Genomic DNA, 57,671 nt, shown 5'->3' with positions numbered 1-57,671 from the left:
TCTTGTTCTTCTAAAAAATTATTAGATAATTCCTTTTCTTGCATTTCTAATGATTTTGAAGTTATTTTCTGAATTTTGTAGCATTATTTAAGGTAAGAAGCAAGGCTTGTTTATTATTTTTCCATAGATTTAATATTTTTAGGTATATTTTTGCAAAATAATTAAATTAAAATATGCTCTGAAATAACACGAATTAATATATTATTTTAAAATTGAGGTACATTATCGTGATAAAATACCCTACTTTATCTAAATCAACATTTAGCTTAGGTATTTATTTTTTAAAATTCGATAAAGTTAAAATTACTTTATTGACTGTAATCTGTATTTTACTCGGTATGATTCCGGCAATTGATAGTATATTACTTCAGAAAATCATTGATCTAATCGAATCTTTCAGTGATGAGAACGCAAATAACCTTTTATCTTCCATGATTTACTGGGCAGTATTTTATGCTCTTTGGTGGGAGAGTATTAATATAGCATATCGTTCATATGATTATTTGTATCTAAAGACTATGCCCGTAATAAAAGGAAAAATACTAAATGAACTTTATAATTATACTCAATATCATAGCCATAAATTCTTTCAGGATAATTTAGCCGGACATATTAGCAATCGTATTACCGAAACCGCAAGATCGTTTGAGATGATTATTTCAATATTCGGTGAAAAAATTCTTCGTAAACTAGCTATTATAGTATTTGCATTAATTGCTTTATATTCCGTACATTACGTTTTTGCTACGATATTTATTTTATGGATTACGGTTTTTTTAGGGATTAGTGTTCTTTTCTCGGATAAAATCAATAAATACTCGTTAAATTATGCTAGAAGCCAATCTTTTGTTGCCGGTAGTATCGTAGATGCAATTAGCAACATTAATGCGGTTAGAATGTTTACAGCCCATAAATTTGAACGTCAACATATAGAAACAAGGGTAGAAAATGCCGTGGCTGATGAGCAGACTATGCAATTCTTTATGTTCAAATTGCGTTATGCTCTTGGGACTTCTTGTTCAATAATGATTTTTATAATGATCTATTATTTATCTAAACTTCGTAGCGAATTATCTATAAGCATAGGTGATTGCGTATTAGTGCTAACATTATGTATAAATGTAGCAGACGATATTTGGGATTTAACGCAAGAAATCGGTGATATGTTCGAGCAGATCGGGGCATTTAATCAAGGCTTATCCCTAATGGCACCGCATATTATAACGGATATTGAAAATGCCACTCCTTTAGATATCAAAGAAGGGGTTATCGAATTTAGAAATGTTACATTTAATTATCATCATAATAACAATCTATTTTATAATAAATCGGTATTAATACCGAGTAAACAAAAAGTAGGGCTAGTTGGATTTTCCGGTTCAGGGAAAACCACTTTTATTAGTTTGCTGACTAGGTTACATGATATAGAAGAAGGAATGATTTTAATAGATAATCAGAATATTAAAAACGTAACTCAAGATTCTTTAAGAAAAGCCATTAGCCTTATACCTCAAGAGCCGGTGCTTTTTCATCGTACTATTTTGGATAATATCAGATATGGAAAAAAAGAAGCTACTCTTGAGGAGGTTATAGAAGCGGCAAAATCTGCACATATTCATGATGTTATCGATAATCTACCGGACGGTTACGATACTATGTGCGGAGAGCGAGGAAATAATTTATCCGGCGGTCAGCGTCAAAGAATCATTATAGCAAGAGCCATCTTAAAAAATGCTCCTATTTTAATTCTCGATGAAGCAACAAGTAGTTTAGATAGTGAAACGGAAAGCCTGATTCAAGAGTCAATGGATTATTTAATGCAAAATAAAACCGTGATAGTCATTGCCCACAGATTATCTACTTTACTCAATATGGATAGGATTTTAGTTTTTGAAAAAGGTAGTATAATCGATGACGGTAGCCACGCAGAATTACTGAAAAATAGTAAGCTATATCAAAAATTATGGAACTCTCAAGTTAAAGGGTTGATAGTGTGAGGATGTGTGGCTTACCGTCATTGCGAGAACCGAAAAATCCGTTCGGTGTCATCCCGTGGCTTGACCACGGTATCCAGAAAACAATAAAAATACTAATAATTTTAGTATTTTTAACTGGATCCCGTGGTCAAGCCACGGGATGACAGAGGTGAATGATCCACGCAAGCAAACCTTACGTGCCATAATACCGGTCTCAACCTTTAAACTAAAATCTTATATTAAATATCGTAATATGTTATTATAATCACTTCTTTAACTGCTAATATTCTATAATGAAACTATCTGACTTTGACTTTGATTTACCAAGTGACCTTATCGCACAATATCCGGCTAGCGAACGTGATAACTCGGATTTACTAATTGCCGGGACAAAGCCTATTAAAACCAAATTCTACAACATATTAGATTACTTAAAAGAAGGTGATTTATTAGTCTTTAATAACAGTAAAGTGATAAAAGCAAAGTTACATTTAGGGAAGAATATTACAATAAATTTGAATCAAAAATTATCTGATAATTGTTGGTCGGCTTTTGCTAAACCGGCTCGAAAACTTAATATAGGCGATGAGTTTTATTTTGATAATCATAAGGTAATTATTACTGAGAAATCCGCAATGGGTGAGATTAAAGTAAAATTTGAACTTGATAATATTTCGGTATTTGAATTTTTGGACAAATACGGTGAGATGCCGCTACCGGTTTATATTAGGCGTTCACATTCATTGTGTCATACCCGTAGTGCTTCCACTATGTCACCCCGTGGCTTGACCACGGGGTCCAAAAAATATTTAAATAATGACTGGATACCGTGGCGGGGCCACGGTATGACAAACCCTAAAAACGACAACGAACGCTATCAAACAATCTATAGTCAAATAGAAGGTTCGGTTGCAGCACCAACGGCAGGGTTGCACTTTACAAAGGATATACTTGATAAGCTTAAAGCAAAAGGCGTACATACCGCTTTTGTAACCTTACATGTGGGAGCAGGAACTTTTTTACCTATAAAAACCGAAAATATTCATGAGCATAAAATGCATACCGAATATTGCTCTATTACTCCTGAAACTGCTGAAATCATCAACAAAGTAAAGCAAGAAGGGAGGCGTATTATCGCAGTCGGCACCACCACGCTTAGAACTCTTGAGAGTGCTTGCAACAACGGCATCGTAAAAGCAGGTAGTTTTGAAACTGATATTTTTATAACTCCCGGCTTTAAATTTCAAACGGCCGATATGCTGCTTACTAATTTCCATTTCCCTAAATCTACTTTATTTATGCTTATATGTGCTTTTGCCAGCTTTAAAGAGATGCATGAATTATATAAATATGCTATAAAAGAAAAAATGCGTTTTTTCAGCTATGGCGATGCAACACTTTTGTATAGGAAATGATAATTACAATCGTCAAGAGCGAAGGGCGTTGTCGCATGGCTCTTCTATGTCATTCCCGCGTAGGCGGGAATCTAGAAAAAAGCATAAATACAGCAAGCTTTTGAAATTAAAAGCTCGCTTTATGCTGGATTGTATCTTGAAGCAAGTATTGAAAAGAGTATAGAGTAGAAAATAAGGAGTGATACCGTTTAACTGGATGGATCATAAAAGATCGAAGGAATCTAGGTACACACCTCATAATCTACAAAGTGTTGTAGTACGAACGGTAGGATGGTCCTGAAGAGATCGAATTTACAATCCTGTAATCGCACTTTGAACAACGTTAACAAGGTATCAGAAATGACAGAAGAAAACAAGTTATTTATAGGTATAGATGTATCAAAAGCAACATTAGATATATCTATGAATAAAAAACATTATAAAATTAAAAATACAGATGAAGCAATAACTGATTTTATAAAATCAGTTATTGCTTCTAATAAAATTAAGCTTTGTGTATTAGAATCGACGGAAGGTTATGAGCGTCTTGTAATGAAGAAGCTTCAAGAGTGGGATATTGTGGTACATAGAACACACCCAAATAAGGTATATGCTTTTGCTAAAGCTAGTAACCATTTTGCAAAGACTGATAAATTAGATGCGATATTACTAGAGTAATACTCCAAAAGATGTCCTAAGTAAAGCTTTTCAGTTTAGTCTTATCGATGATGAAAAAATGTGGCTTGGAATGCGTGATGACCGCAATAATACTTCTCATGTTTATAAATATGAGGATGCAAAACAAGTTTTTGAGAATATAAAGTTATATCTGCCGATTTTAGAAAAAACATATAACAAACTAGAGAAAAAATATTTTGGATGATAAAATTCTCTACTTCATTAATACTAGATACAAAACAATCTGCTTTACTAGAAGAATTAAAACAACTAGCAGCAGAACTTAATAAGCCTAAAAGTTTATTCAAATTCTTTAATCAAAACAATTTAAAAAGCGGAATTTATTTATACGGTCCGGTGGGCAGCGGTAAAACTATGCTCATGAATTCTTTTTTTGAAGAGATACGCATACCTAAAATCATTATCCATTATCAGAACTTTATGCAGGAAATTCATAAATCTATGCATAAATTACAAACAGAAAATCAGAAAGATATCATCCCTAAAATTGCTAAAAACTATGCTAAACAAACTAAACTGTTATGTATAGATGAGTTTGAAATTAAAGACATTACCGATGCAATGATAATAGGCAGATTATTTAATGAATTAATAAAGCAAAATATTTTTATTTTTATAACCTCTAACACGAGTCCCAATAATCTTTACAAAGACGGATTACAACGAGAATCTTTCTTACCTTTTATAAAGATAATCAATAATACATTTTACGTTAAATATCTAGATAATCACCATGATTATCGATTTGATAAAGCATTAGGAGTTAAAGGGGCAAGGATAATTTATCCCTTAACTTTAGAAAACCAAAACAAACTTGAAAAAATTATCACAGATATTAGTGATAATAATCTCGTTTCTCAAAATATACAGGTTCTAGGTAGAGAAATATCCTTTCAAAAAGTACATAAAAGAATACTAGTAACAGATTATAATGAATTATTTACAAGAGACTTAAGCTATATCGATTATGTTAATATTTGTCAAAATTTCAACGTTATTATAGTGGGGAATGTTCATACTATCGATGCTAATGATACAAATACAGCCGTTAGATTTATCAACTTTATCGATAATGCCTATTTCTATAAAATACTTTTATTTATAAGCCTAGAAGATAACCCAAATAAAATATATCAAGGTTCAGCACGAGCCGCAGAATTCAAACGCACTATTTCAAGACTAAATGAAATGAATAGCGAATCTTATTTATTAAATAGATTTCATGTATACCTCTAGTAAATGAAAAATTGTCAAAGAAGTCAGCAAGTGTTATTAAGTAAGAATGGATTTATAGAAAATTAACATCAGTAGAAAAAGAAGAATTAAAGCTTTACCATAGAAGCGAAAGGGATAAGAGGATTTGCGATAGAATCAAAGCTGTTCTCATGTATGATGATAGCTATAGTATTGATGAGATATCGAAAGTGTTATTACTGAGTGATGAAGGGATAAGAAAACATTTAATAGATTATCATAATGCTCAGAAGCTTAAGCCTGGAAATGGCGGTAGTGATAGTAAACTTACTAGACAGGAGGAAGCAGAGTTAATAGTTCATCTAGAAAATAATAATTATGTGTATGCTAGAGATATAGGTTTGTTCATAGAACGTCAATATGGAGTAATCTATACATTAGCTGGGGTAATCAAGCTGTTACACAGACTTGGTTTTAGTTATCAGAAACCTAAGTTAATGCCTGGAAAAATAGATTTAGCTAAGCAAGAGGAATTTGAGCTGCAATATAGTTTGCTAAAAAATAATTTAGCTAAAGATGAGTCTATTTATTTTATGGATAGTGTTCATCCTCAATACCAAACTCGAGCAAAATTTGGTTGGATTAGAAAGAATGTAGTTAAAACATTACCAAGTTTCAGTGGTTGGAAGCGCAAACATATTATTGGTGCTATTAATCTTAAGGATTTAGAGGTAGTAACAACTGACAATCCTAAGGTTAATGGTGATTATATTATTGAATTTTTAAAGAAATTAGAAGCAAATAATCAAGATAAAAGTAAGATTTATTTGATATGCGATAATGCTGGATATCATAGGTCAAAAAAGGTAAAAGAATATCTACAATACAGTAAAATAGAGTTACTATTTTTGCCAGCATATAGTCCTAATTTGAATCCAATTGAACGACTGTGGAAATTTATGCATTCTGTTGTAAGTAACAATAAATTTTATGCGAATTTTGAGACATTTACTGATTCTATACGAATATTTTTTGAAAATATTGAAAAATATAAAAATAAAATTTCTTCATTGGTAAATGACAATTTTCAAACCATTGTGCCTAATCATTTTAACAACTCTTCATGTTGAAGAAGTATACACTCGGAACAATAGCAGCTCTTGCTGTTGCAACACTTGTAACTTCAACAAATCTTAATTGGCGTTATGCTTTTTTATTTGGAGCATTTGTTGCCATTACCGGTACTATAGCAAGAACGACCCTTAAAGAAACACCTGATTTTATTGATGCTAAAAGACGTATAAAATTAGCTATAGAAAAAACCAGCTTAGACCCTAAAAAAATTGAAAATAATGATATTGTAAAAGAAAAAACAAATTTAAAAACTATTTTATGTTATTTTTTAATTAAATGTGCCTACCCTATATGGAATTACTTCGGTTATTTTTATTGTGGAAATATTTTAACCGAAGATTTTGGATATAGTCCTGCTGAAGTTATTCAACATAATTTTTATATTTCAATCGGTGATATTTTAGGCTGTATATTCTTGAATATCTAAGTTATAAAATTTATCCTCTAAAGATATTAAGAACTACCTTTTATATTCTTGTGATATATACTTCTTCAACATGAAGAGTTGTTAAAATGATTAGGCACAATGGTTTGAAAATTGTCATTTACCAATGAAGAAATTTTATTTTTATATTTTTCAATATTTTCAAAAAATATTCGTATAGAATCAGTAAATGTCTCAAAATTCGCATAAAATTTATTGTTACTTACAACAGAATGCATAAATTTCCACAGTCGTTCAATTGGATTCAAATTAGGACTATATGCTGGCAAAAATAGTAACTCTATTTTACTGTATTGTAGATATTCTTTTACCTTTTTTGACCTATGATATCCAGCATTATCGCATATCAAATAAATCTTACTTTTATCTTGATTATTTGCTTCTAATTTCTTTAAAAATTCAATAATATAATCACCATTAACCTTAGGATTGTCAGTTGTTACTACCTCTAAATCCTTAAGATTAATAGCACCAATAATATGTTTACGCTTCCAACCACTGAAACTTGGTAATGTTTTAACTACATTCTTTCTAATCCAACCAAATCTTGCTCGAGTTTGGTATTGAGGATGAACACTATCCATAAAATAAATAGACTCATCTTTAGCTAAATTATTTTTTAGCAAACTATATTGCAGCTTAAATTCCTCTTGCTTAGCTAAATCTATTTTTCCAGGAATTAACTTAGGTTTCTGATAACTAAAACCAAGTCTGTGTAATAGCTTGATTACCCCAGCTAATGTATAGATTACTCCATATTGACGTTCTATGAACAAACCTATATCTCTAGCATACATATAATTATTATTTTCTAGATGAACTATTAACTCTGCTTCCTCCTGTCTAGTAAGTTTACTATCACTACCGCCATTTCCAGGCTTAAGCTTCTGAGCATTATGATAATCTATTAAATGTTTTCTTATCCCTTCATCACTCAGTAATAACACTTTCGATATCTCATCAATACTATAGCTATCATCATACATGCGAACAGCTTTGATTCTATCGCAAATCCTCTTATCCCTTTCGCTTCTATGGTAAAGCTTTAATTCTTCTTTTTCTACTGATGTTAATTTTCTATAAATCCATTCTTACTTAATAACACCTGCTGACTTCTTTGACAATTTTTCATTTACTAGAGGTATATAATTAATCTAGGCAAAATTTGTAGCAGCCAATGATACCAATTTTCAGAACCAGAAGATGAAATTACTGCTAATTTTCCATTAAAATATAAAGGATTTTCTGTATTAATATCTCGTTTCTTATTTAATAAACGATGTTGATCACCTAAGCTTGTTTGAGTATCTTGTAGAATATAACCTTCTTGAGTTAAAATTCCACCTTCATTAATTACTGTGCCATTTGGTAACTCTAAAATAAATTGCTCTGTATTTTTTTCTTTAAATAACTTTTTAATTTCTATGTTAGATTTTAGCGATTCTATGGAAATAAGTTGATGTTTATTCTTTAATGCATAAGCATTACTAATATAGAAGAGGATAAGAATTATGAATGTAAAATATCTCATAAAGAGAAAAAAAGATAATTAAAAATTTGCATTGCTAGCTTGGCAGCGACTTACTCTCCCATGCCTTATGACATAGTACCATTAGCACTATGAGGTTTCACGTTCGAGTTCGGGATGGGATCGTGTGTTTCACTCATGCTATAACCACCAAGCTAGCAATACAAACTTTCAAAAAGATAGATTTGTATTATAGTTTGCTGTTAATGTTGTTGCATGACTAAATTTGTCATTCCTGCGGAAGCAGGAATCTAAATATTAAAAATTTTTCTAGATACCGTGGCGGGACCACGGTACGACATTATTAGCTGTGCAATAACATTTTTATTCATTGATAAAGCTAATTTAACCTGATAACTTTGTGAGTTGATACTACATTTTTATAGAATTAACACTATATGCATATGTAATCTCACAGCAAAGTAAATCAATCGAGCTATTAGTATCAGTTAGCTACACACATTACTGTGCTTCCACACCTGACCTATCAACGTGGTGGTCTTCCACGGCTCTAATGGGGAAGTCTAGTTTTGAGGTGGGTTTCCTGCTTAGATGCATTCAGCGGTTATCCCTTCCGTACTTAGCTACCCAGCTGTGCCGTTGGCACGACAACTGGTCCACCAGGGGTACGTCCACCTCGGTCCTCTCGTACTAAAGGCAGATCCTCTCAAACTTCCTACACCCACGGCAGATAGGGACCGAACTGTCTCACGACGTTCTAAACCCAGCTCACGTACCACTTTAATCGGCGAACAGCCGAACCCTTGGGACCTTCTCCAGCCCCAGGATGTGATGAGCCGACATCGAGGTGCCAAACGATTTCGTCGCTATGGACGCTTGGAAATCATCAGCCTGTTATCCCCGGAGTACCTTTTATTCGTTGAGCGATGGCCCTTCCACTCGGGACCACCGGATCACTATGACCGACTTTCGTCTCTGCTCGTCTTGTCAGACTCGCAGTCAGGCTAGCTTATGCCATTGCACTCTAAAAGTTGATTTCCGACCAACCTGAGCTAACCATCGTGCGCCTCCGTTACTCTTTGGGAGGCGACCGCCCCAGTCAAACTACCCACCATGCATTGTCTCGGATCCTGATTCAAGGATCTCGGTTAGATGTCAAGAACTAAAAGGGTGGTATCTCAAGGGTGACTCCACAAAGGCTGACGCCTTCGCTTCGTAGTCTCCCACCTATCCTGCACATCTGATTCTTAACACCAGTGCAAAGCTATAGTAAAGGTTCACGGGGTCTTTCCGTCTGACCGCGGGAACTCCGCATCTTCACGGAGAATTCAATTTCGCTGAGTCGATACTGGAGACAGTGGGGAAATCGTTACGCCATTCGTGCGGGTCGGAACTTACCCGACAAGGAATTTCGCTACCTTAGGACCGTCATAGTTACGGCCGCCGTTCACTGGGACTTCAATTCAGAGCTTGCACCCCTCCTTTTAATCTTCCAGCACTGGGCAGGCGTCAGACCCTATACGTCGTCTATTGACTTTGCAGAGCCCTGTGTTTTTAATAAACAGTCGCTACCCCCTAGCTTGTGCCACCTGCACATGGTTGCCCATATACAGGTCATCTTTCTTCCGAAGTTACAGATGCAATTTGCCTAGTTCCTTCAGCATCGTTCTCTCAAGCACCTTGGTATACTCTACCTGTCCACCTGTGTCGGTTTCGGGTACGGTCTATAATGAAGGTGTTATTTCCTGGAAAATATTCACTGCACAATCAATCCAATAAGACTGTACAATTTACTATTTTCGTCACATCCTTCAGGTTCAGGAATATTAACCTGATTCCCATCGATTACGCCTTTCAGCCTCATCTTAGGGGCCGACTAACCTTGCGCAGATTAACTTTACGCAAGAACCCTTGGACTTCCGGTGAGAATGTTTCTCACATTCTTTATCGCTACTTATGTCAGCATTCTCACTTCCGATACCTCCAGCAAACCTTACGATTCACCTTCACAGGCTTACGGAACGCTCCGCTACCATTTATGCCAAATGCATAAATCCGCATCTTCGGTACATGACTTGAGCCCCGTTACATTGTTGGCGCAAGAAAACTTATTTAGACTAGTGAGCTATTACGCTTTCTTTAAATGATGGCTGCTTCTAAGCCAACATCCTAGTTGTTTTGGTCTTCTCACATCCTTTAACACTTAGTCATGATTTAGGGACCTTAGATGGCGGTCTGGGCTTTTTCCCTCTCGACTATGGACCTTAGCACCCATAGTCTGTCTGCTATACTGTACTCGTCGACATTCGGAGTTTGATTGAGTTTGGTAAGTCTGTGGGACCCCCTAGCTCATTCAGTGCTCTACCTTCGACGGTAATCGCTATAACGCTCTACCTAAATAGATTTCGCGGAGAACCAGCTATATCCGAGTTTGATTGGCCTTTCACCCCTAACCACAGCTCATCCCCTACTTTTTCAACAGTAGTGGGTTCGGTCCTTCAGCAGATTTTACTCCGCTTTCAACCTGGCCATGGCTAGATCACCCGGTTTCGGGTCTAATTCATCTAACTAAACGCCCTATTCAGACTCGCTTTCGCTACGCCTACACCTAACGGCTTAAGCTTGCTAGATAAACTAAGTCGCTGACCCATTATACAAAAGGTACGCCGTCACAAGACATATAAATACGCTTGCTCCGACTGCTTGTAAGCATTTGGCTTCAGATACTATTTCACTCCCCTTGTCGGGGTACTTTTCACCTTTCCCTCACGGTACTTGTTCACTATCGGTCACTAGAGAGTACTTAGGCTTAGAGGGTGGTCCCCCTATGTTCAAACAGGATTTCACGTGTCCCGCCTTACTCAAGGACTTCAAACTTTTTACCTATACGGGACTATCACCCTCTATGGTCAACCTTTCCATGTTGTTTTAGTTATTTTTTTGAAGCCACTGGCCTGGTCCGCGTTCGCTCGTCACTACTAACGGAGTCTCGGTTGATGTCTTTTCCTCCAGCTACTTAGATATTTCAGTTCGCTGGGTTTGCCTCATATAGCTATGTATTCACTATACAATACCTAATAAATTAGGTGGGTTTCCCCATTCGGAAACCTTCGGATCAAAGTTTATTCGCAACTCCCCGAAGCTTATCGCAGCGTATTACGTCCTTCATCGCCTTCTAGTGCCAAGGCATCCACCAAATGCTCTTATTATATTTACCTACGCTTTTAACTTGAGATTACACGATGCATACAGAATTAATTTCACAATTATTCTCAGTATCTACTCACGATATAAATTTTTATTATCGCGGTGTATTTAGTTTTTTAGCTTTATCAACTTTTTAAACAGCTACAAAGTTTTACGTTTCAAACTTTGTGTGATGATCTTATATCTATATTCTTAAAGCTTGTCAAACACTAATTTCAAATAATTTTAATTTTATTTCTTACGAGGGGGTTTAAAGTTATTTTAACCTCTTTTTAAAGTAGGCTTTGTCGGCTTTTTGTTTAGACTTGCAGTCCCTAATTTTGTATCTACCTTACCGCCTAAATCTTCAAAAAAGAATCTGCCTTTTTGTAAAACATGATTTACCGTCTTTTCTAAAGACTAGATTTTCATCAATTTTAAAATCTTTAGTTATACTTAAATTACCGTTCTTATCAAATTTACCTAAAATATTTTTCTGTAAATCAGCAAATTCGGCATGAGCATATAATTTTGAAATTTCTTTTATTTGCTTTGGATCGTTTATATGTTCGCCAGCTTTGTTAATAAAGCCGCTAATTTCATATTGAGATGTTTTACCGTGTGGAGTTTTTTTCACAAGAAATTGAGTTTCCGTAAGTAGCTTAGTTTGATTCTCTACTTCATCATCTACTATATTAATTACTTTCCTTTTTATAGAATAAATATCACTATTCTTTTCAAGCTTTAAGATAAACTCCTTAATGTCTAAATCATCATTAAACCTAACTTCTTTTTTATCTTTACCCATAATTAATACTCTTATTTTAATATTGTATCTTTTAAAATATTTGTACCACGTAAAAATTCTTCTATATTCAAAGCTTTTTTACTCTCTTGCTGAAGTTTTTTCACTCGTAATATACCGCTTCCACAAGCTATTTCCAGCTTATCGCTAATAACGGTGCCGGAAGTAAAGTGATGCTCCGCATTTAAATATTCTGCTTCAAGGATTTTAATTATTTTATCATTATAACTAAAATATGCTCCGGGCCAGGGATTCATTCCTCTTATTTTACAATCTATTTTATATGCGGATTCATGCCAATTAATTTTTCCTGCTTCTTTAGTTAATTTATGAGCATACGTAACGCCATCACTTGACTGTTTTATCGGTACTATATCATCGATATTTGCAAGTGTTTTTATTAGTAATTCAGATCCTAAATTAGCACATTTATTGTGCAATTCTTCCAATGTTGTCCTTTCTTCTAAATCAAAATCTTCTTTCATCAATATATCACCTGTATCAAGCCCTGTATCCATACGCATAATACATACGCTACTTTTCCGATCACCCTCTATAATAGTACGCTGCAGAGGAGCCGCTCCTCTGTGACGAGGCAAATCGGATGGATGGATATTAAGACAGCCGTATTTTTTAGCTTCTAATATAGCTTTAGGCACAATAAAACCATATGCAATAACAACTATAATATCAGCATTAACTTTATTAATTAGATTTATTATTTCATCATTACGAAGAGTAGAAGGAGTATAAACAGGAATTTGATGCTCAAATGCTAATTGATGTATTGGAGATTTAGCTAAGTTAAGTCCTCTACCCTTAGCTTTAGGTTGCTGTGTAAAAACAGCTTTAACTTCGTGATGAGTTATAAGTTTTTTAAGAGCAGGAACAGCAAATTCAGGCGTTCCCATAAAGATTACTTTCACACTATATTATTTTTAAGTTTCTTAAGCTTACGAAGTACTACATCTCGTTTTAAATTACTTAAATAATCAATCATAAGCTTACCTTCTAAATGATCATACTCATGCTGGATAACTCTTGCAAGCCAATCATTTGCTTTAAGCTCTTGTGATTTACCATGATAGTCTAAATACCTAATCTTTATAGATTCCGGTCTTGCCACCTCAATACGTTGCTCCGGTACTGAGATACAACCTTCATTAGCTGTAATTAGCTCTTCTGATTTTTCTATTATTTCAGGATTCACTATAAAAAGCGGATAAAAATCCTTTGGTCTTTCTACCGGATCATGATCTTTCATATCAATTACTAAAATACGTTTCAATACCCCTACTTGTACTGCTGCAAGCCCTGCACCGTCTTCATGGTACATAGTTTTAAGCATATCATCCATAAATTTTCGTGTTTGATCTGTAAACTCTAAAACCGGCTGAGATTTCTGCTTTAATCTTGCATCAGGTGCCGTTACTATCGGTAATATTGACATAATTAAATCTTAATATTTTATTTTAATATACCATAAAACCACCAAAATGTAAAGAAATCACACCTGCCTAATTCCGGCAATAGTTGCATAATAAACTCACCTATTTGCAATAATTTGTCGAATTAATAATATTTAGTAAAAAATAATAGCAAATATCAGATAACATGTTAATAAATAAGGCTTGCATAAAATTAAGGAGGAATAGCAATGCATTGGGGTGATATTGAAGAAATTGCCGAACAACTCGAAGAACATTGTAGCGATCAGTATAATGAAAAAAAATTTTCATTATTAAAGCTAGAGAAACTGATTAGAGATTTAAAGGACTTTGAAGATGAAGAGAAAAAAGTCGAAGAAGTTACATTAGAAGAAATTTTAGACAAATGGGAAGAATTACGCGAAGAAATTAGAGAAATCGATTAAGTAGCTTTTGAGTTATTTTCAGGCATTTATAAATTAACTTTATAAAAATATATTATAATCAATAACAATATAGCAACTGCCTGAAAAAAAACTCTTAAAGTCATTAACTTTGAACTAAATTTCTTATCAAACTTTCCTCCGATAGCCATCGACACTACCCCTATAATAAGAACCGAAACGGTTAAACCAATCGCAATTAATAACCACATCATAATTTATTACTCAATATATAATTTCCTACACAAAGATTATATGCTTTTTCTCTTTTAAATCAATTATCTAATTAATATTTGAGTTCCAGTTCAAAAATTAACTAATTCTTCACAAAAAATAACAATTCTAGGAACACACATATCTAATTTATCAAATATAGATAATTCAACAATTACTTTAAAAGAAAAAGAGATATTAGGTTCTTGCGTTCTTATTAATTTCCGCTTAAAAATATCTAAAAATACAAATAATTTAATTTTCCGCACGCAAGAACCTAGAGTATTTTGAGAAACCTAATCTAAGCTTTCTGAGTTACACTATATATACTTCTTTAACTTGAAAAGTTGGAAAATGAATATTTAGATGAGCGAATAATCAATGTTCTTATGGATAATTAATATCTAATACTACCAATTCTTCAGGTAAAAGAAGTATACCACTAAATACTTTATTGCTATTTGTACGTTTTGTATGACATATCGATAATTTAGTTGAATCTATGCAATAACTTCCTGTTTCCTCTCCTCTAAATAGTTGCAACATTATAACCAAGCGGTAGAATTAATCTTGACCATAATTGTATTATTCGACTATAACTTGGTAATTTAAAATAACCTCTATATTTATATGATAAGTGATATAAATAATAATTCTCAAAATCTTTGCACGGCGATATATAAAAATATAATACGATAGTTAAAAGCTCTGAAAGGCTTAAATTCCCTTCTCTCCGGCGTTTTCTATCTGTTGGTATTAATTTTTGCTTCTCCCATTCTTCATATATTTCACAAAAATTGTCTAGTATCTAAAATAAAGTTGTGATACATTTTTTCATTGTTGGGTTCTTGTTTTTTTGTTGAAAAACTTCAGTAACCCAACACTCTTAACTTGTAAATACTTTATTCTTATTCCATGCTTCCCTTCTTCCTTATCCTAAATTCGCGTTTTTACTCTTCATATCTCAACGCTCCCAAAATATAAAAACCTCTTAATATTTATTCAAATCTTTTATATGTAATTATTTATAATCTTTAATTATTTTATTATGAGATAACATTAAAATCACACACGGGCAACGCCGGTTTATGATAAGAGAGAAGAGTATTGGGGTATAAAAGTTTTTAACCAAAAAACAATAGTTGTGGACATAACATATCCTTTTTTATCTTCTATTTGCAACAGAATTTGATTAATGATATAAAAAATATCAATAGACTTCTTGCATAACCTATCTTATAAAGAGGAATTTGAAGGAAACACGGAACACAGAACCGCAGCGTACATACTAGTACGTGAGGATGCGAGTACCGGATTGACGTACAAATTACCTTTAGAAGGAGGTTATGCAAGAAGTCTAATATCTAAATCGTTTATATTATAATGAGAATACTAGTAACAGGAGCTAACGGCTTTATTGGATCATATATTACAGCTGAATTATTAAAGAATAATTATGAAGTAATATGCTGTGTTAGAGATGTTGAATCTACCAGGAAAAAATTCCCTACTGCAGAAGTGATATATTGTGATTTTAATATAGACCTAACCCCACAAAGCTGGATAAATAGATTAAATAACATAGATATAGTTATTAATGTATCAGGTGTATTAATGTCTAGTCATGCTAATAATATTGAAAATGTTCATGTCAATGGTCCAAAGGCTCTATTTAAGGCTTGCACCCTTACTAACGTAAAAAGAATTATTCATATTTCAGCTCTTGGAATAGATGATGAAAAAAACACTGCTTATGCTTTAACTAAAAAAGCAACTGAAGCATATTTACAAAAATTAGAAAATATAGATTGGGTGATTTTACAGCCATCTCTTGTTTACGCAAGCGGTTGTTACGGTGGTACCTCACTATTTAGGGCTCTTGCAACATTACCGTATTTTATTCCTTTAATAGGCGATGGTTTACAATAATTTCAACCTATTCATATTGATGATTTAACGAAAGTAATTATTCACTGTATAGAAAGGGAAGGAAAAATCCACAAATTATTAAAAATAGTTGGACCAGACATAGTTACCATGAAGGATATCTTACTTGGATTTAGAAGATGGCTTGGAGTTAATCCTGGAAAACTAATTAAAATTCCTCTAATATTCATTAAAATAGCAGCTAAATTAGGGGATTTTCTAAAAATAGGACCTATTAATTCTACTGCGTATTATGTTACTTCAACCTAATATTGCTGATAAAAAAGATTTTATCGATTTTACTTCTATAATCCCTAGAAACTTGCAACAAGGTCTTGCAACCGAACCTTTAACCGTACAATCCATATGGCATGCTAGGCTTTATTTTCTAAAACCTGTGATAAAAATTGTCTTAGGGCTATTTTGGATAATGACAGGAATTATTTCAAGCATTTTTGCTTATGATGCTAGTATGCAAATTATAATATCACTAGGATTTGATAAACAAATAGCACCTTATATATACCTCTAGTAAATGAAAAATTGTCAAAGAAGTCAGCAAGTGTTATTAAGTAAGAATGGATTTATAGAAAATTAACATCAATAGAAAAAGAAGAATTAAAGCTTTACCATAGAAGCGAAAGGGATAAGAGGATTTGTGATAGAATCAAAGCTGTTTTCATGTATGATGATAGCTATAGTATTGATGAGATATCGAAAGTGTTATTACTGAGTGATGGGGAGGGATAAGAAAACATTTAATAGATTATCATAATGCTCAGAAGCTTAAGCCTGGAAATGGCGGTAGTGATAGTAAACTTACTAGACAGGAGGAAGCAGAGTTAATAGTTCATCTAGAAAATAATAATTATGTGTATGCTAGAGATATAGGTTTGTTCATAGAACGTCAATATGGAGTAATCTATACATTAGCTGGGGTAATCAAGCTGTTACACAGACTTGGTTTTAGTTATCAGAAACCTAAGTTAATGCCTGGAAAAATAGATTTAGCTAAGCAAGAGGAATTTAAGCTGCAATATAGTTTGCTAAAAAATAATTTAGCTAAAGATGAGTCTATTTATTTTATGGATAGTGTTCATCCTCAATACCAAACTCGAGCAAGATTTGGTTGGATTAGAAAGAATGTAGTTAAAACATTACCAAGTTTCAGTGGTTGGAAGCGTAAACATATTATTGGTGCTATTAATCTTAAGGATTTAGAGGTAGTAACAACTGACAATCCTAAGGTTAATGGTGATTATATTATTGAATTTTTAAAGAAATTAGAAGCAAATAATCAAGATAAAAGTAAGATTTATTTGATATGCGATAATGCTGGATATCATAGGTCAAAAAAGGTAAAAGAATATCTACAATACAGTAAAATAGAGTTACTATTTTTGCCAGCATATAGTCCTAATTTGAATCCAATTGAACGACTGTGGAAATTTATGCATTCTGTTGTAAGTAACAATAAATTTTATGCGAATTTTGAGACATTTACTGATTCTATACGAATATTTTTTGAAAATATTGAAAAATATAAAAATAAAATTTCTTCATTGGTAAATGACAATTTTCAAACCATTGTGCCTAATCATTTTAACAACTCTTCATGTTGAAGAAGTATATATATACTTCTTTTACCTGAAAAATTGGTAGTATTAGATATTAATTATCCATAAGAACATTGATTATTCGCTCATCTAAATATTCATTTTCCAACTTTTCAAGTTAAAGAAGTATATACCTACATAATGACTTATGAAAGTAGAACAAAAATTAGACCCACATACTAGTAATAATATTAAGAAAACTATAGTGTTGCATCTTTGGCTAGCATTACAACAGATTTAAAAAGTAAGCCAAAAATAATTAAAGGAAGAAATAATCCAATTATAGATTTAATAAATAGACTTATTGAATATAATAACCTTTTTACTTCTAAACTCTTTAGTGGGTTGAATAATATGATAGCTATGATAATAGCCATTAAAATAAGTGGCATTTTACGAAACATAAAACTTACCTAATAATAATTAGTTAATTTAAAGGGGTGGATATAATTAAAAGAAAGATATAGAGATATTGTTACCGGCTTGAACCGGTTGTAGTAGTAAAGAAAGACTGGAAAGTTAATATTTGCATATTCATAAATGCAATATACAGTTATTGTAGAGAGAAAAATTAGTGTTGCAATACTTTTCTAGAAGTTCTTTGGGAGGTATTGCTAACTAAAAGCAGAGTAGTTAATAAATTCACGTCATTGCGAGGAAAATCACAAAGTAATTTGATGAAACAATTTTTCGAGTGTCATCCCGTGGCTTGACCACGGGATCCAGTCAAAATTATTATATTTATTGTTTTTATGGACCCCGTGGTCAAGCCACGGGGTGACACAGTGGGTTTTACCGGTCCACGCGGGAATGACATAAACGAGCTATGCAACAACGCCAATAAACGAGCATTTACCTATCTTCGTAACAACCGCTACACCTCTTCAGATTGCTCTAAACCCTCTTTCTCTAACTCACTATCTTCTTCCTTCTTCGTTTTCAGAAGTTTCAGCAATTAAAGAGACAGATACGACTTTTTCACCGTCATCTAACTTAAATAGGATTACGCCGCTAGTGTTACGTCCCGTAATACGCACTGACTCAAGTTTACAGCGAATTAACTTACCGCTATTGGTGATCAGCATTAGCTCATCATCCATTTTAACCGGCATAACACCGACGACTAAACCGGTTTTGTCGTTAATATCCATATTGATTATACCGCTGCCGCCACGGTCAGTAATTCTATAACCATAAGCCGAGCTTCTTTTACCGAAACCGTTCTCTGTAACCGTCAAGATAAATTCTTCGGAATTTGCCATTTCTAAAATAGAATCTGCAGTCAAAGTTACACCTAACTCTTTGAGGTTAAACTCCTCACCTTTAGCAATCTCAAGCCTTTTTTCCCATGGCACTGTTAAATAAGCATCTCTATCCTCTTTTGTACTGCTAATGCCTTTAAGCACAGTCATAGAAATTACGGAATCCTCTTTAGCAAGCTTCATACCTCGCACCCCGTCGGAAGTACGGCTCTTAATAACACGCAGCGATTCAACAGGGAATCTTAAAGCTTTACCGGCTTTGGTGGCAAGTAAAATATGCTCGTCTTCTTTACATGGTTTTACGTCTATTAATTTATCGTCCTCATCAAGCCTAATAGCAATTTTACCGTTCGACTGAATCTTTTTGAAATCTAATAAATCGCTTCTTCTGATGTGACCCTTAGCAGTTGCAAACATAATATTTAAATTATCCCACTCATCCTGATTTTCAGGTAGCGGTATAATATTCGTAATATGCTCATTTTCTTTCAACGGTAATATATTAACCATTGGTCTTCCTTTACCTTGCGGATTACTTAAAGGTAATTTATATAGTTTTAAACTATAAACCTGACCGATATTTGAGAAGAACAACATTGGCGTATGAGTACTACCGACAAAAACTTGCGTGGTAATATCTTCATCACGCATTGAAAGCCCTGATCTTCCTTTACCGCCGCGTTTTTGCGAACGATAGCTACTTAGAGGTACACGCTTAATATACCCACCAAGCGTTACGGTTACTACCATTTCTTCACGCTGAATTAAATCTTCTATATCTTGATCAAATTCGCCGAATTCAATTGAAGTAAGACGAGGAGTCGCAAATTCTTCTTTAACTTTAATTAGCTCTTCCTTTAAAATCTCAAGTAACCTTGTGCGAGAGCTAAGTATATTAAGGTACTCGGCAATTTCCGTAGCGAGGTTCTTTAAATCCTCTTCAAGCTTATTTTTTTCCATAGCGGTTAGACGTTGTAATCTCATTTCTAAGATTGCCTTAGCTTGCACCTCAGTAAAGCTACATTTGCCTTGCTCATTTAACATTGCTTTATCATCAACTAGCTTCACAAGCGGTAGAATATTTAACGCATCCCAGCTGCGTGCCATTAATTCCTGTTTGGCTGCATTTGGATCATTTGAAGCTTTGATAATACGTATTATTTCATCGATATTACTAACGGCAATGGTTAACCCTAATAAAATATGAGCTCTATCTCTTGCTTTATTTAGCAAATATATAGTACGGTTAGTAATTACCACTTCCCTAAAACTAACGAAAGCTGCAATTACTTCTTTCAAATTCATCACTTTCGGTAGCCCGTCTTTAAGAGCAAGCATAATAACACCAAAGCTAGTTTGTAGCTGCGTACATGCGTATATTTGATTTAAGACTACTTCCGCAACTACGTCTTTCTTTAACTCAATAAAAATCCTTACACCGTTTTTATTCGATTCGTCACGTAAATCACTTATACCCTCAATACGTTTCTCTTTAACCATCTCAGCAATCTTTTCAACAAGCCTTGATTTATTTACCATATACGGTATTTCGGTAATAATAATTGCTTGACGGCTATTACCGATATTCTCAATCTCGGCTCGACCTCGCATAATGATACTACCTCTACCAGTAAGATATGCCGTTCTAATACCGCTAATGCCTAAAATCATTGAACCTATAGGAAAATCCGGTCCTTTAACGACTTCGAGTAAATCTAATATTTCTATATCATTATTATCTATATATAAACAACACGCATCGATAACCTCACCAAGATTATGAGGCGGGATATTAGTTGCCATACCAACCGCAATACCTCCGCTACCGTTAACCAATAAATTGGGAAACATTGCAGGAAGTACGGAAGGCTCTTCTTCAGAACCATCGTAATTAGGGTTAAAGCTGACAGTCTCTTTATCGATATCCTCCACAAGCTTATGCGAAACTTTGGCCATTCGAGATTCGGTATATCTCATTGCCGCTGCCGCATCACCGTCCATCGAGCCGAAATTACCCTGCCCGTCTACAAGCGGTAAACGCAAGGAAAAATCTTGTGCCATACGTACTAACGAGTCGTAAATAGCACTGTCACCGTGCGGATGGTATTTACCCATCACGTCACCGACTATTCTTGCAGATTTTCTATAAGGTTTGCTGGCATGATTACCGGCTTCATGCATGGAATAGATAATTCGGCGATGCACCGGCTTTAAGCCGTCCCGAACATCCGGTATAGCTCTACTTACTATAACACTCATAGCATAATCAAGATAAGATACTTTCATCTCATCTTCGATATTTACCGGTACTAAATTAGAAAAATTTTGATCAGTCACGATTACTTAGCCTTAAATTTAATTTAATGAATTATATTTAATAATAGAGACATAATAAATTTCTTTCAAGGATTGCTTGTATTTATAATCGTGGCATTGTTTTAAGCTACCGATGTCATTCCTGCGAGACCTTGCCTGCGTGGATGCGTATGTCATTCCTGCGAAAGCAGAAATCTAGTATTTTTAACTGGATCCCGTGGTCAAGCCACGGGATGACAGATAATGATAAATTTTAAGAATGCTCCTCTTCCTGCTGTTTATACCAGAGTTCTGCGTAATAGCCTTTGTGCTGTAGCAAGGTTTTATGGTTGCCTCGTTCTACTATATAGCCGTTATCTAAAACGATAATCTCGTCTGCATCGATAATAGTTGATAGTCTATGGGCAATGATAAGGGTAGTATGGCGTGCCGAGATCTCTTTAAGGCTTGCTTGAATTAGCTTTTCGGTTTTAGTATCAAGCGAACTTGTTGCCTCATCAAAAACATATATTGACGGATTTTTGAGTAACGTTCTTGCAATCGCTATACGCTGTTTTTCACCCCCCGAAAGTTTTAAGCCTCTCTCGCCTACCTGGGTTTCATACCCTTCGGGCAGGGTGCTAATAAACTCATGAATATGAGCATTTTTTGAGGCTGCTATAACTTCGTCATAGCTTGCTGCGTTATTACCGTATGCGATGTTGTAATATATCGTATCGTTAAATAGTACGGTATCTTGCGGAACAATCCCGATAGATTTACGTAGCGAGCCTTGAGTAACTTCTCGTATATTTTGATTATCTATAGTAATGCTACCGCTATTAATATCGTAAAATCTGAACAGCAAACGTGATATAGTTGATTTCCCTGCCCCGCTACTACCTACCACCGCTAAAGTTTTACCGCTCTTAATCGTAAAACTTATATTATGCAAAATCGGACGTTCCTGATTATAAGCAAAGCTAACATTCTCAAAACTAACCTCACCTTTTGATATAATAAGCTTCTTAGCATCCACGGCATCCTCTACTTCTGCCGGTATGTCGAGTAGTTTAAACATATCTTCCATACTAACTAGGGCGTTTTTAATTTCTCTATAAGCAAAGCCAAGTATTGAAAGCGGAATTGATAACTGAAACAAGTAAGTATTAACCATTATGAAATCGCCGACGGTCATTTTATTCTGATTAATAGCATTTGCCAAAAGTATCATAAGGCTAACAAGCCCTAAAGATATTATAACATCCTGCCCGATATTTAAAATCGATAGGCTGTTAGTGATTTTAGTAGAAGATTCTTCATAAGTTTGCAAGGCCTCATTAAACCTTACTGCCTCATATTCTTCATTACCGAAATATTTAACGGTCTCAAAATTTAGTAAACTATCTATTGCAATATTATTAGCGGTGTTATCATTTTTATTTACTTCTCTTACGAACGAAATTCGCCAAGTACTGATCTTGAAAGTATAAACAACATAAACTATCATCGTTATTAAAATAGTGACAGAAAACCAAATACCGTAAACATACCATAACATTCCACTTACAAGGATTATCTCTAGACTTGTCGGAAAAATATTAAATAATGAATAACGTAATATTGCTTCAATACCTGTAGTACCACGCTCTATTGACCTACTTAAGCCTCCTGTTTTCCGGGTAATATGAAAACGCATACTTAAATTATGCATGTGCTTAAAGACATTCAGAGCAACTAAGCGAGTCGCCTGATGTCCTACTTTTGAGAAAATGATATTTCGCAGCTCACTAAATATTTGTACCAATATTTTAGTTCCGCCATATGCAAGAATAATCCCTATAATAACCGAAAGAGCAAAATTTTTATTCAGCCCGTCTATTATATATTTATAAACAATCGGAACGAAAATATTTATTACTTTAGCTATGACTAGGCAAATAAGAGAAGTAACAATACGCAGGCGTATATAAAAATTCGCAGGCCATAAATATAGTAAAAGTAAATAGAATGAATTTTTATGATTGTTGTGGTTAGGCATTGTTATTCAGTGTCATCCCACGACTTGATCGCGGTATCCAAAAATTTACTTTAAAAATTCTTCGTATAAATCCTTCCAATCAGGATTACTAGAATTAATTAAATCTAACTTCCATTTTCTTTTGTATTCTTTTAAACGTTTTTCACGACCAATTGCAAGGTTTATATCATTAAACTGCTCAAAATAAACTAATTTATCTATATCGTATTTTGTGGTAAAACCTTTTGTGAACTTCTGTTTGTGTTGCCAAATACGCCTTATAATATTAGAAGTAACACCAACATACAACGTACCATTACATTTATTAGAAAGTATATAAACGTAATATTCTTTCATTTTATAACACAAGTTGCTTGTATATTTTTTTGGATCCCGCGATCAAGTCGCGGGATGACAATGGGAGGACCAATATACGCAGGAATGACATATGGTATTGTCTACGGTCGCTCGCAATGACGTTTTTATTAATTACGCCCCGGCTGCAGGTGAAGTCTTCTTCGGTTGCCCTTCCAGCAACTTATCTAGCCTTCCCTCTTTTTCAAGATCAAACAGAGCATCACAACCTCCAACATGGATATTATCTATAAATATCTGCGGGACGGTCTTTTTTCCACCGGATTTCTTAATAAATTTTTCTTTCTCTTCCTGAGTAAAATTACTTACTTCAATTTCCTCATAAACAACATTTTTCTCATCAAGCAATGCTTTAGCTTTTATACAATAAGGACAACTAGCGAGAGTATAAATAATAATTGTGTGTAATATAGCTTTATTCATAATATTATATTTTTTTGTTAGATTTTAATATATTATCTTAAACTATAGTTTTTAAAGCAAGTAAAAATACATGAATAATTTTTCTATTATCTCAGAATATAAACCGGCAGGCGATCAACCAAAAGCAATAGATGAAATTATAGCAGGGTTAAATAGTAAAAAACGCTCACAAATGTTGCTTGGTATTACAGGGTCAGGCAAAACTTTTACTATGGCGAATATTATAGAGAGAACTAATCGCCCTACTCTGATAATGGCACATAATAAAACTTTAGCTGCTCAAATTTATTCAGAAATGAAGTCGATTTTTCCAAAGAACGCCGTTGAGTATTTTGTCTCATATTATGATTACTACCAGCCCGAAGCTTATATAGCACGTACCGATACTTTTATAGAAAAGGATTCATCAATTAACGAGCAGATTGATTTAATGCGTCATTCCGCTACAAGATCATTATTAGAGCGTCGTGACGTTATAGTAGTTTCTTCCGTTTCCTGTATTTACGGGCTTGGCTCTCCTGATTTATATTATCAGATGACGGTTAATCTAGAACCTGGTAAAAGCTACCCTCGTGATAAACTATTAAACGATTTGATAAATCTACAATATGAGCGTAACGATATCGGGTTTGAGCGTGGCTGTTTTCGAGTTAAAGGCGACAATATCGATATTTTCCCCTCACATTATAGTGATAAAGCTTGGCGTTTATCGTTTTTCGGTAATGAACTCGAATATATACACGAATTCGATCCCCTAACAGGCGAAAAACTTGCTAAACTCGATAAAGCTATGGTTTTTGGTAATTCGCACTTTGTGATGCCGCAAGAAACTGTAAATAGTGCCATATCAGGTATTGAGGAGGAGTTACAAAAACGCTTAGAGTTCTTAAAGTCGCAAGATAAACCGCTTGAAACGCAAAGGCTAAATCAACGTACTCAATATGACCTTGAAATGCTGACAGAAACCGGCAGCTGTAAAGGCGTTGAAAATTATTCGAGATTCTTTACCGGTCGTAATGCCGGTGAGCCGCCACCGACATTATTCGAGTACTTGCCGGAAGATGCGTTATTATTTGTTGATGAAAGCCATGTATCCGTACCGCAAATTAGAGCGATGTATAACGGCGATCGAGCAAGGAAAGAAGTATTGGTAGAGCATGGGTTTCGTCTGCCTTCTGCTCTTGATAACAGACCTTTAAAATTTGAAGAATGGGGAAAATTTAGACCGCAAACCGTTTTTGTATCAGCAACCCCGGGACCGTTTGAGCTAGAAGAAACCGGAGGCACGGTTGTAGAGTTAATTATCAGACCTACGGGACTGCTTGATCCCGAATGTATTATAAAGCCGGCCACCAATCAGGTTGAGGATTTAATTAGCGAGATTCAAGCCACTATAGCTAAAGGTTTTCGTGTTCTAGTCACCACCTTAACTAAAAAAATGGCAGAAGATTTAACCGCCTATTTGCAGGAGCTAAAATATAAAACTTCTTATTTACATTCTAACGTTCATACGCTTGAGCGTATCGAGATTTTACGAGATTTAAGACAAGGTACTATCGATATTTTAGTCGGTATTAATTTACTTCGAGAAGGGCTTGATATCCCTGAATGCGGCTTAGTTGCTATACTTGATGCAGATAAAGAGGGATTTTTACGGTCTGAAGTATCGTTAATACAAACAATCGGAAGAGCTGCAAGAAATAGTGAGGGCAGAGTTATACTTTATGCTGATAAAATGACTAAATCTATCGATAAAGCTCTTAGTGAAACATTGCGTAGAAGGCAAATTCAACAAGAATATAATGAAAAACACGGCATAATTCCAAAGACTATTAACCGTGCTATCCATGCTTTAGCAGAACTTGAGAAAGTTGATAGTAAGCTTGATAAAAAACAAGCTCATACTTTATTTGATAACCCTGCTAAGTTAAAAGCCCATATTGAAAAATTAAAGAAAGACATGCTTAAAGCCGCAAGTAATCTTGAATTTGAACAAGCCGCCAAACTTCGTGATCAGCTGAAAACTCTAGAAGAGGCAGCACTTGAGTTGAGTTAAATTGATGTCATTCCCGCGGAAGCGGGAATCCATAGTAAAACGAGATAAATCGAGCTTTTAATTTCAAAAACTTGCTATATTTATGCTTTTTTCTGGATTCCCGCTTCCGCGGGAATGACATCGAACACCGCACAGGTCCATACCATTAACAACACCTAAAACTCCTCCTATGATAAGGTGATAGGCCGTGTATATTAATAGCTTCGATATGTTCACGAGTGCCGTAGCCGGAATTTTTATGCCATAAATATTGTGGGAATTCAGTACTTAAATCTAGCATCAAACGATCCCTAGTAACTTTTGCAACAATAGAAGCCACAGCAATCGATAACGATAGATTATCACCGTTAATTATACTAACAAATCTTTCATCATTAAACTGCATATTACCGTCAACTAAAACTATTTCCGGCTTAAGGCTAAGATTGGCCGAAGCAATAGAGCAAGCTTTTTTAGTTGCTTCTAATATATTAATTTCATCAATTTCGGTATGAGAAATAATAGCAGTTGCCCAAACATAATTACTAGTTATTTGTTCATATAGTAATTCTCTTTTCTTTTTAGAAAGTTTTTTAGAATCTTTAATGCCCGGTATAATATTAGTGTTATCTATTATAACGGCACTTGCTACTACCGGACCTGCTAGCGGTCCTCTACCTGCTTCATCTATACCTGCTACAATATAGTTATGATATTTTTTTTCAAAATGTAATAGATCTACTTCCATAATTGTATTTTTTAAATTTTTAATATATACTCGTTTAATTTGAAAAATTGATATCGCTGCATGGATTATGTCATTCCTAGCTAAAAGCGGGAATCCAGAAAAAAATATAAATAAATACAGCAAAAGCTCGATTTAGCTCGCTTTATGCTGGATTCCCGCTTTCGCGGGAATGACATAAATGAGCCATGCAACAAAATCTAAAATAATATAAAATTATACAGTGCAAAATTATTTTCAATTATTAGGACTTCCGCAAGATTATAATATTGATTTAAAGATATTAGAAAAGCAATATTTTGCTATGCAGGTAAAATATCATCCCGATAAAGCAAAAACTTTGCAGGAAAAGGAACAAAATCTAATTACCGCGGCTGAATTAAATAATGCTTACTCTACTCTTAAAGATGCCTTAAAGCGTGCTGAATATATGCTGCTTTTGCAAAATATAAATTTGAATGACGAAAAGACACGTAGTTTACTTTCGCCTCTAGAATTAAGCATATTCTGGGATGAAATGGAAATAATCGAAAATACAATCTTATTTAGTGATTTAGAAAAAATAAAAGACAAATATGAATTAATGAAAAAGCTTGAGATTGATGCTTTAAAACAAGCTTTTGAAGAACAAAATCTATCAGACGCAACTATAAAAACTAGCAAGCTTAAATATATTGGGACATTGCTGCATAAACTGCAAGAAAAAATAAAATCATGCAAATAATAGAAATTAGGGAACCGGAGCAAGCTGATTCTAAGCAAGAACGTCAAATAGCAGTCGGTATCGATTTTGGCACTACTAACTCATTAATAGCTATTGCAACTAATAGAAAAGTTAAAGTTATTAAATCTAGAGATGATAAAGAACTAATCCCAACTACTATAGATTTTACAAACGAAAATTTTATAATAGGTACTAATAAAGGGCTGCGTTCTATTAAAAGACTATTCGGTAAAACATTAAAAGAAATTCTGAATACTCCGGCACTTTTTTCTCTAGTTAAAGATTATATCGACATAGATATAGTCAATTCAGTTGGATTTGGATACAAGGAGCCGAGGGTAGAGCATATAACTAATAGGAGAGCGACGAGTAACGAGGTACGTGAGTCCAAATCAATTGACTATAGTAGTGAGCTTAAGCTAAATTTTGCTAATCAGAAGATGCGAATTCCTGAGATTGCAGCAGAAGTTTTTATTTACCTAAAAAATCAAGCAGAAGAACAATTGAAGACTAATATAACTAAAGCAGTTATAACCGTACCTGCACATTTTAACGATGCAGCAAGAGGCGAAGTAATGCTTGCGGCTAAAATAGCAGGTTTTGAAGTATTAAGGCTAATTGCCGAACCTACTGCAGCTGCCTATGCTTACGGCTTAAACAAAAATCAAAAAGGCTGTTATTTAGTATATGACCTAGGCGGCGGCACTTTTGACGTATCTATTCTTAATATACAAGAAGGCATTTTTCAAGTTATAGCAACAAACGGCGATAATATGTTTGGTGGCGACGATATAGATGTAGTAATTACACAATATCTTTGCAACAAATTTGATTTACCTAATTCTATAGATACTTTACAACTTGCAAAAAAAGCAAAAGAAACTTTAACATATAAAGATAGTTTTAATAATGATAATATATCAATTAATAAGCAAACATTAGAGCAATTAATTTTACCTTTAGTAGAACGTACTATCAATATAGCTAAAGAATGTTTAGAACAAGCAGGAAATCCAAATATAGACGGCATTATTTTAGTAGGAGGTGCAACCCGCATTCCTTTAATAAAAGACGAATTATATAAAGCATTTAAAGTAGATATTCTATCAGATATTGATCCTGATAAAGCAGTTGTATGGGGGGCTGCATTACAAGCAGAAAATTTAATAGCACCCCATACAAATTCATTATTGATTGATGTAGTACCTTTATCGCTGGGTATGGAACTATATGGCGGTATAGTTGAAAAAATCATTATGCGTAATACTCCGATTCCTATTTCGGTAGTAAAAGAATTTACGACTTATGCCGATAATCAAACCGGTATACAATTTCATATATTGCAAGGCGAACGTGAAATGGCTGTAGATTGCCGTAGCTTGGCTCGATTTGAGTTAAAGGGACTTCCTCCTATGAAAGCAGGAAATATTAGAGCCGAAGTTACTTTTGCTATTGATGCAGACGGTATATTATCCGTTTCTGCTTATGAGAAAATCAGCAATACATCACATACTATAGAAATAAAGCCAAATCACGGTATTGATAAAACGGAGATTGATATTATGTTAGAAAACGCTTATAAAAATGCTAAAATAGATTATACTACAAGATTATTACAAGAAGCAATAATTGAAGCAGAGGCTTTAATCTTTAGCATAGAACGTGCTATAGCAGAATTAACAGCTTTATTATCGGAAAGTGAGATATCTATAATTAATTCTTTATTAGATAATATAAAAGAAGCCGCACACGCTAGAGATCGGATCTTAATTAACAATTCTATTAAAGAATTTAAATTCAAAATAAAAAAATCTATGAATACAAAGCTTAATATAATAATTAATGATTTGCTAAAAGGCAAAAATATAAATCAAATTAAATAGCCTCAGTTATATATAATATATTATATATAATCGAACTAATTTAGATAAGGAAAAATAAGAAGAATGTCAGGAAAAATAAAAGTAACATTTATTGTAAATGATGGAGAAGAAAAAACTGTAGAAGCACCTATAGGGCTTTCCATTTTAGAAATTGCCCATAGTAACGATCTAGACCTTGAGGGAGCTTGTGAAGGATCGCTTGCTTGTGCTACTTGTCACGTTATTTTAGAAGAAGAATTTTACAACAAATTAAAAAAACCTACGGAAGCAGAGGAAGATATGCTTGACTTAGCCTTCGGTCTTACCGATACTTCTAGATTGGGATGCCAAATTATTTTAACCGAAGAATTAGACGGCATAAAAGTACGCCTTCCTTCTGCTACTCGTAATATAAAATTATAATGGATTAAAAAAGTGATACGTAAAATACTTCTTTTTGTGTTTTTAGCCTTTACTATAATATGGTTTGCAACTGCATATACTATAAAAATAACGTTGTAAGTTTAATTAAGCATTCTGAATCCGATAATCTTAAAATATCTTATAATGCAGTTAAGTTTTCAGGCTATCCTTTTAATTGGAAAATTACCGTAACGGATCCTAAAGTAAAATTAATTGATCATGTAAATTCTAAAGAATTTACTAGTGAAAATATTGTCCTAAATATAGCTTTTAGTACTAAAAGAGCCTCTCTTAATTTCGGTCCTTTTATTAGAGAAGTCGATAATTACGGCGATAAAACATTTACCTATGATGTACGCAGCGATGATGATATATACTTCTTTAACTTGAAAAGTTGGAAAATGAATATTTAGATGAGCGAATAATCAATGTTCTTATGGATAATTAATATCTAATACTACCAATTCTTCAGGTAAAAGAAGTATAAAAGGTATAGGAAAATTTAATAAACCTTTATATAAAATATCAAAAGATGATAATTTAAAAGAAATATTAAAATCAATTCAGTTAAATAATAAAGCATTATCGATATTTAAAGATAATCAAGAAATCTTTAAAATTAATGATTTAGCATTTCTTATTAAGAAAACAGAATTTAGCAACTGAGGAAAATAATATCCTTATTTTTAAATATGAATTATTATTCAGAAAAAGATATTTTGAATTTTAAAAATGCTAATTTAGATATTGCTGCTTCTTTAAAATTTGCTGAAGACGGAGAAGATTCAGCTATTTTACAAAATTTTAATATAGAAAGATTTATTTTTACTTGTGATAATGATTCTAAAGTTAATTTAAACGGTGCTTTACAATTCTTTGCCAATAAATTACCGGAAGGAAAACTATATTTTGAGCTGGAAAATTATAATTCCATAGTTGATAAATTATTACCGAATAATATTATTTTTTCTAAGAAAATAATTAAAACAATTATTGCTAAAGCAATTAATAAAGCTTCCGACGAGCAATTAAATATAGATCAAAATGATGTAAATTCGGTTTACAACAATATAGAAAAAGCTAAGTTTGATATTGAGTTTTCAGATAAAGGAATAAATATCGGTTCTATTAATTTATTAGAACTAAAACTTGGTGAACATAAAGAAGACCAAAACACCGAAAATAATTCAAATTAGTTTTATGAATAATTTTAAACTAGCTACTATTATTAGCATATTTCTTATTTGTAGTAATATTTATGCTGCTCCAAAAGTCATTAAAATCGGTACCGGCTCTATTTTAAAAGGATATTATGCTATTGGACTTGATTTATGCAAGACTATTACAAATGATGATAAAAATAATGAACATATTAAATGTGAAGTTGTTGCAACAAACGGCAGTATAGAAAATTTAAAATTATTACAACAAGGCAAAATTGATTTAGCTCTAGTGCAAGCTAATATTGCAGTAGAAGCATATGAGGGCATAGGTTATTATCACGATCAAGAAAAAATGCAAAATTTACGTCAGGTACTTAATCTACATGATGAGTTTTTTACGGTTATTGTAAAAGATGAGGATAAAATAAAAGTTTTTGCTGATATTGACGGAAAAAAAATAACTAACGGTCCGGCATTTTCCAGTAGTAATATTACTTATGATGCCATACGTTCTTTATATAAATTTTCTAAAGAACCTGAAGAGCTACACATTAATTATGAAGATTCTATTGACAAATTCTGTAATAAGGAAATAGATGCCATAATAATGATGGTTGGACACTCTAACCCCTTAGTAAATTTAATAGCTAATAAGTGTGAAGTTGATTTCGTTTCAATTGAAAATGACAAAATAGCAGAATTAATGAAACAAAATAGAGCGTTTCATAAAGCTATACTTCACAAGGGCTTAATCCAGGGATTACCGATGATCAAACTACAGTAAAAGTATCCGCAATCCTAGTAACTAGAGATGAGGCGAATCGTGATATTTTAGATAAATTTATCGGAGCTTTTCATAGAAACGTAGCAAATTTTAAACTTTCTAATTACTTATTAAATAACCTCGATATTAACTATTTTGCCGATACTAAAAATTTTGTTCTACCAAAACATGATTCAGTAAGAAATAAAAACTAACAATATCTTATGTCTGAAAATACTATATTTAAAAATATACTTATACCTATAGATTTAAATGATAAAAAATCTATAAAAGGTATTCTTTCTAAGGCTTTAATGCTTGCAACGAACTTTCAAGCAAAATTACATTTTATGTATGTAATTCCTGAATTCGGTACGAAAATGTTTGAAGATTATTTACCTAAAAATTGGAAAACGGAGAAAAAAGAAAAGTATCAGACTCAAATTAAAGAGCTTATCAAACAATATATTCCTGATGAAATTGAAACAGATTATTATATAGGTAACGGTGCCGTTTATGATGAAATAATTAAGCACTCTAATGAAATTAAAGCCGATTTAATAATAATCTCTGCAGTCAGACTACAATTAAAAGATTATATGCTTGGACCTAATGCTTCTAAAATCGTCCGTCATTCAGATATATCAGTTTTAGTATTAAGAGACGAGTAATAAGTATTATTTATAAATCTTGAGAGTGCATTGCTAGCGTGGGTATCTAATCGTCATTGCGAGCAGGCATTGCCTGCGTGGATCTGAAAACACACTCGGTGTCATCTAGTAGCTTGTCCACGGTATCCAGCAAAACAACAGAACCCGCCGTATTACCACGTGGCTTGAACTATAGTACTCGACAATTTTTATTCAATGTCATTCCCGCGTAGGCGGGAATCCAGTACTTTAAAGCTTTTTTGAAAGCTTTATCTTGAAAAAACTATATAATAAAAAATCTTTAAAATTAAGATTTTTTAGCCTGGATCCCCGCTTTCGTGGGGATGACATTGAAGTCTTTTCAAAAAATGTCCGGTACTATAGCTTGACCACGGGGACCATAAAAATAATAAAAAATACTAGTATTTTTACTGGCTCCCGCTACAAGCTCGCAGGATGACATTAAAGGTTACTAGATTACTTCATCAAAACTTACAGTTTTCTCTCACAATGACGATTTTGACTGTTATAATTTCACTTTCAATTTTACAAAGCCTTGATGGCTTTGGTATTGCTTCTGTAAGTGGCAGTGATACTCTAAAGTCACGCTTATATTACCTTTTTCAGTTAAAACGCTAGCACCGATATTATAGCCGACTTTAGGTTGCTTCGGTAATGCGATAGTTTCATTAACTTCTCTATCTTTCCATTTTACTTTAGCATTAAGCTTTTTACTCTTATTGTTAAAGTAATTTTCTACAGAAACTTGAAGTGCAGGCGTAATACTTAAGCCTTCAGCTATCTTTTGTGGGGCTAAAGCTACCTTAGTGCCTAAAATACCGCTCCATAAATGCTGCTTTTTAGAAGCAATACTCAAATGCTGAATACCTACATCGCTTTCTTGATAAGAACCGTATTTAGAGTGACCGTATCTTATATACTTCTTTAACTTGAAAAGTTGGAAAATGAATATTTAGATGAGCGAATAATCAATGTTCTTATGGATAATTAATATCTAATACTACCAATTCTTCAGGTAAAAGAAGTATATAGGTTTGTTCATAGAACGTCAATATGGAGTAATCTATACATTAGCTGGGGTAATCAAGCTGTTACACAGACTTGGTTTTAGTTATCAGAAACCTAAGTTAATTCCTGGAAAAATAGATTTAGCTAAGCAAGAGGAATTTAAGCTGCAATATAGTTTGCTAAAAAATAATTTAGCTAAAGATGAGTCTATTTATTTTATGGATAGTGTTCATCCTCAATACCAAACTCGAGCAAGATTTGGTTGGATTAGAAAGAATGTAGTTAAAACATTACCAAGTTTCAGTGGTTGGAAGCGTAAACATATTATTGGTGCTATTAATCTTAAGGATTTAGAGGTAGTAACAACTGACAATCCTAAGGTTAATGGTGATTATATTATTGAATTTTTAAAGAAATTAGAAGCAAATAATCAAGATAAAAGTAAGATTTATTTGATATGCGATAATGCTGGATATCATAGGTCAAAAAAGGTAAAAGAATATCTACAATACGGTAAAATAGAGTTACTATTTTTGCCAGCATATAGTCCTAATTTGAATCCAATTGAACGACTGTGGAAATTTATGCATTCTGTTGTAAGTAACAATAAATTTTATGCGAATTTTGAGACATTTACTGATTCTATACGAATATTTTTTGAAAATATTGAAAAATATAAAAATAAAATTTCTTCATTGGTAAATGACAATTTTCAAACCATTGTGCCTAATCATTTTAACAACTCTTCATGTTGAAGAAGTATATTACCTGTTAAATCAACAACTTCAACACCGGCTGCACGTGCTTCTCTTCTTTCTCTAGCACCGTTAAGTACAGGAGCAGCTGCTTGAAGTTTATTGACTTCTATTATTTCGTTATTGAATAATCTTCTTTCCCCTGGCATAAGATCATCAAAAAGATCGCCGAAATCTTCACGAGCTTGAATCCCTCTTATAATATTAAGCTTTTGTGTAGGGACTAATGCTTCATACTCAGGAGTATGATTCAATATATCATAGATCTCTATATCTGCTCTTGCTTCTCGGACCATAGCAGTCATGATTGCCGCGTTAGCACAGCTAAGTAAGAATAATTTTGTAAGTTTAGAATTTATATTTTTTGTCATAATATCTAATTCCCCTTTAATAAATATTAACAATTACTTAAAATATTAATGTTTAATTTGTTATTAAAGATAATAATACACGAAAAAAATATTATATCAAGAAATTTATATTGATAGGTTATAAGGTAGGATAGTAGCGTAGATTTTATATGATAATTTAATATTTATAACAATCGTAATGTTTAATTTTTGTTAACGATTAGTTAATTTATTAATGCCTTGTGGTGCATTATATGATATTACTTCTATACATGCAAGCTATATTATTAAAATTTTCATTATTTGTAAAATGCTTTATAATGATTGTTACACAATGTCATTCCTAGCTAGAATAACACAAAAACTACACAACAAATTACTAGGTACATAAATTGTCTCTCAAAACCAAATTACTTTTTATTACAATTAGCGGCATTATAATATTATATTTTGCTATTTCTCCTGCTCCATTGCTTAAAGACATAAGCTTCTCACAAAGAGTATTTGACCGAAGCGGCGAGTTAATGCGTATTTCGCTTTCTAAAGACGATAAATATAGGATATTCACACCTATAAGTGAAATACCGGCAAGTTTTATAGAAGCAGTATTGTTATATGAAGATAGACATTTTTACAAACATTTCGGCATTAACCCCGTTTCTTTAGCCAAAGCTTTTGATTCTACTTATTTACAGAATAATCGTAAAATAGGCGGCTCTACTATAACAATGCAAGTAGCACGTTTAAGATACGGAATAAGCTCTTCTACTATTCTTGGTAAAATCCATCAAATCATTAAAGCTATTCATGTAGAGCTACATTATTCAAAAAATGAAATCCTAGAAGCTTATCTAAACCTAGTGCCTTACGGTAGTAATATTGAAGGGATAACAGCAGGCAGTTATATTTACTTCAATCGTGACCTAAAAGATTTAAATTTGCTCGATATTCTAAGCCTTGCAGTAATCCCACAAAATCCTCTTAAAAGAGGCGGGAATGATATTAATATTTTTAAAGCACGTAAATATCTATTTACCGAGTGGCTAACGACTCACCCACAAGATATTATTTATAATAAGTTAATTAGTTTGCCGATTAAATTTAATCAAAATAAAAATCTTCCTTTTATTGCACCGCATTTCACTTTAGATATCCTGGCAAATAATGATAGTCCTATTATACGTACTACTATAGATAAGAATCTGCAAACTACTATAGAAAAGCAAGTCCGGCTATATATTAATAACCTGAAAAAATACGGCATTAATAATGCTTCCGTAATTCTTATTGATTTTACTACTATGGAAGTGCTTGCAAGCGTTGGTTCAGGTGATTTTTTTAATAACGATATTTGCGGACAGATTAACGGCACTAAAAGCCATCGATCTCCAGGCTCAGCTTTAAAACCGTTTGTCTATGCACTGAGTTTTGATCAATCGCTAATACATCCGTTAACTTTACTAAAGGATACGCCTACTTACTACGATCATTATAAACCTGAAAATTTTGATAGCAGATTTACAGGAGGATTAAGTGCTAGAGAATCGTTAATAAAGAGCCGTAACGTACCTGTAATATTTCTGGCGTCTAAGTTAAAAAACCCGCATTTTTATGAGTTCTTACAACAAGCAAAAATTAGCGGCTTACGAAAACCTGAAAATTACGGCTTATCTATAGTACTCGGCACAGCAGAAATTACTCTTGAAGAGTTAACTACTCTTTATGCTATGCTTGCTAATTTCGGTACTTATAAACCGCTTAGGAAAGTATTGGATTCTACTATGTCACTCCCACTTTCCTCTATGTCATTCCTGCAAAAGCAGGAATCCATAAAAAATAACCTAAATGTTAGAACAAAAATTTCATATGATTTACTGGATTCCCGCTTTCGCGGGAATGACATAGGAGAGGACAGGTATGACGCAGGAAAGGACAGGGATGACACGGACACCCTACTATTATCCCCCGAGGCAAGTTACTTAACACTTGATATTATAAAAGATACGACTCGTCCTATTACCTATAACAATACAAAGTATAACTTACCGATTTATTGGAAAACAGGTACTTCTAGCTCATTTAGAGACGCACTTAGCGTAGGCATATTCGGAAAATACGTACTTGCCGTTTGGGTTGGAGATTTCAAAGGGCAAACTCACGGAACATTTACAGGTAATATTTCTGCGGCCCCTTTATTCTTTAATGTTATAGAATCAATAGCCCAACCAAATAAAGATGAGGATTTAATCCTTTCAAAAATTAATGAACTAAATATTACTAAAGTAAAAGTTTGTGCAGATACGGGAGATATCGATAACGATATGTGTCCGGTTAAAGCAGAAGCCTTATTCATTAAAGGCAAATCACCGATAAAACAATCCGGTATTTATAGAAAAATGTTGATAGATTTAAAAACCGGTATGCCTGCTTGCAACTTTATTAAAGGACAAACAGAATATAAAACAGTAAATTTATGGCCGACGGATATGCTTTCGGTTTACCAAAAAGCAGGAATACATATATTACCGAAACCGATACCCACAAACCATTGCAATAGGTTGATAAATTGGCATCATCAGAAACCTAAAATTATATACCCGTTAAGAAATTCCATACATTCAATTAAAGATAGTGATAATATTACTTTTAGTGCGATTAGCGATAATAAAACCAATAACGTTTTTTGGTTTGTAGATAATGAATTAATAGCAACCGCAAAATCAAACGAACCTGTAATATGGAAAGCAAAAACCGGTGAATTTATTATTAGAGCTACCAGTGATAGCGGCGAAAACGACAGTATAAAAATTTATATTAAAGAATAAATTAGTGGTTATATATGAAATCTAAAATTCCCACAGGACTTGATATTAAATCTTTAACAGAAGAAGAAACTGCTCTTGATTCTTTAAAAGAAAATATTCTAAATGGATTGACTGAAGTTAATTATTCACTAATACAAGCAGGAAAAACATCAGAAGCTACAGTAGTAATAGGATTACCTTATAGCGGAAAAAGCACATTTTTAAATGCTCTTGAAAACAACCTCAAGATTATCAAAAACGGTGAAGAATTTACATTTGATAAATTATTTGATTTTGAAACAACGCCGGAAATTAAGCATAAATATGAACCAGTTAAATATACTTCTTCAACATGAAGAGTTGTTAAAATGATTAGGCACAATGGTTTGAAAATTGTCATTTACCAATGAAGAAATTTTATTTTTATATTTTTCAATATTTTCAAAAAATATTCGTATAGAATCAGTAAATGTCTCAAAATTCGCATAAAATTTATTGTTACTTACAACAGAATGCATAAATTTCCACAGTCGTTCAATTGGATTCAAATTAGGACTATATGCTGGCAAAAATAGTAACTCTATTTTACTGTATTGTAGATATTCTTTTACCTTTTTTGACCTATGATATCCAGCATTATCGCATATCAAATAAATCTTACTTTTATCTTGATTATTTGCTTCTAATTTCTTTAAAAATTCAATAATATAATCACCATTAACCTTAGGATTGTCAGTTGTTACTACCTCTAAATCCTTAAGATTAATAGCACCAATAATATGTTTACGCTTCCAACCACTGAAACTTGGTAATGTTTTAACTACATTCTTTCTAATCCAACCAAATTTTGCTCGAGTTTGGTATTGAGGATGAACACTATCCATAAAATAAATAGACTCATCTTTAGCTAAATTATTTTTTAGCAAACTATATTGCAGCTTAAATTCCTCTTGCTTAGCTAAATCTATTTTTCCAGGCATTAACTTAGGTTTCTGATAACTAAAACCAAGTCTGTGTAACAGCTTGATTACCCCAGCTAATGTATAGATTACTCCATATTGACGTTCTATGAACAAACCTATATCTCTAGCATACACATAATTATTATTTTCTAGATGAACTATTAACTCTGCTTCCTCCTGTCTAGTAAGTTTACTATCACTACCGCCATTTCCAGGCTTAAGCTTCTGAGCATTATGATAATCTATTAAATGTTTTCTTATCCCTCCCCATCACTCAGTAATAACACTTTCGATATCTCATCAATACTATAGCTATCATCATACGTGAGAACAGCTTTGATTCTATCACAAATCCTCTTATCCCTTTCGCTTCTATGGTAAAGCTTTAATTCTTCTTTTTCTACTGATGTTAATTTTCTATAAATCCATTCTTACTTAATAACACTTGCTGACTTCTTTGACAATTTTTCATTTACTAGAGGTATATATATGTCGTCATTGTAAGAAAGCGTTGTTGTATGGCTCAGAAAAAGCGTACAATTTCATTCTTAGCAACGGCAGGAATCCAGTTTTTTCTCTGTCATCCCGTGATTTATTCACGAGTCTAGGAAAAAAAATAAAAACCTGTACCCCGTGGTCAAGCCACGGGGTGACATTAAGGATTACTGGATTCCTGCCTAAGTGGGAATGACATCGAGCCACGCAACAAAGCCGAATAAATCACGGGATGACACAGAGAGAAATAATAAGTCATACAACACCCGTGCCGGTCACATCAAAACAGTTTCTTTAATCCTTTTTGTAGCAGCTTATTTACAGGGTCTGCTTGTTGGTTTTCCTGCGGAGGGCTGTTTTGTTCCTCTGTATTTGTATCTTTTTTCTTTCTAAGACCTAAAGCATCTTTAATAATATTTTCAGGTTTCTTCTCTCCGCTTTTTAAGTCTTTAATAACTCTATTAAATACGTTTTTAACTAAATATGTCTGAAAAGCTTGAATATCTAATTTATGCTGCGGGTTATTTATGAATCCGTATAATTTAACGGCTATAGGAGGTAAATCCCCAATAGTAACGCTTGCACTAATATCCATCATATATTGTGGTAAGTTAATTTGACCGCTTGCATTTGCTTTGGCCGGCGCGGCATCTAAACTACATTCATTTAAATTAAGCTTGCCACTAGCTATATTCCCTCTGGCAATTAAATTTTTGAAAGATGTTGATCCACCGCTAAAAGAGCTGTTAATAAGCCGTAACACTCCTTCGGTATTTTTAGCATTATTTACCGAATCTGCGCTTCGGTTTAAGTCAAACCCGCTTATTTTTCCGTTATCACTATTTACGTTAAATTGTCCGCTTAGATTATTAACATATGTATAAACGCTATTACCGTGAGAAGTAAGATCCGTTTTAAAACTTAGTCGTCCATCGGTTATTTTTATTTTACCCGATTGCGGAGTTAAACTTTTGAGATAGGCATTTTTTAAATCAATTTTAATTGCAGCTTCTTGATCTTTTCCTGAACTCACATAACCGGTGCTACTTAGTTCGCCCCCGTAAATGCTCGCATTAACTGAAGTAATATTCAGCGTGTCACCGGTGATATTTAATTTTGCTTTTAAATTATTTATGATTAATGAGTCATTAGTTAGTTTATCAATATTTGCGGATAATTGCCCTTCAATTTCATTTAAAAACCCTAAATTAATAGGGTTATTTGACCAAGGAGAATTATTTTTAGCTGTAGGTATGTTTTGAGTAGCAGGACTACTAGTTTTACTTGGAACAGTGGTAGGGCTATTACTTGCAAGAATTTTATCTAAATTAACTAAAGGACTGTATAAGTTAAGATTAAAATTTGGCTTCTGAACTGCTAAATTAATATCGCCTTTAATAGATATATTAGTATTAAAAGCAGATATTTTATTATTAATATGGAAAGTATCTTTAATTTTTTGTACTTCCCCGTTTAACTGCAATACCCCAATCTTACTTAAATTACTTACTCCCATAAGAGACATAAACGACTCAAAATTATTAATTTTTAGATTGTGAGAAATAGTTATATCTTGTGCTAAGTTTTTAAGCTCAATATCTCCTGTTAGATTACTATTTGCAGCAATTAAAGTAATATTTTGTAATTTTATTGTTTGAGAATTACAAATTACATTAGAAGTAACATTCAGTTTCTGGTTAATAATAGGAGGTAATTTATCGGTCTTTAGCTTTAGAGCATCAAGTATAGGTTTTAAACTATCAGCTTGTAGCATAATATTTGTCTTATCTAAATTAGAGCTAATCTCGGTTTTAATGTTACCGGGATTGATAATAATATTTGATTTTAGGTTATTACGTTCTATATCATAATTTGCATTTGCTAGTAATTCTATATTTGGATAATTAAGTCTAGCATCTTTTATAGTTATATTTTTATTATCGGCAGTAATTACCGTAGTTAGATCATAGTCATTTTGTAAATCATCCGGCATACCTAAAGCTTTAGTATTACCTTTAATATTTGCGTTACCTATAAAAGAATTATTTTCGCTATCAAAGTTCCCTTCGATTTTAATTTTTTCACCGACAAGATTAATATTAGCCCTTAACGGAATTATTTTTCCTATTTCTTCAATATTTCCCTCTATATTTATCTGTTGTTCCAAAGCATTTAAAGCTAAAGTAAAGTCTATAGGACCTTTAAGGCTTTTAATTTTAGTATCTAAATTAATATCGTTAAATATTTTCTCGCTATTTTTTTCTCTATATATTACTTTGCCGTTTATTATTTTAAGATGACTAATCAAAATAGGAAGTTCTAATTCACTATTAGCATTAGTAGATTCTGCAGAACTAATGTTATTTATTTGGGGGTTATTATTAGAGGTAGGTGTAGCAAATTGCCAATTTTTTTGTCCGTTATTCAAAACTTCTAGATTTATAATAGGTTTTTGCAGTTCTATAGAAGCTACTTCAATTGTTCCTCTAAAAAGAGGAAAAAGCTTTAATGACGCTTTAGCATTTTCAACGGAAATTAGATGAGGTTCTTTCGTGCCGTCTATTGATGATAATTTAATTTCTGATAGTGATACTGCGGGATTTGGTAGTAAAGATAATTTTATATCGCCGTTAATAGTTAAATCTCTATTTGTAGCCTCTTTGACTTTATCTATTATTACTCCTTTATAATTATTTAAAGGAATAAAGAAAGGAATAATAATTAATAACAATATTATACTTATAAATATAATAAGTGAGTATTTTAAAGTTTTAGGCATAGAGTTTAACCTTCTATTTATATACATATATTGATTATAGTATTTAAGGCTTAATTGTCAAATTCATATAATTTACTCCATTAAGTATTACTCGATGTCATCCCGCGACTTGATCGCGGGATCCAGTTTAAAATACTAAAATTGTTAGTATTTTAAGTTGTTTTTTAGATCCCGTGGTCAAGCCACGGGATGACATCGAGTAGGTTTTCCAATCCATGCAACAATGCCCCGCTTTTCGCGGGAATGACATCGGTGCTCAAATTTCTCTTTGATAATTTAAAACGACATAATCTTTAGTTATAAGAGGGAAAAACCCTTTATTGAAAGGTAATAATTCGGTTGTTTGATCTAAAAATTCTATTTCAATTATGTCACCGGCACCAAAATTAAGAATATTGTTAATTTTGCCTATTTCTTTATGATCTTGGTTTAATACCGGTAAATGATTTAAATCCGCTATATAAAATTCATCTTCTTCTAGTTTCGGTAAACTTGCTCTCAAGCAAAATAGTTTATAACCTTTTAAATTTTCAGCCTCATTTCGAGTAGCTATATCATTAAATGTACAAATTAATTCTCCTTTGGCATTTTGGCTAATTAGCTTAATATGTATATCTTCTCCTGACTCATTTACTAAATTTCTTTCAAGTATTTTTGTAGCAGGTTCGGTAAAAGATTTTAAAATTACATGACCTTTAATTCCGTGCCATGATTTTATTACACCGACTAAAATTAAATTTTCTAAAGAATTCATTAATTTACCTTTAAATTTTGATAGTTATATATAATAATATATTTAAAAACTTTTTTACAGACATGATAAAAAAAATAGCTGACGGCATTATAATTTGTTTCTCATTATTGTTATTTATAATCTTTGGTGCATTATCTTTTGTTAACTATAATTCGGTTACCAATAATCTTACCAGTCATTTAGGAATTGCGAAAGAAAATATCGGCAAAATAAAGATGAATAAATTTCCTTTGCCCTATTTAATTATTGAGACGATAAAGGAAGGAGGAGAGTTAGATTTAGAGCAGATTAAAATTCATTTTTCGTTGTGGTCGCTTATAAAATTTAATCCTAAAATTAATAAAATAGACATATTAGATGCTAAATTTTATTCTAATGCTAATGTATTAAATATTTATAATCATGAAGAGTTAATAAAGAATTTCTTTAAATATAAATTACAAAATATAAATCTAAATGTTACTAATCTAAGTATTATTAATAAACAAGACTATTCGATTTTAAATTTTAATAATTGTATATTAAAAAAAGAAAATGCTTTATCATCTAATTACATATTTAAAACTACAAGTAACTACATAGGTAAAATTTCAGGTTCAATTAATAAACGTGATGATATAGTAGATTTTAGTCTTGATATTGATAATAATGATTATGGTTTTAAGCTATCGCAAATTTACAAAGATTTTAAGCTTACTAGCGGTAGCGGTGAATATCAGATTAAAAATTTAGCATTGGTAATGTATAATATGTTACCGGATTTAAACTATCTTTTTAATAAATTTAATCAAAATGAGGCAGTAAACGTTAAATTTAATATTTCAAATAATGAAGATGAAATAGAGCTAAAAGACATAGTAATAGCATCCTCTTTTATTACAGGTAATGGATTTGTTAACATTGCTAAAAATGATAATATTACTACTAATGTGAAATTAGATTTTCCTAAAATAGATCTAAGTTCGTTAATTTCTCCAAATGCAGAGGTAACATTTAATACTTCTTCTTCAAATATTAGATTTATTTTTGCTGACAAATTGCTTAAAGCAGACGTAGCAATTAACGAAATAATTTTAAGTAGTAATGAAGCACTAGAAAAAATAGTCTTTTCTTCTAACTTATCAAAGGATACTTTAAAGATAAATGAACTTTCAGGTAATATTAAGTCAGGTGGAGAATTTAAGCTTACAGGTAATGTAACACAGAATGCCGTTAGAAGTATGTTTGATGGACAGCTATATTTAAAGCACAATGATATAAATTCGTTACTGAATATTTTAGGCTTTAATGATGTTACTATTAAAGAAACTATTCCTTTTAGCTTGTCGTCGGATTTAAAACTCACTTTAATAGATTTATTTTTTAAAAATTTATTACTTAAAACGGACAATTTAAATTTATCGGGAAATTTTTCTAGTAAATTTATTGCTCAAACACCTCGTTTAGATGCTACGCTTAATATATCTTCACTTGACTTAAGCGGTAGGACGTATCCGATAATTTCGCCTCTTATCGAATTTACAAAAAATTTAACTAAGGATATGAAAACTTTAGATTATCCAAGTAAATTTATTCCTATTAGAACAATAGGATATTTAGCTAATTTAGATATTTTGATAGATAGCGTTAAGTATAATGATCATGTATTTGACAAAATGAATTTGCTTGCTAAAATCGTACCGGCTAATATAAAAATTAGTAATTTAGATTTTAAAACCGCGGGCAGCTATTTATCAACTAGCTGGAACTTGGATGCTTCAAGTGTATTACCGTCTTTGACCATAGAAATTAAGGACGGTAATCTTACTACTGATTTATTATCACCGGCAGAAATGCTTAATTTAAGAAATAACTTAATAAATGATTATAGTTTAGATAAAGCTACATTGCAATTTTACGGCACATTATCAACATTATCACAAAATAATTTAATATTAAAAAATGTTAAATTTTATGTAGCAAATAATAATAATCTATTACAATTTAATAATATTGAAGCAGAATTATTAGGCGGTAAGCTTCAAGGTAGTGGCAATATTTTATTAGAACCTTATTCTCTAAATTTCGTATATGCTTTAAATACAATAGATTTAAACAAAGTTTCGGCTCTTATGCCTAAAATATTTGCTGCAAGTAGCGGAAAAGTAAGTATAAGCGGTAGTTTAGGGACTAACGGTAACACTCTTCAAAGCCAGCTATATAACCTTACTACAAAATCACAATTTGCTATAAACAATATAGATGTTAATAATTTTGCAATTGATTCTTTTATAGAAAAAATTAATACAGATGATTATAAAGTACAAAATTTAGATAAAGATATAAATAGTGCTATAACCACAGGACAAGAAAATATTAGAGGCATAAGCGGTGATATTGAACTACAAAAAGGTATTGCCCTTTTAAAGAAAGTAAAATTTGCAACACAATATAGTAGCGGTGCGGCCTCTTTTGCAGTTAATATATATAATTTTGATATGGATGCATCTAGTATTTTATCATTTTACGTACCGGCAAGGCTTGTTAAGTTAAATCCCTCAAATACAAGTTCCGATAAAGATAGTTTGGCACATCTTAATATAAAAATGCAAGGGAGTATTTTTGCTCCTAAGAAAACTTTTGATAGTAGTGAGCTAAAAAAATTACTTATACCACAAACAACTGAAAACAAAACTACTACAGATAACCATTAAAAAATAAAAATAAATGACTAATACTAAAACTTTAGAAGAAAATATTAGCTTTGAAGAAGCTTTAAAAGAGCTTGAAGAAATTGTTAAAAAAATAGATAACGGACAAGAGAGTCTAGAGATGGCAGTTAATAGCTTTGAAAGAGGTATTTTACTTAAGAATCATTGTGAGAAAAAACTAAAAGAAGCTCGGTTAAAAATTGAGAAAATTACTAAACTTGCTGATTCTATGGTGGTCTTAGAAGAGACGGAAGTGTAGCTTACAAGGCATTGCCCGTGTGGACCGGTAAATGCTCTCGATGTCATTCCTGCTTTCGCAGGAATGACATCGATATCCAATGCAACAACACCTTGCGAGCAGCCGTAGGCTGTGTGGATCAATTTCACCTCTGTCATACCGTGACCATGGTATCCAGTAAAAATACTAAAATATTAGTATTTTTTATTGTTTTTATGGACCTAGTTAGCAAGCCACGGGGTGACACAGTGGGTTTTATAGGTCCACGTAACAATGCCAGCTTGTAATGACAAAAAAACTGTTACACGCAAGCAAGCCTTTCGTGGGAATGACATAACGTAAAAATTAAGATGCGTATGCTTAATCATATAAATTGACTTTATCTATACCGTTCCTAATATTGTTTTGATGAGTTTTTGTGCGGGATGTTTATATTTAACAAAATACATTATTCCTAATAATTTTCAAAAGGAAGAGCTTGGAAGTCTTGGCGGGTTTTTATCAGGTGTAGTCGGTAGTATGTATACTTCTTCAACATGAAGAGTTGTTAAAATGATTAGGCACAATGGTTTGAAAATTGTCATTTACCAATGAAGAAATTTTATTTTTATATTTTTCAATATTTTCAAAAAATATTCGTATAGAATCAGTAAATGTCTCAAAATTCGCATAAAATTTATTGTTACTTACAACAGAATGCATAAATTTCCACAGTCGTTCAATTGGATTCAAATTAGGACTATATGCTGGCAAAAATAGTAACTCTATTTTACTGTATTGTAGATATTCTTTTACCTTTTTTGACCTATGATATCCAGCATTATCGCATATCAAATAAATCTTACTTTTATCTTGATTATTTGCTTCTAATTCCTTTAAAAATTCAATAATATAATCACCATTAACCTTAGGATTGTCAGTTGTTACTACCTCTAAATCCTTAAGATTAATAGCACCAATAATATGTTTACGCTTCCAACCACTGAAACTTGGTAATGTTTTAACTACATTCTTTCTAATCCAACCAAATTTTGCTCGAGTTTGGTATTGAGGATGAACACTATCCATAAAATAAATAGACTCATCTTTAGCTAAATTATTTTTTAGCAAACTATATTGCAGCTTAAATTCCTCTTGCTTAGCTAAATCTATTTTTCCAGGAATTAACTTAGGTTTCTGATAACTAAAACCAAGTCTGTGTAACAGCTTGATTACCCCAGCTAATGTATAGATTACTCCATATTGACGTTCTATGAACAAACCTATATCTCTAGCATACACATAATTATTATTTTCTAGATGAACTATTAACTCTGCTTCCTCCTGTCTAGTAAGTTTACTATCACTACCGCCATTTCCAGGCTTAAGCTTCTGAGCATTATGATAATCTATTAAATGTTTTCTTATCCCTTCATCACTCAGTAATAACACTTTCGATATCTCATCAATACTATAGCTATCATCATACGTGAGAACAGCTTTGATTCTATCACAAATCCTCTTATCCCTTTCGCTTCTATGGTAAAGCTTTAATTCTTCTTTTTCTACTGATGTTAATTTTCTATAAATCCATTCTTACTTAATAACACTTGCTGACTTCTTTGACAATTTTTCATTTACTAGAGGTATATAAGATTTTTACTTTTTACAAGATGGATATTAATTTTTTAATTATTTAGTAATTTGTTCATTATTGCTTGAATTTGGTACTTCGTCATATCCACTGTCGCAAAACGGTTGGCATTTGATGATTCTTTTAAAGGTAAGCCACAAGCCTTTAGGTGTGCGGTGTATTGTTATAGCTTCTTTGGCATATTCAGAACAAGTGGGATGAAAGCGGCAATTATTGCCAAGTAGCGGGGAAATGAAATATTGATAGAACTTAATTATTAATAAAAGTATTTTACTCATTTTGCAGCTTATCTATTAGTTTTTCCATTTTTTCTTCAGTTAGATCTTCATAATAATCGTCATTGATTTGTACGACCGGAGCGTTAACGCATGCTCCTAAACATTCTATCTCACTTAAAGTAAATTTTTGATCTTCAGTTGTTTCTTTGAGTTTTATACCTAATTTCTTTTCACAAATTTTCATGATATCATCACTACCGCGTAGCCAGCAAGGGGTAGTAGTACATACTTGAATATGATATTTACCAACTCGCTTTAAATTAAACATAGTATAAAAAGTTGCAACTTCATAAGCCCGCATATAAGGCATTTCTAGCATATTTGCGACATACTCGATAGCAGGCACGGGTAGCCAACCGCCATTTTGCCGTTGTGCTAAATCAAGCAGCGGCAATATAGCACTTCTTTTACCCTCCGGCGGATATTTTTTTATAATATCTTCTGCTAGATTTAAGTTTTTCTTATCAAATGTAAAATTTGTAATTTTTGTATTCATATACTCCTAATATTATGAATAGTGTAGTAGACGAAGTTTAATTTGGAAAAGAGCAAGGCGTTTCATATTTTTTGACCGCAGCGACTAGTACGTGAGGATCAAAAAATATTAAACAACGAAGCCAATTTTTCAAATTAAACGAGTCTACCTATCTATCTCACCAAATACTATATCAAGCGTTGCAATAATAGTAATAACATCTGCCATTAAATGACCTTTAGACATAAAATCTAGTCCTTGCAAATGAGCAAAGCCTGGGGCTTTAATTCGGCATCTATAAGGCCTGTTTCCTCCTTGCGAGTATAAATATACTCCAAACTCACCCTTAGGAGCTTCTACTGCTTTGTAGGTCTCGCCTAGAGGAACGTCATACCCTTCTGTATAGAGCTTAAAATGATGAATCATTGCTTCCATAGATTCTTTCATTTTAGCCCTTGTCGGTGGTGTAAGCTTAGGATCATCAGTTTTAACTGCACCTTTCGGCATTTTCTCTATACATTGCTTGATTATCTTAATAGATTCATACATTTCAAGCATACGAACAAAATATCTGTCGTAACAATCACCGTTTTTGCCGATTGGTACTTCAAAGTCCATTTCATCGTAAACGTCATAAGGGTTTGACTTGCGTAAATCCCAAGCTATGCCTGAACCTCTAAGCATCGGTCCTGAAAACCCCCAATCCATTGCCTCTTTTTGAGACACAACGCCGATATCTACTAGCCGCTGTTTCCATAATCTATTTTCATTTAATAGACTTTCAATATCATGAAGTTTAGGAGGAAACTGCTCTATAAACTTATCTATATCTTCAAGTAAACCGTCAGGTAAATCTTCTGCAACGCCCCCAGGTCTAAAGTAGTTTGAATGCATACGAGAGCCGGAAACACGCTCGTAAAATTCCATAATCTTTTCTCGCTCTTCAAAAAGCCATAATAAAGGAGTAGTAGCACCGATATCTAAAGCTTGGCTGCCAATATTCAAAGTATGGTTCAAAATTCTTGTTAGTTCTGAGAATAGTACCCTGATAAACTGAGCTCTTCGTGGGACTTCGCATTCTAGTAGCGACTCGACTGCCAAAGCAAACGCATGTTCTTGGCACATTGGCGAAACATAATCAAGGCGGTCAAAATAAGGTATAGCCTGCAAATATGTTTTATGCTCAATAAGCTTTTCCGTACCACGATGCAGTAACCCAATATGAGGATCGGCGTTATTTACTACTTCCCCGTCCATCTCAAGAATTAACCTTAAAACTCCATGAGTTGCCGGATGCTGCGGACCAAGATTTAGAGTTATAGTTTTAGTGTTGTGAGTCATAGTATTTTCCTACTGTCACCTAGTTCGCTTGACTACGGGGTCCAGTCTTTTTTATTTTTTCTGGATACCGTGGTCAAGCCACGGTATGACATTCATTCTATTTCTGGATCCCCGCTTTTAGCTAGGAATGACATAAAATAATCTACGCAGCCTATGGCTGCTCGCAATGACGTTATTACTTCCCGGCCTTTTCATCCCCAGGTAATACATAAGTCGGGCTATGCCAGTGAGAGCTAAAATCAAACTCACGATATTCTATGTCTAAATCGACCGGCTCATAAGCCACTTTCTTTAGTTTCTCATCATATTTAACCTGCGTATAACCGGTTAACGGGAAATTTTTACGTAATGGATGTCCCTCGAATTCGTAATCGGTGAGTATTCGTCTTTTATCATCATTGCCATCGAAATTTACCCCGTACATATCGTAAACTTCACGCTCATACCAACAAGCGGCACTAAATATATTCATTGCTGAAGGTATGTTTTCTTTTTCAGAAACATGGGTTTTAATTATGAGGCGTTTATTGAGCTTTAAACTTAGTAAATTATATACTATTTCAAATCTTTTATTTATTAAGGTTATTTTGTCTGGATTCCCGCTTTCGCGGGAATGACATCGTTCAGGAAAATCAACCCCAAATAAATCAGTAAGTACAGTAAAACGTAGTTCTTCCGATTCTTTTAAAGCTTTTAAAAAAGGTAATAAAAAATTCGGCTCGATTTTGTAAGTTAGGTAATCTTTAACCGTGACCGGAGTTATTAAGATGCTAGATTTAGCTGCAAGTTTTTCAATGAGTTTGTCTAGCGTCATACTTAAAACCTGTAGTGCGTTTAATTTTTTTCTGTAACTGCATAAGCCCGTAAATTAATGCTTCGGCGGTAGGAGGGCAGCCAGGGACATATACGTCAACCGGTACGATTCTATCACAGCCACGCACTACCGAATAAGAGAAATGATAATAGCCGCCGCCATTAGCACAGCTACCCATTGAAAGCACCCATTTAGGCTCAGCCATCTGATCATATACTTTACGTAGAGCCGGTGCCATTTTATTAGTAAGCGTTCCTGCAACTATCATAAGGTCGGACTGTCTTGGACTTGGTCTAAATAACATACCGAAGCGATCCATATCATACCTACTTGCTGCTGCCTGCATCATCTCAACAGCACAACAAGCAAGCCCAAAAGTCATAGGCCATAAGGAATTAGCTCTCGCCCAGCCTATAACGTCATCAACTTTAGTGAGTAAGAATCCTCTATTAGAAAGCTCATTATTTAATAATTCGTCTTCTTGATAAAAGTTATTATGCATGTTTATTCTTAATAAATTAAATACGAAGTTTAATTTGGTTTGTTGCACGATTCTTATGTCATTCCCGCTTCCGCGGGAATGACATAGAGATTTTACTACCAATCTAAAGCTCCTTTCTTCCATTCATATATGAACCCGATAGTAAGTACGAATAAGAAAAATATCATTGAGAAAAAGCCTATTTTACCTATCATATTAAGGCTAATAGCCCAAGGCACTAAAAATGCGATTTCAAGGTCAAAGATAATAAATAAAATAGCAACTAAGTAAAAACGTATGTCAAATTTTGACCTTGCATCACTAAAAGGTTCAAAACCACACTCATAAGGCTCTAGCTTATCTTTATTATATTTCTTTGTCGATAATAGGTTAGGTAGAATCATTATTAAGCCGGAAACCAATACCGCAATACCGAAAAATATAGCAATCGGTAGATATTCTTGTAAAAGCTCTGAATTTTGTAGCATATGTTTTTATTGTATGAGTATAAGTGCGGTTTATGTCATTCAAGCAACGGCGGGAATCCAAGTTTTTCAGTGTCATACCGCGGCTTGACCGCGGTATCCAAAATTACATTTTTATTTGGATCCCGCGATCGAGTCGCGGGATGACAACAAAGGTTACTGGATTCCCGCCGTTGCTTGAATGACATCAAACACTTACTTCTATACCAAATAGCATCAATTATCAACGATAATATCAGGTTTAACTAGTAACTTCATTAAAACTAGTACCCAAATACCGCTTGATATCCACCATATTTGCCAAATATTATATGAAATCATGCCGAGAATATAGTAATTTATGAAGCATGAATAAGAAGCTGCTCTAAAATTAGAACTCTTTATATGATCGATTTGTTTTAAGTATTTATAAACTAAGCATAAAAATAATATTAGTCCTATTATACCAAGTTCAAGAGTAATTTGTAATATATTATTATGAGGATGTAGCGGCAAAGGATGCCATTTTTCTCCGTTGTAATTTATCATTTCACTATTATTGACTTTGATATATTTAGAAGAAGCAAAGCCATAGCCTAAAATCGGTTTTTCGATGATTTTATTTGCAACAAAATGCCAAATAAATAAACGATGAGCAGCGGAAGGTTGTGTAGCTAAATATTTTTCAGATAAATCTCGTGGTTCTATTTGTTTAGCTATAACGGGGAATAGCAACGAGCCGGTAATTAAACTTATTGCAATTAATTTGAAAAATATCGGCTTTATAACTCTTGCTAAAATAAATATTACTCCGCCTATACTAAAGCCTAAAAAACTCGCTAAACTATCAGAAATACTTAATAAATAAAGCACTAATATATATAGCATTAATGCGTGTCTTCTTTTACCGCTAGAGAGTAAAATTATAATCGCTACCCAAGAAGTAATTGAAAGTAAAGCACAACCACGATCTAGCATATATAAGCCAAAACTAGCTTTGAATGTTCTTGTTAAAAAACCATGAGAAGAATATTCAATGAAGAATAATAATATTGCCGTGAGAATTCCGAGTGTTAAAGCTTTTTTGAGCTGTAAACGATTCCCGAAAGGAGCAGAATTACTAACTGCAAAGCCGAGAAATAAAAGTATGAAAACTTGAGTAAAAGTAGCTAAGCTATTAATAGGATGAATTGCAAGTAAACAAGATATAAAGCACCAAGCAGTGAATAACATTGTCATCCCGCGACTCGATCGCGGGATCCAATTTTTTTTAATTATTTTATGGATACCGTGGTCAAGCCATGGTATGACATTGTTATTAGATTCCTGCTTTCGCAGGAATGACATAGGAGATAGCGGAAATGACATAAACTGCTTTATGACAACACTCAGCAAAAAAATTGTTACAGTAGCTGCAACCGATAAGCCCGCTACCATTCCAAGGCTTGGAATTAGGAATATTAAAGTTGAAGTTAAATAATTTATCATTTCAATTAAAAACAATCTTTAGCAAAAATTTCGTAGATTGGGTGTTCAAATGTTGAAAGTGAGATGCTTGAAGAAATCATCCATCCTTGAAAGAGTAAATTAGGATCTTCATCTATTTTATATTCTGTTATGGTCATCAGTAAATAATTATCTTCATTATACGGATCAAGGTTTTTTATACATTTATGCAATTTGATTTTTATATTACCGAAATATTTTTCCTCTCCAACTTTAAAATTAATTTCTTCAGAAGTGGCAGTAATTTTATTTAGAGCAATAATTTTACCGTTTGTATAGCTCTTAAACTCGGAACTATCATTAATATTATCGTTTGAGTTTAAAACAGGATGATTTTCATCAAGAGGGATAAATAAGTCATTTTCAATGTCTTCGGTTGTATTAACCGACTCTAAATTTTCTGCAAATATAGAAGAGTAAGTACATATGATCGTGATAAAAACAATTCGTAGTAACTTCATAAATAAACATATTATTTTTCAAAATTATATACTATAGGGGATTAATGGCAATGATAATTTGTGATATATGTCATACCGTGGCTTGGCCACGGTATCCAGTTTTTTTTAATTATTTTTTGGACCCCGTGGTCAAGCCACGGGGTGACAGTAAGTCACAGTATGATATAATAACATGCTCCACTCTAAAGAACTCTTAAATTCTATTTTACGGCAGGATTTTCATAGCTTTATCATTAAGGTATTTAATACTATTAATCCGGGAGTAGAGTATTACCCAAGTAAACATATAAGAATAATTACCGATTATCTAAATGCCGTGCAAAGCGGTGATATTAATTGTTTAATAATCAATATACTTCTTTAACTTGAAAAGTTGGAAAATGAATATTTAGATGAGCGAATAATCAATGTTCTTATGGATAATTAATATCTAATACTACCAATTCTTCAGGTAAAAGAAGTATATACCGCCAAGGAGCTTAAAATCTATTTGTGTTAGTGTTGTTTGGCCTGCTTATTTACTTGGAGTTAATCCTACCAAAAGAATTATGGCTGCTAGCTATTCGCAGATATTAAGTATTAAGCACTCGCTAGATTGTCGGTTTATTTTAAATTCCGATTGGTATAAGGCACTTTTTCCGAATACTATCTTTAGTAAAACCCATAATCAAAAAAGTAAATTTTTAACGACAGCTAACGGCTTTAGATTTGCAACATCGGTTGGAGGATCGGCAACAGGTGAGGGCGGTGATATCTTAATTATCGATGATCCTCATAATCCTACGCAAATTCATTCTTATAAAATACGTAAGAAAGTTATAGATTGGTTTGAGCAAACTTTTGTTAGCAGACTAAATAATCGTAATAAGGGAGCGATAGTTCTAGTTATGCAGCGTCTTCATAGTGATGATTTATCCGGTTATCTACTTAATAGTAGCAATTCATGGCATCATTTAAAGATTCCGGCGATTAGCATTCAAGATTACTCTTTTAAATTAATGAATAAAGAATATCAATATTTTAGCGGTGAGATTTTAGATAGCTATAAAGAACCTTCTGACTGTTTAATGAAATTAGAGCAGGAAATAGGTAGCTATAATTATAATGCTCAATATTTGCAAGAACCTATAGCTATAGGGTCATCGCTGCTTAATATAGAAGATATTAGTTTTTATGAAAATCTGCCTGAGAAGTTTGATTATTTTGTACAAAGCTGGGATACGGCAATTAAAATTTCTGAAGATTCCGATTATAGTGTTTGTACTATATGGGGGATTCTTGAGCAGAAATATTATCTAGTATCATTAGTACGGAAAAAAATTAATTATCCTGAGCTTAAAAATATAACGGAAAAATTGGCTAGAGAATATCAGCCAAAATTTATATTAATCGAGGATAAAGCAAGCGGTCAACAATTGATTCAAGATATAGGGTTTTTAGGCGATAATATTGGAGTGATTGGGATTAAGCCAAGGTTCGATAAAGTTACAAGATTCGCCTCGGTAGTTCCTTTATTTCAATCAGCTAGTGTTTTAATACCCAAACAATCAAGCATAATTTTAAAGGAATTACTGAATTTTCCTCATATTAAAAATGACGATATAGTGGATTCCGTTAGCCAGTTCCTGAATTTTATGAAGGATAAATCGTTTAAATATCCTACAAGGATTAGGAGTTTAGTATAAAAATAGTTGCTTTTTTGGATGGATGTTGGTAGTATACTCGCTGAATTTGAAAAATTGGCTACGTGGTTTTTTGCTTTTAATCCTCACGTACTAGTATGTACGCTGCGGTTAAAAGCTTCAAAACGCCTTGCTCTTTTCCAAATTGAGCTTCGTATACCAACTCTTCATTTACTCGAAGTATATTTAGGTCATTCCTGCAAAAGCGGGAATGACCTAGGATTGTGGTATGATACTGATTCGGCTGGGTAGCAAAGTGGTAATGCCGTGGACTGCAAATCCTCTATTCGTCGGTTCGATTCCGACCCTGGCCTCCAATATAAAAATTAACACATCTTATGGAATTTATTTCGCAATTCCTAGAAATGCTCTTAGCCGAGCGAGCATTATCAAAAAATTCTATACTTAGCTATAAGCGTGACCTATTCGATTTTCAAAACTATCTTGCTAAACAAAGATTATCCGAATTAAATATTACCACAGAAAATGTTAGAGATTGGATTGAGTATCTAGCAAGTAATGATTTACAAGCACGCTCAATCAACAGAAAAATCTCAACTATAAAAAGCTACTATGAATTTTTAATTAGCGAAAATCATACTGCTTTTAATCCGGTTCTTAACGTAGATTTACCGAAATACCAAAATAAACTTCCTGAAATATTGTCTATAGATCAAATTAAATCGTTACTTGAATATTGCTCGCAAGATAATTCTCCTGAAGGTATACGGCTTAATGCTATGATTCATTTGCTTTATGCTAGCGGTCTTAGAGTCTCAGAACTTGTTAGTCTTAAGCTTACTGATATTCTGACTAATAAAACTTCTAAAGGAGAAGTAAGAAAAATATTTTCGGTGCTTGGTAAAGGTAGTAAGGAAAGAGTCATAGTAATAAATGAACAGGCAGTTATCTCTATTGCTAAATATCTTGCAATTAGAGATGTTTTTGTGAATAAAGCTAAACCAAAAAATCTAATTTATTTATTTCCTTCATCAGCTTTAGCAGGTTATATGACTAGGCAAAATTTTGCAATTCTATTAAAATCTGCTGCTCTTTATGCCAATCTTAACCCTGAACATATTTCTCCTCATATATTACGCCACAGCTTTGCAAGTCATTTACTTGAGGGCGGAGCAGACTTAAGAGTAATTCAAGAGCTACTCGGTCATGCTGATATATCAACTACCCAAATATATACTCATCTTCAAACTAATCATCTAAAAAAAGCATTATTGCATCACCCTCTTAACAAAAATTAATTTATCTTAATCTTTAATATAAGTGCTTGTTAATATTTTTTAACTAAATATAATACACCTTATTAAATTTAAGGAATAAATTATATGAAGCTAAAAGAAATTATGCTCTCTTGTATTAGTAAACCTAGAGAAATTGAAGAAAAATATCCTAGATTAGCTCAAAAGAAAGAATCAGGGTTCAATGTTTATTTCGGGTTAGGTCAAAGAAACTTAGAAAGAGAAGAATTATGTGATGAAGCATCACATAATTTAGCAAATTTAGTTATCCAAGAAATAGATAACGAAAATTTTGATTTTGGGATTTTACAAAAGATGCAGCAGGCTTTTAGCATTGCAAGTAAGCAAAAACAAAGAAAAGCTTTTATAAGTTTTTTAGATAAAGAGCTTAATAAAGAGCACTTACATAAACTCAGTCAAGCAATAATAGAAAATGCAGATGAATTAATGCCGGATGATGATCCTAATTTCGTTTGTCGTACTCCTAATAATAAAGTTTTTCAAGAAATATTATTATTGCAAGCAGAAAGAAACAATTTTGCTGTAGAAGTTGATAAAAAAGGAACTTTAAAAATTAACTTTCCTAGCAGGATACTTGAACTTTACAAGTTATTAGTAGATAATTTTTATTTGAAAAACTTTGAAAAAGAGGAATTGCAGAAAAAATTATATCAGGAATTGTTCCATGATTGTCAAATTCCTTTTGAAGAACTAATTGAAAAAGAGGAATTGCAGAAAAAATTATATCAGGAATTGTTCCATGATTGTCAAATTCCTTTTGAAGAATTAATTGAAGAAGTAAGTTTTTTTGAAAATTTTATTGAATGCTTAAAAGAATTTTATATTAAAAATAGCTTAGCACAAAGCATAATGTTTTTACTTGTAAGTAAATATATCGCAGAGCATGATGTAGCAAAAGAATTATTTAAGTCAGAGAGGTTTAAAAAAGTAAGTGAATTAGAAAAATTTAAACCATACTATGATATTAATAAGGGCGATGAAGTAGATAGTTATGTATTTAATTCTATATTAAATGATGTAAAAGGTGTTTATATTAGCAATTTAACATCTTCAAATATATTAGAGCTAGTAAATCATAGTCAACCAGATGGTGAGATAGTATCAATAGAAATTCTAGGAAATAGCGAAAGTACAGTATGACTTTCTAGATACTGTCTTAAAGTGTTGATTATAAATATAGTAAAAACCTCTAGAAATTAATTTAATCTATCATTTATATTTAAATAATTATAAGTTAGATTAATATTAAATATGGCTACAAAAAATAAAAAAGAAACAGTGAATACTGAAACAAAAAATTTAGCAAATTTAGTTATCAAAGAAATAGGTAACGAAAATTTTGATTTTGATGTTTTGCAAAAGATGCAGCAGGCTTTTAGTACTGCAAGTAAGCAAAAACAAAGGGAAGCTTTTATAAGTTTTTTAGATAAAAAGCTTAATAAGGAACAGTTACATAAGCTCAATCAAGCAATAATGGAAAATGCAAATGAATTAATGCCGGATAATGATCCTAATTTTGTTTGTCGTACTCCTAATAATAAAGTTTTTCAAGGAATATTATTGTTGGAAGCAAAACGCTCAGGTATGAAAGCAAAATTTAATGATAAAGGAGAATTACAATCTCTTGATGTAAAAGATATAACCCAGGAAATATTAGATCACTATCGTATTTTACAAGAAAAATTTTATCCTAAAAGAAATTCTAAAGATTTAGTG

Annotated in this window: 53 protein-coding genes, 1 tRNA gene, 2 rRNA genes and 11 pseudogenes (2 of these 67 cut by a window edge); 36 read left to right on the top strand and 31 right to left on the bottom strand. The window is 32.7% G+C overall.

Annotated features, from left to right (window positions below):
- Positions 1–44, bottom strand: partial view of a DUF2671 domain-containing protein gene (locus AC5584_RS01895; RefSeq protein ID WP_499216658.1) — the 5' end (the start) only. 229 nt of this gene lie to the left of the window's left edge; only the first 44 of its 273 coding nucleotides appear in the window; its start codon is at positions 42–44; its stop codon lies off the left edge, out of view.
- Positions 45–227: 183 nt separating this feature from the next.
- Between AC5584_RS01895 and AC5584_RS01890 the strand changes: the two genes are divergently transcribed.
- From AC5584_RS01890 to AC5584_RS01855, 8 genes and pseudogenes are all read left to right on the top strand, one after another.
- Complete coding sequence (locus AC5584_RS01890) at positions 228–1,997, top strand: ABC transporter ATP-binding protein (RefSeq protein ID WP_499216657.1); 1,770 nt, start codon at positions 228–230, stop codon at positions 1,995–1,997.
- Entirely contained in the window at positions 1,994–2,140 is a 147-nt protein-coding gene (locus AC5584_RS01885; protein ID WP_499217104.1) for a hypothetical protein, read from the top strand. Before AC5584_RS01890 ends, AC5584_RS01885 begins: the two co-directional genes overlap by 4 nt.
- Before the next feature lie 129 nt (positions 2,141–2,269).
- Positions 2,270–3,391 carry a tRNA preQ1(34) S-adenosylmethionine ribosyltransferase-isomerase QueA gene (queA, locus tag AC5584_RS01880; protein WP_499216656.1) on the top strand — a complete coding sequence of 374 codons (1,122 nt, stop codon included), beginning with the start codon at positions 2,270–2,272 and terminating at the stop codon, positions 3,389–3,391.
- 339 nt (positions 3,392–3,730) lie between these two features.
- Positions 3,731–4,045: pseudogene (locus tag AC5584_RS01875) on the top strand (IS110 family transposase); the annotation flags it as partial.
- Positions 4,046–4,058: 13 nt separating this feature from the next.
- A pseudogene (locus AC5584_RS01870) lies at positions 4,059–4,253 on the top strand (HI0074 family nucleotidyltransferase substrate-binding subunit); the annotation flags it as partial.
- Positions 4,250–5,305: a cell division protein ZapE gene (zapE, locus tag AC5584_RS01865; protein ID WP_499216655.1), complete on the top strand. Its 1,056-nt coding sequence runs from the start codon at positions 4,250–4,252 to the stop codon at positions 5,303–5,305. The pseudogene AC5584_RS01870 and the gene zapE, both read left to right, overlap by 4 nt.
- 50 nt (positions 5,306–5,355) lie before the next feature.
- Complete coding sequence (locus AC5584_RS01860) at positions 5,356–6,393, top strand: IS630 family transposase (protein WP_499216902.1); 1,038 nt, start codon at positions 5,356–5,358, stop codon at positions 6,391–6,393.
- Complete coding sequence (locus AC5584_RS01855; protein WP_499216654.1) at positions 6,387–6,824, top strand: hypothetical protein; 438 nt, start codon at positions 6,387–6,389, stop codon at positions 6,822–6,824. Before AC5584_RS01860 ends, AC5584_RS01855 begins: the two co-directional genes overlap by 7 nt.
- Positions 6,825–6,889: 65 nt before the next feature.
- Here AC5584_RS01855 and AC5584_RS01850 read toward each other — a convergent pair whose 3' ends face one another.
- From AC5584_RS01850 to def, 7 genes and pseudogenes are all read right to left on the bottom strand, one after another.
- Positions 6,890–7,843, bottom strand: coding sequence for an IS630 family transposase (locus AC5584_RS01850; protein WP_499216901.1), 954 nt, complete (start codon positions 7,841–7,843; stop codon positions 6,890–6,892).
- Between the two features lie 134 nt (positions 7,844–7,977).
- On the bottom strand, positions 7,978–8,373 hold the full coding sequence (locus tag AC5584_RS01845; protein WP_499216653.1) for a hypothetical protein: 396 nt from the start codon (positions 8,371–8,373) through the stop codon (positions 7,978–7,980).
- Positions 8,374–8,410: 37 nt separating this feature from the next.
- Positions 8,411–8,525: ribosomal RNA gene (rrf, locus tag AC5584_RS01840) — 5S ribosomal RNA — on the bottom strand.
- A gap of 263 nt (positions 8,526–8,788) precedes the next feature.
- Positions 8,789–11,549 (bottom strand): 23S ribosomal RNA (locus AC5584_RS01835).
- Between the two features lie 250 nt (positions 11,550–11,799).
- Positions 11,800–12,154: pseudogene (locus AC5584_RS01830) on the bottom strand (hypothetical protein).
- Positions 12,155–12,336: 182 nt separating this feature from the next.
- Positions 12,337–13,248 (bottom strand): methionyl-tRNA formyltransferase, encoded by a 912-nt coding sequence (gene fmt, locus AC5584_RS01825; RefSeq protein WP_499216652.1) that lies wholly within the window; start codon positions 13,246–13,248, stop codon positions 12,337–12,339.
- Positions 13,245–13,772 (bottom strand): peptide deformylase, encoded by a 528-nt coding sequence (gene def, locus AC5584_RS01820; RefSeq protein ID WP_499216651.1) that lies wholly within the window; start codon positions 13,770–13,772, stop codon positions 13,245–13,247. Before def ends, fmt begins: the two co-directional genes overlap by 4 nt.
- A 207-nt stretch (positions 13,773–13,979) precedes the next feature.
- Between def and AC5584_RS01815 the strand changes: the two genes are divergently transcribed.
- The gene (locus AC5584_RS01815) at positions 13,980–14,195 is read left to right on the top strand and encodes a Fe-S cluster assembly protein IscX (protein ID WP_499216650.1); all 216 of its coding nucleotides are present in this window, start codon (positions 13,980–13,982) and stop codon (positions 14,193–14,195) included.
- A gap of 26 nt (positions 14,196–14,221) precedes the next feature.
- Here the strand turns inward: AC5584_RS01815 and AC5584_RS01810 are convergent, their stop codons facing one another.
- From AC5584_RS01810 to AC5584_RS01800, 3 genes and pseudogenes are all read right to left on the bottom strand, one after another.
- Positions 14,222–14,407: a twin transmembrane helix small protein gene (locus AC5584_RS01810; RefSeq protein WP_040257119.1), complete on the bottom strand. Its 186-nt coding sequence runs from the start codon at positions 14,405–14,407 to the stop codon at positions 14,222–14,224.
- Positions 14,408–14,497: 90 nt separating this feature from the next.
- A complete protein-coding gene (locus AC5584_RS01805; RefSeq protein WP_499216649.1) occupies positions 14,498–14,674 on the bottom strand; it encodes a peptide deformylase in 177 nt (58 codons plus the stop codon).
- A 172-nt stretch (positions 14,675–14,846) separates the two neighbouring features.
- A pseudogene (locus tag AC5584_RS01800) lies at positions 14,847–15,213 on the bottom strand (transposase family protein); the annotation flags it as partial.
- Between the two features lie 405 nt (positions 15,214–15,618).
- On the opposite strand from AC5584_RS01800, the pseudogene AC5584_RS01795 reads away from it, so the two are divergent.
- The 6 genes and pseudogenes from AC5584_RS01795 to AC5584_RS01770 form a co-directional block, all read left to right on the top strand.
- Positions 15,619–15,786 (top strand): annotated as a pseudogene (locus tag AC5584_RS01795) (palindromic element RPE1 domain-containing protein); the annotation flags it as partial.
- 2 nt (positions 15,787–15,788) lie between these two features.
- Positions 15,789–16,334: an NAD(P)H-binding protein gene (locus AC5584_RS01790; protein WP_499216648.1), complete on the top strand. Its 546-nt coding sequence runs from the start codon at positions 15,789–15,791 to the stop codon at positions 16,332–16,334.
- Between the two features lie 108 nt (positions 16,335–16,442).
- Complete coding sequence (locus AC5584_RS01785; protein WP_499216647.1) at positions 16,443–16,601, top strand: hypothetical protein; 159 nt, start codon at positions 16,443–16,445, stop codon at positions 16,599–16,601.
- A complete protein-coding gene (locus tag AC5584_RS01780) occupies positions 16,585–16,863 on the top strand; it encodes a hypothetical protein (protein ID WP_499216646.1) in 279 nt (92 codons plus the stop codon). The genes AC5584_RS01785 and AC5584_RS01780 overlap by 17 nt, the downstream gene beginning before the upstream one ends.
- A 214-nt stretch (positions 16,864–17,077) precedes the next feature.
- A complete protein-coding gene (locus AC5584_RS01775) occupies positions 17,078–17,953 on the top strand; it encodes an IS630 family transposase (RefSeq protein WP_499217091.1) in 876 nt (291 codons plus the stop codon).
- 142 nt (positions 17,954–18,095) lie between these two features.
- Positions 18,096–18,364, top strand: a pseudogene (locus AC5584_RS01770) (hypothetical protein).
- A 457-nt stretch (positions 18,365–18,821) separates the two neighbouring features.
- Here AC5584_RS01770 and gyrA read toward each other — a convergent pair.
- The 4 genes and pseudogenes from gyrA to grxC form a co-directional block, all read right to left on the bottom strand.
- A pseudogene (gyrA, locus tag AC5584_RS01765) lies at positions 18,822–21,546 on the bottom strand (DNA topoisomerase (ATP-hydrolyzing) subunit A).
- A gap of 232 nt (positions 21,547–21,778) precedes the next feature.
- On the bottom strand, positions 21,779–23,545 hold the full coding sequence (locus AC5584_RS01760) for an ABCB family ABC transporter ATP-binding protein/permease (protein ID WP_499216645.1): 1,767 nt from the start codon (positions 23,543–23,545) through the stop codon (positions 21,779–21,781).
- A 45-nt stretch (positions 23,546–23,590) separates the two neighbouring features.
- Positions 23,591–23,881 carry a GIY-YIG nuclease family protein gene (locus AC5584_RS01755; RefSeq protein WP_485441022.1) on the bottom strand — a complete coding sequence of 97 codons (291 nt, stop codon included), beginning with the start codon at positions 23,879–23,881 and terminating at the stop codon, positions 23,591–23,593.
- 132 nt (positions 23,882–24,013) lie between these two features.
- Positions 24,014–24,322 carry a glutaredoxin 3 gene (grxC, locus tag AC5584_RS01750; RefSeq protein ID WP_410526741.1) on the bottom strand — a complete coding sequence of 103 codons (309 nt, stop codon included), beginning with the start codon at positions 24,320–24,322 and terminating at the stop codon, positions 24,014–24,016.
- 70 nt (positions 24,323–24,392) lie between these two features.
- Here grxC and uvrB point away from each other — a divergent pair, with 70 nt between their 5' ends.
- A complete protein-coding gene (gene uvrB / locus AC5584_RS01745) occupies positions 24,393–26,378 on the top strand; it encodes an excinuclease ABC subunit UvrB (protein WP_499216644.1) in 1,986 nt (661 codons plus the stop codon).
- A 145-nt stretch (positions 26,379–26,523) separates the two neighbouring features.
- On the opposite strand, the gene rnhB is transcribed toward uvrB, so the two are convergent.
- Positions 26,524–27,105, bottom strand: coding sequence for a ribonuclease HII (rnhB, locus tag AC5584_RS01740; protein ID WP_499216643.1), 582 nt, complete (start codon positions 27,103–27,105; stop codon positions 26,524–26,526).
- Positions 27,106–27,325: 220 nt separating this feature from the next.
- On the opposite strand from rnhB, the gene hscB reads away from it, so the two are divergent.
- The 6 genes and pseudogenes from hscB to AC5584_RS01710 all read left to right on the top strand — a co-directional run bounded on the left by hscB (position 27,326) and on the right by AC5584_RS01710 (position 32,708).
- Positions 27,326–27,826: a Fe-S protein assembly co-chaperone HscB gene (gene hscB, locus AC5584_RS01735; protein WP_499216642.1), complete on the top strand. Its 501-nt coding sequence runs from the start codon at positions 27,326–27,328 to the stop codon at positions 27,824–27,826.
- Positions 27,817–29,709, top strand: coding sequence for a Fe-S protein assembly chaperone HscA (hscA, locus tag AC5584_RS01730; protein WP_499216641.1), 1,893 nt, complete (start codon positions 27,817–27,819; stop codon positions 29,707–29,709). Before hscB ends, hscA begins: the two co-directional genes overlap by 10 nt.
- 63 nt (positions 29,710–29,772) lie before the next feature.
- Positions 29,773–30,111, top strand: a complete 339-nt coding sequence (locus AC5584_RS01725; RefSeq protein WP_499162195.1) for a ferredoxin family 2Fe-2S iron-sulfur cluster binding protein — start codon at positions 29,773–29,775, stop codon at positions 30,109–30,111.
- Between the two features lie 12 nt (positions 30,112–30,123).
- Positions 30,124–31,307 (top strand): annotated as a pseudogene (locus AC5584_RS01720) (RP198 family tick cell line-upregulated protein).
- Positions 31,308–31,311: 4 nt separating this feature from the next.
- A pseudogene (locus AC5584_RS01715) lies at positions 31,312–32,252 on the top strand (TAXI family TRAP transporter solute-binding subunit).
- Positions 32,253–32,261: 9 nt separating this feature from the next.
- Positions 32,262–32,708: a universal stress protein gene (locus AC5584_RS01710; protein WP_499216640.1), complete on the top strand. Its 447-nt coding sequence runs from the start codon at positions 32,262–32,264 to the stop codon at positions 32,706–32,708.
- A 505-nt stretch (positions 32,709–33,213) separates the two neighbouring features.
- Here AC5584_RS01710 and AC5584_RS01705 read toward each other — a convergent pair.
- Positions 33,214–33,624, bottom strand: coding sequence for an autotransporter outer membrane beta-barrel domain-containing protein (locus AC5584_RS01705; protein ID WP_499217090.1), 411 nt, complete (start codon positions 33,622–33,624; stop codon positions 33,214–33,216).
- Between the two features lie 118 nt (positions 33,625–33,742).
- Here AC5584_RS01705 and AC5584_RS01700 point away from each other — a divergent pair, with 118 nt between their 5' ends.
- Positions 33,743–34,471: an IS630 family transposase gene (locus AC5584_RS01700; protein ID WP_499216639.1), complete on the top strand. Its 729-nt coding sequence runs from the start codon at positions 33,743–33,745 to the stop codon at positions 34,469–34,471.
- Here AC5584_RS01700 and AC5584_RS01695 read toward each other — a convergent pair.
- Positions 34,468–34,767 (bottom strand): annotated as a pseudogene (locus AC5584_RS01695) (cell surface protein); the annotation flags it as partial. The gene AC5584_RS01700 and the pseudogene AC5584_RS01695 overlap by 4 nt on opposite strands.
- A 446-nt stretch (positions 34,768–35,213) precedes the next feature.
- Between AC5584_RS01695 and pbpC the strand changes: the two are divergent.
- Positions 35,214–37,646, top strand: a complete 2,433-nt coding sequence (gene pbpC, locus AC5584_RS01690) for a penicillin-binding protein 1C (protein WP_499216638.1) — start codon at positions 35,214–35,216, stop codon at positions 37,644–37,646.
- 14 nt (positions 37,647–37,660) lie between these two features.
- Positions 37,661–37,981: a hypothetical protein gene (locus AC5584_RS01685; RefSeq protein WP_499217103.1), complete on the top strand. Its 321-nt coding sequence runs from the start codon at positions 37,661–37,663 to the stop codon at positions 37,979–37,981.
- Here AC5584_RS01685 and AC5584_RS01680 read toward each other — a convergent pair.
- Positions 37,973–38,833 (bottom strand): IS630 family transposase, encoded by an 861-nt coding sequence (locus tag AC5584_RS01680; protein ID WP_499217089.1) that lies wholly within the window; start codon positions 38,831–38,833, stop codon positions 37,973–37,975. The two genes, AC5584_RS01685 and AC5584_RS01680, sit on opposite strands and share 9 nt — an antisense overlap.
- 265 nt (positions 38,834–39,098) lie before the next feature.
- On the opposite strand from AC5584_RS01680, the gene AC5584_RS01675 reads away from it, so the two are divergent.
- Complete coding sequence (locus AC5584_RS01675; RefSeq protein WP_410527605.1) at positions 39,099–39,278, top strand: hypothetical protein; 180 nt, start codon at positions 39,099–39,101, stop codon at positions 39,276–39,278.
- An 84-nt stretch (positions 39,279–39,362) separates the two neighbouring features.
- Here the strand turns inward: AC5584_RS01675 and AC5584_RS01670 are convergent, their stop codons facing one another.
- The 3 genes from AC5584_RS01670 to rimM form a co-directional block, all read right to left on the bottom strand.
- A complete protein-coding gene (locus tag AC5584_RS01670) occupies positions 39,363–41,861 on the bottom strand; it encodes an AsmA family protein (protein WP_499217088.1) in 2,499 nt (832 codons plus the stop codon).
- A 127-nt stretch (positions 41,862–41,988) separates the two neighbouring features.
- A complete protein-coding gene (locus tag AC5584_RS01665; RefSeq protein WP_499216637.1) occupies positions 41,989–42,111 on the bottom strand; it encodes a palindromic element RPE4 domain-containing protein in 123 nt (40 codons plus the stop codon).
- Positions 42,112–42,117: 6 nt separating this feature from the next.
- On the bottom strand, positions 42,118–42,615 hold the full coding sequence (gene rimM / locus AC5584_RS01660) for a ribosome maturation factor RimM (RefSeq protein WP_499216636.1): 498 nt from the start codon (positions 42,613–42,615) through the stop codon (positions 42,118–42,120).
- A gap of 62 nt (positions 42,616–42,677) precedes the next feature.
- Here rimM and AC5584_RS01655 point away from each other — a divergent pair, with 62 nt between their 5' ends.
- From AC5584_RS01655 to AC5584_RS01645, 3 genes and pseudogenes are all read left to right on the top strand, one after another.
- Positions 42,678–45,308, top strand: coding sequence for an exodeoxyribonuclease 7 small subunit (locus tag AC5584_RS01655; RefSeq protein ID WP_499216635.1), 2,631 nt, complete (start codon positions 42,678–42,680; stop codon positions 45,306–45,308).
- A 13-nt stretch (positions 45,309–45,321) separates the two neighbouring features.
- On the top strand, positions 45,322–45,564 hold the full coding sequence (locus tag AC5584_RS01650) for an exodeoxyribonuclease VII small subunit (RefSeq protein ID WP_499216634.1): 243 nt from the start codon (positions 45,322–45,324) through the stop codon (positions 45,562–45,564).
- A 387-nt stretch (positions 45,565–45,951) separates the two neighbouring features.
- Positions 45,952–46,080: pseudogene (locus tag AC5584_RS01645) on the top strand (bestrophin-like domain); the annotation flags it as partial.
- Here AC5584_RS01645 and AC5584_RS01640 read toward each other — a convergent pair.
- The 7 genes from AC5584_RS01640 to AC5584_RS01610 all read right to left on the bottom strand — a co-directional run bounded on the left by AC5584_RS01640 (position 46,075) and on the right by AC5584_RS01610 (position 51,053).
- The gene (locus tag AC5584_RS01640; protein WP_499217087.1) at positions 46,075–47,028 is read right to left on the bottom strand and encodes an IS630 family transposase; all 954 of its coding nucleotides are present in this window, start codon (positions 47,026–47,028) and stop codon (positions 46,075–46,077) included. The pseudogene AC5584_RS01645 and the gene AC5584_RS01640 sit on opposite strands and share 6 nt — an antisense overlap.
- Before the next feature lie 186 nt (positions 47,029–47,214).
- Positions 47,215–47,454 carry a membrane protein insertion efficiency factor YidD gene (yidD, locus tag AC5584_RS01635; protein WP_499216633.1) on the bottom strand — a complete coding sequence of 80 codons (240 nt, stop codon included), beginning with the start codon at positions 47,452–47,454 and terminating at the stop codon, positions 47,215–47,217.
- Positions 47,447–47,950 carry an NADH-quinone oxidoreductase subunit NuoE gene (gene nuoE, locus AC5584_RS01630; RefSeq protein WP_410526764.1) on the bottom strand — a complete coding sequence of 168 codons (504 nt, stop codon included), beginning with the start codon at positions 47,948–47,950 and terminating at the stop codon, positions 47,447–47,449. The genes yidD and nuoE overlap by 8 nt, the downstream gene beginning before the upstream one ends.
- Positions 47,951–48,094: 144 nt before the next feature.
- Positions 48,095–49,270, bottom strand: a complete 1,176-nt coding sequence (nuoD, locus tag AC5584_RS01625; RefSeq protein ID WP_499216632.1) for an NADH dehydrogenase (quinone) subunit D — start codon at positions 49,268–49,270, stop codon at positions 48,095–48,097.
- A gap of 175 nt (positions 49,271–49,445) precedes the next feature.
- Complete coding sequence (locus AC5584_RS01620; RefSeq protein ID WP_499216631.1) at positions 49,446–50,084, bottom strand: NADH-quinone oxidoreductase subunit C; 639 nt, start codon at positions 50,082–50,084, stop codon at positions 49,446–49,448.
- Complete coding sequence (locus AC5584_RS01615; protein ID WP_410526772.1) at positions 50,062–50,586, bottom strand: NuoB/complex I 20 kDa subunit family protein; 525 nt, start codon at positions 50,584–50,586, stop codon at positions 50,062–50,064. Before AC5584_RS01615 ends, AC5584_RS01620 begins: the two co-directional genes overlap by 23 nt.
- Positions 50,587–50,681: 95 nt before the next feature.
- The gene (locus AC5584_RS01610; protein ID WP_045812498.1) at positions 50,682–51,053 is read right to left on the bottom strand and encodes an NADH-quinone oxidoreductase subunit A; all 372 of its coding nucleotides are present in this window, start codon (positions 51,051–51,053) and stop codon (positions 50,682–50,684) included.
- Between the two features lie 32 nt (positions 51,054–51,085).
- Here AC5584_RS01610 and AC5584_RS01605 point away from each other — a divergent pair, with 32 nt between their 5' ends.
- On the top strand, positions 51,086–51,235 hold the full coding sequence (locus tag AC5584_RS01605; RefSeq protein WP_499216630.1) for a hypothetical protein: 150 nt from the start codon (positions 51,086–51,088) through the stop codon (positions 51,233–51,235).
- Positions 51,236–51,266: 31 nt separating this feature from the next.
- Here the strand turns inward: AC5584_RS01605 and AC5584_RS01600 are convergent, their stop codons facing one another.
- Both AC5584_RS01600 and AC5584_RS01595 read right to left on the bottom strand, forming a co-directional pair.
- Positions 51,267–52,517, bottom strand: a complete 1,251-nt coding sequence (locus AC5584_RS01600; RefSeq protein ID WP_499216629.1) for an O-antigen ligase family protein — start codon at positions 52,515–52,517, stop codon at positions 51,267–51,269.
- A gap of 5 nt (positions 52,518–52,522) precedes the next feature.
- Positions 52,523–52,996, bottom strand: coding sequence for a DUF2155 domain-containing protein (locus AC5584_RS01595; protein WP_499216628.1), 474 nt, complete (start codon positions 52,994–52,996; stop codon positions 52,523–52,525).
- A 172-nt stretch (positions 52,997–53,168) separates the two neighbouring features.
- Between AC5584_RS01595 and AC5584_RS01590 the strand changes: the two genes are divergently transcribed.
- The 6 genes from AC5584_RS01590 to AC5584_RS01565 all read left to right on the top strand — a co-directional run.
- A complete protein-coding gene (locus AC5584_RS01590; protein ID WP_499216627.1) occupies positions 53,169–53,360 on the top strand; it encodes a hypothetical protein in 192 nt (63 codons plus the stop codon).
- Positions 53,361–53,544: 184 nt separating this feature from the next.
- Positions 53,545–54,681: a phage terminase large subunit gene (terL, locus tag AC5584_RS01585; RefSeq protein WP_499216626.1), complete on the top strand. Its 1,137-nt coding sequence runs from the start codon at positions 53,545–53,547 to the stop codon at positions 54,679–54,681.
- A gap of 239 nt (positions 54,682–54,920) precedes the next feature.
- Positions 54,921–54,995 (top strand) — tRNA-Cys (locus tag AC5584_RS01580).
- A 21-nt stretch (positions 54,996–55,016) separates the two neighbouring features.
- Entirely contained in the window at positions 55,017–55,937 is a 921-nt protein-coding gene (gene xerD / locus AC5584_RS01575; RefSeq protein ID WP_499216625.1) for a site-specific tyrosine recombinase XerD, read from the top strand.
- Positions 55,938–56,021: 84 nt separating this feature from the next.
- Positions 56,022–57,095 (top strand): DUF5410 family protein, encoded by a 1,074-nt coding sequence (locus AC5584_RS01570; protein ID WP_499216624.1) that lies wholly within the window; start codon positions 56,022–56,024, stop codon positions 57,093–57,095.
- A 111-nt stretch (positions 57,096–57,206) separates the two neighbouring features.
- Positions 57,207–57,671, top strand: partial view of a DUF5410 family protein gene (locus AC5584_RS01565; RefSeq protein ID WP_499216623.1) — the start only. It continues 702 nt past the right edge of the window; only the first 465 of its 1,167 coding nucleotides appear in the window; it begins with the start codon at positions 57,207–57,209; its stop codon lies off the right edge, out of view.

It is taken from the genome of Rickettsia endosymbiont of Villa modesta (assembly GCF_964026485.1).
Classification (GTDB): Bacteria; Pseudomonadota; Alphaproteobacteria; order Rickettsiales; family Rickettsiaceae; genus Rickettsia; species Rickettsia asembonensis.
The sequence above is the reverse complement of the archived record's forward strand: the minus strand, read 5'-3'. Positions and strand labels throughout refer to the sequence as shown.

Excerpts from the sequence above, each read along its gene's own strand:
- queA (WP_499216656.1), top strand. The coding sequence starts at position 2,270 with ATGAAACTATCTGACTTTGACTTTGATTTACCAAGTGACCTTATCGCA.
- zapE (WP_499216655.1), top strand. The coding sequence starts at position 4,250 with ATGATAAAATTCTCTACTTCATTAATACTAGATACAAAACAATCTGCT.
- AC5584_RS01855 (WP_499216654.1), top strand. The coding sequence starts at position 6,387 with ATGTTGAAGAAGTATACACTCGGAACAATAGCAGCTCTTGCTGTTGCA.
- AC5584_RS01845 (WP_499216653.1), bottom strand. The coding sequence starts at position 8,373 with ATGAGATATTTTACATTCATAATTCTTATCCTCTTCTATATTAGTAAT.
- def (WP_499216651.1), bottom strand. The coding sequence starts at position 13,772 with ATGTCAATATTACCGATAGTAACGGCACCTGATGCAAGATTAAAGCAG.
- AC5584_RS01815 (WP_499216650.1), top strand. The coding sequence starts at position 13,980 with ATGCATTGGGGTGATATTGAAGAAATTGCCGAACAACTCGAAGAACAT.
- AC5584_RS01810 (WP_040257119.1), bottom strand. The coding sequence starts at position 14,407 with ATGATGTGGTTATTAATTGCGATTGGTTTAACCGTTTCGGTTCTTATT.
- AC5584_RS01790 (WP_499216648.1), top strand. The coding sequence starts at position 15,789 with ATGAGAATACTAGTAACAGGAGCTAACGGCTTTATTGGATCATATATT.
- AC5584_RS01785 (WP_499216647.1), top strand. The coding sequence starts at position 16,443 with ATGAAGGATATCTTACTTGGATTTAGAAGATGGCTTGGAGTTAATCCT.
- AC5584_RS01780 (WP_499216646.1), top strand. The coding sequence starts at position 16,585 with ATGTTACTTCAACCTAATATTGCTGATAAAAAAGATTTTATCGATTTT.
- AC5584_RS01760 (WP_499216645.1), bottom strand. The coding sequence starts at position 23,545 with ATGCCTAACCACAACAATCATAAAAATTCATTCTATTTACTTTTACTA.
- AC5584_RS01755 (WP_485441022.1), bottom strand. The coding sequence starts at position 23,881 with ATGAAAGAATATTACGTTTATATACTTTCTAATAAATGTAATGGTACG.
- grxC (WP_410526741.1), bottom strand. The coding sequence starts at position 24,322 with ATGAATAAAGCTATATTACACACAATTATTATTTATACTCTCGCTAGT.
- uvrB (WP_499216644.1), top strand. The coding sequence starts at position 24,393 with ATGAATAATTTTTCTATTATCTCAGAATATAAACCGGCAGGCGATCAA.
- rnhB (WP_499216643.1), bottom strand. The coding sequence starts at position 27,105 with ATGGAAGTAGATCTATTACATTTTGAAAAAAAATATCATAACTATATT.
- hscA (WP_499216641.1), top strand. The coding sequence starts at position 27,817 with ATGCAAATAATAGAAATTAGGGAACCGGAGCAAGCTGATTCTAAGCAA.
- AC5584_RS01725 (WP_499162195.1), top strand. The coding sequence starts at position 29,773 with ATGTCAGGAAAAATAAAAGTAACATTTATTGTAAATGATGGAGAAGAA.
- AC5584_RS01710 (WP_499216640.1), top strand. The coding sequence starts at position 32,262 with ATGTCTGAAAATACTATATTTAAAAATATACTTATACCTATAGATTTA.
- AC5584_RS01685 (WP_499217103.1), top strand. The coding sequence starts at position 37,661 with ATGAAATCTAAAATTCCCACAGGACTTGATATTAAATCTTTAACAGAA.
- AC5584_RS01670 (WP_499217088.1), bottom strand. The coding sequence starts at position 41,861 with ATGCCTAAAACTTTAAAATACTCACTTATTATATTTATAAGTATAATA.
- AC5584_RS01665 (WP_499216637.1), bottom strand. The coding sequence starts at position 42,111 with ATGTCATTCCCGCGAAAAGCGGGGCATTGTTGCATGGATTGGAAAACC.
- rimM (WP_499216636.1), bottom strand. The coding sequence starts at position 42,615 with ATGAATTCTTTAGAAAATTTAATTTTAGTCGGTGTAATAAAATCATGG.
- AC5584_RS01655 (WP_499216635.1), top strand. The coding sequence starts at position 42,678 with ATGATAAAAAAAATAGCTGACGGCATTATAATTTGTTTCTCATTATTG.
- AC5584_RS01650 (WP_499216634.1), top strand. The coding sequence starts at position 45,322 with ATGACTAATACTAAAACTTTAGAAGAAAATATTAGCTTTGAAGAAGCT.
- yidD (WP_499216633.1), bottom strand. The coding sequence starts at position 47,454 with ATGAGTAAAATACTTTTATTAATAATTAAGTTCTATCAATATTTCATT.
- nuoE (WP_410526764.1), bottom strand. The coding sequence starts at position 47,950 with ATGAATACAAAAATTACAAATTTTACATTTGATAAGAAAAACTTAAAT.
- nuoD (WP_499216632.1), bottom strand. The coding sequence starts at position 49,270 with ATGACTCACAACACTAAAACTATAACTCTAAATCTTGGTCCGCAGCAT.
- AC5584_RS01620 (WP_499216631.1), bottom strand. The coding sequence starts at position 50,084 with ATGACGCTAGACAAACTCATTGAAAAACTTGCAGCTAAATCTAGCATC.
- AC5584_RS01615 (WP_410526772.1), bottom strand. The coding sequence starts at position 50,586 with ATGCATAATAACTTTTATCAAGAAGACGAATTATTAAATAATGAGCTT.
- AC5584_RS01610 (WP_045812498.1), bottom strand. The coding sequence starts at position 51,053 with ATGCTACAAAATTCAGAGCTTTTACAAGAATATCTACCGATTGCTATA.
- AC5584_RS01605 (WP_499216630.1), top strand. The coding sequence starts at position 51,086 with ATGTCATTCAAGCAACGGCGGGAATCCAAGTTTTTCAGTGTCATACCG.
- AC5584_RS01600 (WP_499216629.1), bottom strand. The coding sequence starts at position 52,517 with ATGATAAATTATTTAACTTCAACTTTAATATTCCTAATTCCAAGCCTT.
- AC5584_RS01595 (WP_499216628.1), bottom strand. The coding sequence starts at position 52,996 with ATGAAGTTACTACGAATTGTTTTTATCACGATCATATGTACTTACTCT.
- AC5584_RS01590 (WP_499216627.1), top strand. The coding sequence starts at position 53,169 with ATGCTCCACTCTAAAGAACTCTTAAATTCTATTTTACGGCAGGATTTT.
- terL (WP_499216626.1), top strand. The coding sequence starts at position 53,545 with ATGGCTGCTAGCTATTCGCAGATATTAAGTATTAAGCACTCGCTAGAT.
- xerD (WP_499216625.1), top strand. The coding sequence starts at position 55,017 with ATGGAATTTATTTCGCAATTCCTAGAAATGCTCTTAGCCGAGCGAGCA.
- AC5584_RS01570 (WP_499216624.1), top strand. The coding sequence starts at position 56,022 with ATGAAGCTAAAAGAAATTATGCTCTCTTGTATTAGTAAACCTAGAGAA.